The following is a 42,421-nucleotide window of genomic DNA, read 5'->3' as shown; positions in this document are numbered from 1 at the left end:
GTTGAGGGTGCCGAGGTTGCTCTGGTCGCCGTCAAAGTCGGTGCCTTGCACCTGCAGCCCCAGATTGACGCTGTTGGTACCCACAGGTTGATCCAGCACGCCATCGAGCTGCACATGGTACTTGCCGTCCAAGTCCAGGGTCACGGTCAGCACCGTCTTGCCCCCCGCATCCAGCAGGGTAATGACATTGCCGTTGACCTGATAGCTGGTCGGCTTGCCGCCGCTGGTGAGACCATCCAGGGCGGGCTGATTCCCCTCGAAGTTCAGGGACACCAGGCGGTCGCTGCCCACATTGACCGGCAGTTGGCCATCCAGGCTCTGACCGGCGGCCCCTTCCTGCAGGCTGATGCCAGTGTCGATGCCAAGGGCCGGATCCCGACCATCCTGGATGGTGATCTGCAGCTCTGCGGGCGAGGTGGCATCGCCATCAATCTCGACGGCGCCGACCTTCAGCCCCAGGGTCAGGGCATCCGAGCCCTGGTGATCGAGCGGGCCAGTCAGACTGACGCTGACCTCCCCTTTGACGTCATCACCGTTCTGGCTGGCGCTGAGCTTGGCTTGCAGCACCTCGACCCGCTGACCATTGCCGTCCAGGTAGTAGCCACTCAGGGTCAAGTCATCGACAAACTCGAAGGTCAGAGGATGGCCATCGCTGCTGTATTGGCCTTGCAGGCCAGCCAGCACTCCGGCTTGTTCGACGAAGGTCAGCGTATTGGCGAGTATGGGGTCAGCACCATGCTTAACGTCGAACTGGGCGATGCCCACCACGGCACTCGCCTCCTGGAAGGCGTCTTCGGTCAGGGTGAGGGCGGGTACCTGGAAATCGGGAGGGGTGCTATCGAGCAGCGCTATGTGCAGCGGAGCCTCAACCAGATCGCCATCGCTGTCGCGATATTCCAGTGCAAAGGGCAGTACCAGCTTGTCCTGGCCATGGTCGAGGCTCTGCTGCCAGGTCAGGGTATAGGTGCCATTGTTGTTGACCGTCAGGGTGAACACCGGCTGACCATTGGCGCTGGCCACCAGCCCCTGGCTGCCCTGCTGATAGGTCAACAAGGCGCCATGGCTGGTGAGATGAAGGGATTCGAGGGCGGATTGATCTACCGCCAGCGTCACCTTGAGGCCGCCATCGACCCCCGCGCCGGTGTTGAGCTGACCGATCTGGCTGATGGGTCCATTGGCGAGATCTGCTTCAAAGAGCACCAAAGTGTCACTCTGGCCGACCAGCGGCACACCATCACTCACCTGATTGCCAGCCAAGTCCGTCACTGTGGCCTTGATGGCGATGGGGCCCTTGAAACCGGAAAGATCCAGGCCGTCTACCTGCCAGCGGCCATCGGCCCCGACCGTCGCCTGCACATTGAGCACCGGCTGACCGGCGCCGTTCAGGCTGATAGAGACGATCTGACCCGGCTCGACCTGCGTCACAGTGCCGCTGAGGGTTGCGTTATTGCTACCCCAGAGCTGACCGGCATCCAGATCGTCGATGTCGATGCCAGCCTGGGTGTCGACGGTGACCGTCAGGGTATCGCTCGCCTTGTTACCGGCGATATCGACCGAATCGACCTTGAAGTCATAACTGCCGTCGGCCAAGGTCTGGGGAATAGGGAACTGCCAGTTGCCGGCGCCATCGACGGTGAGTACCGCCAGCACCTGATTGCCCAGGGTCAGCGTAACGGTGGCGCCCGGCTCACCCTTGCCTTGCAGCAAGGGGCGGGTGTCGTGGGTCAGATCGTCCGTCTGGCTGGCACCCGAGTCGCTCTCATCGGCCAAGTCGAGCGTGATGGTGGTAATGGTATCGAGCAGGGTCAGGCCATCGTCGACCGCCTCGTTGCCAAACAGATCGACGGTATGGGCATGAATGGTGAGGGGACCATCGACCAGCTTGCCGGTCACATCGCCAAAAATCGGCGGCCCACTGATTGCCGGGCAACACCACCGTGATCACCGTCAGGCTGTTGCCTGCACTGTCGGTCAGGGTGACGGTGACGGGTTGCCCCACCTCCACGTCCTCGACCTGGCCACGGATGATGAGCTGTGTCACCTCGTCGGCATTGATGATGTTGTCGCGGGTCTGGGGTTCGAAGACGGTGATGGCGGCATAGGTATCGACATAGTCGCCACCCAGGGGGCCACGGGGCTGAGCGAGGGCAGCCTGGTGGCCAGTGTCAAACCCGGCCTCGGCCAAGGTGGCGTCATTGGTACGGTCTACGACGATGAAACCAGCGGCGCTCGAACCGGCGCCGACCACGCCGCCCCCTGCCGTTACGGCAGGACCTGCGGCGGTTTCGGCAAAGACGGCGGTCGGGTCGGCCCCGGCGCGGATGGCTTGTTGCAGCGCCTCGAGATCCAGGTTGGTCGGCTCTTTGTCAGGCTTGCCATTGAGGGCCAGGGTATGCGGGCTCGACACCCAGCTGCCCTGCTCATCGCTGCAGGTGGCACAATCTGGCCCCACCTGCACAGCCTGACCATCGGCGCCTATCACGGCCTGGCCATTGCGGCCGGTCAGCATGACCTGACCGGCGGCTATCTGCCCCTCGGGCGGCATCTGGGAGACAGAACCATCCTGATCGATAATGAACACCTCTCCTTGAACCTGCTTGACCTGAGTCGGAGTATCCATTCGATTACCTTCCATACTGTCCCCTCACTTATTTGCCAGTTCTGCCCGATACAGCGCCAGAACGCGCACCCAACTCTCATTGAGTCAAGCACCTCTTCATGTAGTCTCACCATGATAAATCAATGCCATTACCATGGATACCTTGTGACCGCCCCCTCAAATTGCGCATTCCCCACGCCGAAACTTTCGAAAACGAACATTAATTTGGTCTAAATCAAACATTTTCACGCTAATCCACACCACACTGTTCCCATTCGACAGAGGATGAGAGTCAGCAAGATGAACAGAGTCACGACCAGGGTGGTCATCATTGGAGGGGGGGCAACCGGCGCCGGCATCATGCGTGATTGTGCCTTGCGCGGCATAGATTGCATCCTGCTTGAGCGCGACGACATTGCCGCCGGCACCACGGGACGCAACCATGGCTTGCTCCATTCCGGTGCCCGTTATGCCCTGACGGATCCCGAATCTGCCCGGGAGTGTATCCAGGAAAATCGCATCCTCAAGCGTATCGCCAGCCACTGTGTCGATGACACCGGCGGCCTCTTCGTGACGCTGCCCGAGGACGACATCGGCTTCCAGGATCCCTTCATGCAAGCCTGTGCCCTTGCGGGTATCCCGACCCACCAGCTCGAGCCCAGAGAGGCGCTGCGCCTCGAACCCAATGTCAATCCAGCCTTGATTGGTGCCATACAAGTACCGGATGGCACCATAGATCCCTTCCGCCTCGCCACCGCCAACGTGCTCGATGCCAAGGAGCATGGGGCCCGGATATTTACCCACTGCAAAGTCGTGGGGCTGTTGCGCCAGCAAGACCGAGTGCATGGGGTCAGGGCCATCAACCTGCGCACCGGCGAAGGGTTCGAGATAGAAGCCGAGCAGGTGATCAACGCCGCTGGCATCTGGGGCCAGCAGATCTGTGAATATGCCGAGCTTGGCATCCGCATGTTTCCGGCCAAGGGCTCGCTGCTCATCATGGATTACCGCCTCAACCAGCTGGTGCTCAATCGTGCTCGCAAGCCGGCGGACGCAGACATTCTGGTGCCCGGGGATACCATCTCCCTCATTGGCACCACCTCCAGTCGCATCGACTATGACAAGATTGACCAGCTTCGCGTCGAACCCGAGGAGGTCGAGGTGCTGCTGCGTGAGGGCATCAAACTGGCCCCCGCCATGGCCCAGACCCGCTTGCTGCGTGCCTATGCGGGCGTGCGCCCCCTGGTCGCGGTGGATGGCGACGAGTCAGGCCGCAACATCAGCCGCGGCATAGTGCTGCTCGATCATGCCAGCCGGGATGGTCTGGAAGGGTTCATCACCATCACCGGCGGCAAACTGATGACCTACCGGCTGATGGCTGAAATGGCCACGGATCTGGTTGCCAGCAAGCTTGGCAACGACAAGGGCTGTCGTACGGCCCTGCAAGCCCTGCCAGGCTCCCGGGATCCCGTGCCCACTCAGACCTTTGGTCTGTCGGCGCCAGCGCAAGGATCCGCCGAGTCACGCCACGGGGAACGGGTCATCGCCTTCTTTCGAGACAACCCCAAGGCCAACGCCCTCATCTGCGAGTGCGAGATGGTGACCGCCGGTGAGATTGAATATGCCCTGCGCGAGCTGGACGTGGACAACCTGGTGGATCTGCGCCGCCGCACCCGGCTCGGCATGGGCCCCTGCCAGGGTGAGCTGTGTGCCTATCGCGCCGCCGGTCTGATGCACGAATATGGCAAGGCCGATGGCCGCGAGGCCTGCGCCATGCTGCGCGACTTCCTGGAGGAGCGCTACAAGGGGGTACGCCCCGTGCTGTGGGGGGATGCCCTGCGCGAAACCGAATTCACCCACTGGATCTATGAGGGGTTGTTCGGTCTTGGCAATTTGACTGGCCCCACCGACATCACAGCGCCGCAGGATCCAGAGGATTCCCCCCCCCTGCGCCATGAAGGAGTATCCCCATGAGATTCGATACCATCATCATTGGCGGCGGTATGGCCGGTCTGTGCGCCGGGCTGCGCCTCGCCGAGGCGGGCCAGAAAACGCTGATCATGGCCTCGGGCCAGAGCGCCCTGCATTTCTCCTCCGGCTCGGTGGACTTGCTCGATTGCCAGGGCGATCCCTTCGCCGCCCTGCCCGCCTTCCTGGCCACCCACCCGCGCCACCCTTATCAAAAGGTCGGACTCACTCATATTGCGGCTAGCCTGGCCGATCTGCAGCGCCACTGCGCCGAGCAGGGATTGCCGCTGTTCCATGAGTCGCACAACCACCTGAGGCTCACCCCCATCGGCACCCTCAAGCCGACCTGGCTCTCGCCTAGCAGCAGCGCCTGCCTGGGAGAAGCACCAGCTCCGGCCACCATGCTGCTGGCCACCCTGGCAGGATTTCGCGACTTTCAACCGGCGCTGGCGGCGGCCAATCTGGCCCAGCATCCACGTCTGGCCCAGAGCCGTATCCTGACGGGCGAGATTAACCTGCCCCAACTCGCGACCTTTAACCGTAATCCTCATGAGTTTCGCTCGGCGGACATCGCCCGCCTGTTCGACAAGCAAGGTCAGGAGGGACAAGCTCTGCTGAGCGCGCTTGCCGAGGAGATCCGCCGCCTGCTGCGCGAGAGCGACGCCCCCGACTGTCGTCATCTGGTGCTGCCTGCCTGCCTCTCACTGGGGCTGGTGGGGCCTCGACTGGCCGAGCTGGAGCAGCTCACCCAGTGCACCCTTCGCGAAGTCGCCACCATGCCCCCCTCCCTCATCGGCATGCGGATGCAAGATGCGCTCAGGCGCCGCTTCCAGGCCCTTGGCGGCACCTTCCTCATCAGTGAGCGGGTATTGGGCGCCACCCTGGACGGCAACAGAGTCACTGGGGTATATAGCCAGAACGGCGCCGATCAGCTCTTTGAGGCCGACGATTTCGTGCTCGCCAGTGGCAGCTTCTTCAGTCGCGGCCTGGTCTCGCGTCTGGGGGGGATCAGTGAACCCATCTTCGATGCCGACGTGCTCAGCCTGGCCGAGCGCGATGACTGGGCCGGTCGCCACCTGTTCGACCACCACCCCTTCATGGGCTTCGGGGTCAAGACGGATGAACAGCTGCGAGTACTGCGCGGCGGCAAGGCGCTTACCAACCTCTATGGTGCCGGCAGCGTGCTGGCACACTATGACCCTGTTGCGGAAGGCTCAGGTTCAGGGGTGGCGGTCGCCACCGGCTGGCAAGCCGCCAGTCACATACTCACCAAGGCCGCAGCCCGGGACTCGATGACCGGCGCCCCCTCCACCCCATCACTCGCCCGGGAGGCCTAATCATGCCTTTGGACCATGCCAATCAGACTTTCGATCAGTGCATCAAATGCACCGTCTGCACCGCCTACTGCCCGGTAGCCAAGGCCAATCCCGCCTATCCGGGCCCCAAACAAGCAGGGCCCGATGGTGAACGGCTGCGCATCAAGAGCCCCGCCCTCTATGACGAGGCGCTCAAATATTGCACCAATTGCAAACGTTGCGAAGTGGCCTGCCCGAGCGGCGTGCGTATCGGCGACATCATCGCCAAGGCCAAGCACCAGTACAGCGGATTCAAACCGGGGGGGCGCGAGTTCGTGCTCTCCCACACGGATCTGATGGGCAGCATGTCGACCCTGATGGCCCCCATCGTCAACTTCACCACAGGACTCAAACCGGTGAAGCAAGTGCTGGACAAGGCGCTCGGGGTCTCCTCCCACCGCGACCTGCCCAAGTATTCTCAAGGCACCTTTCGCGGCTGGTTCAAGAAGCAGCAAGCCGTGCAGGCCAGCTATAACCGGCAAATCGCCTATTTCCACGGCTGTTACGTCAACTACAACCACCCCCAGCTCGGCAAGGAGCTGGTGCAAGTGCTCAATGCCATGAACATAGGGGTGCAGTTGCTGGCGCGGGAGAAATGCTGCGGCGTGCCACTCATCGCCAACGGCTTCATGGCCAAAGCCAAGCAACAGGCCGCCTTCAACATCCAGCAGCTCGAAAACACCCTGCTCGGCAACGAGATGCCGCTGCTGGCCACCTCCTCCACCTGCGGGTTCACCCTGAGGGACGAATACCCGCACCTGCTCGGTCAGGACAATCGCAAGGTGCGAGATCGCATCTCACTGGTGACCCGCTTCCTGTGGAACGAGTTCTACCGGGGCAACAAGCCTGCCATGAAGCCCCTCAACCTGCATATTGCCTATCACACCCCCTGCCATCTGGAGAAGATGGGGGGGGGTCATCTACACCCTGGAGCTGCTGCGCGCCATTCCCGGGGTAAAAGTCACTGTGCTCGACTCCCAGTGCTGTGGCATCGCCGGTACCTACGGCTTCAAGTCGGAAAACTACCAGACCAGCCAGACCATAGGCGAGGGGCTGTTTGAGCAGATCGACCGTCTCAAGCCGGATCTGGTCATCACCGACTGCGAAACCTGTAAATGGCAGATTGAGATGAGCACCGCATATCGCTGTGAACATCCCGTGCATCTGCTGGCCCAGGCGCTGGCATGAGTCCGGCGTAGCGCAATGCAAGAGGGGCGACCCAAGGGTTCGCCCCTCCTTCAAGTGCACCAAACCTTGCCCTTTCGCCCAAAAAGGGGAGCACCAACCATGGGGGGATCGCTGAGCCTCGCCCCTTGCCCGAGTAGCCATCCATCCGTCAAAAGCAGCTCCATATAGAGCTCAGCCTACCTGTCAGCCGCCACTACGGAGCACCGTTTATCATTCGTTGGCACCATCTGAGGCAGGATCATAAAGAGCCTCAAAAAGACCTCACCAATGACTTTATCAACAGAAGGGGTATCAATAGACACTCACACATTGCCTGACCACCATAAAATCTTATCAGTTCAAGGTGATGGGGATTGCGGCGCGTCAGAACCCGACATATAACTGAGAGGTTGATTTCGGTTTTTTCACGCGGTAGAGACCACCACTATGATACGTCCCCTTGCCAGCTTGCTGTTCGGTGCCTTGCTCCTTCCCGTCAGCCTGGGAGCCCTGGCCGCTCCGTTTCTCAATGCCCCCGCCCCCAGCATGCTCGAACGACGCAGTGACCCCACCTTGAGTTCGGCCGCATTCGTGGTCGCCAATCCGCGAACCGGCGAGATCCTCTCGGAGCGCAATGCCAATAGAGTCATGCCCATTGCCTCCATCACCAAGCTGATGACAGCCCTGGTGGTACTCGATGCCAATCCGCGCCTGAACGAGATGATCACGGTGAGCAATGCCGATATAGATCGCATCAAGGGCACCGGCTCGCGTCTGGCCATCGGCTCGCGACTGAGCCGGGTCGAGATGCTGCACATAGCACTGATGGCTTCCGAAAACCGTGCGGCCTCTTCCCTCGCCCGTTACTACCCGGGCGGCCAGCGCGCTTTTGTCTCCGCCATGAATGCCAAGGCCCGCATGCTGGGCATGTGGAACACCAAGTTCTCGGACAGTACGGGCCTCAATCCCCGTAACGTCTCCACTGCCCATGACTTGGCCAAGCTGGTCGCGGCGGCCTCCGCCTATCCACTCATTAGACAGTTCACCTCGGCCCAGCAACACTATGTCCGCACCGGCAAGCGCCAGCTGCACTACCGCAACTCCAACCGCCTGGTCCACGATGCCGATTGGCAGGTGCTCATCTCCAAGACCGGCTACATACGCGAGGCAGGCCGCTGCCTGGTGATGGAGGCCAACATCAACCGTGAGCCCATGATAGTGGTGCTGCTCAATGCCGATACCACTGGGGCCAGGGTAGCCGATGCCAAGCGGATCAAAACCTGGCTTGAGAGTGGTAACCGCAGTGCGCTGGCACGCACCACCGCCTTCAACGGCCAGTAATCAATCCGTCATCAAAAAGAGCCCCTCCCGGGGCTTTTTTTATGCTCCGCCACGACCGAATGCTCAACGCAATCGGCTCCATGAACTCCTCCCCCCATGGCCAGCATCAGTCTCTTTTGTACAGGGATAGACTTCACACACACCACAACAGCACGATATGTTAGTATTATTTATTTATGTAGTTCAATTAGCTGGTAAAAAACACAAAAGCAGCTTAATGTTATATTTTTGTGATGACATATTTGCCGATTTCGCTGCCAATGTTAACGTGATGCCTGCCGGTACCCATCAAGGCTAGATCGGCTCAATTTGCCAGAGGGGCCAATCTGGGGCACCTGGGCTCTAGCATTAACAAACGCAGTTAAAACAAGGATGTAGCAATGAACATTGTGGTTCTGGGTGGGGGTGTTATCGGGGTTGCCAGCGCCTGGTATCTGGCCAAGGCGGGTCACAAGGTGACCCTGCTCGAACGGCGCAGTCATGTGGCCCTCGAAACCAGCCATGGCAACGCGGGGCAGATCTCCCCGGGTTATGCGGCGCCTTGGGCCGCCCCTGGCATTCCACTCAAGGCGGCCAAATGGTTGCTGCAAAAACATGCCCCCTTCACGGTGCGTCCCACCTCTGATCCCTTCCAGTTGCGCTGGATGCTCAAGATGTTTGCCAACTGCACCCCGGCCGCATACGCCACCAACAAGGGGCGTATGGTCCGTCTGGCGGAATACAGCCGTGACTGCATGAAGGGCTTGCGTGACGAGCTTGATCTGGATTACGAAGGACGTCAGCTTGGCACCTTGCAGCTGTTTCGAAGCCAGGCCCAACTCGAGGCGAGCAAACGCGACATCGCCGTGCTGGCAGAGTATGGCGTGCCCTATCAATCCCTGGATACACAGGGCTGTGAAGAGGCTGAGCCAGCCCTGGCCCGGGTGCGCGGCAAGGTGGTGGGTGGCCTGCGCCTGCCAGGGGATGAGACTGGCGACTGCTTCCGCTTCACCCAGGCCCTGGCGGCCGAAGCGCAGCAACTGGGGGTTGAGTTCGTGTTTGACTGCCCCCTCGATGAAATCGAGATGAAAAACGGACGCGCCGTGGCCGTTCGCGCCGGGGAGCGGCGCTGGCAGGCCGATGCCATCGTCTGTGCGCTGGGCAGTTATTCCACCGGCCTGCTGCGCCCGCTCGGCATCGCCTTGCCCGTCTACCCGGTCAAGGGCTACTCCCTTACCCTGCCGATGAGCAATGCGGAGGCCGCGCCGCGCAGCACAGTGCTCGATGAAACCTATAAAGTCGCCATTACCCGCTTCGACGAGCGGATCCGGGTCGGTGGCATGGCCGAGCTCAGCGGTTTCAATCTGGCACTCAATCCCAAACGCCACGACACCCTCGCCATGGTGGTCAGGGATCTCTTCCCGGAGGGCGGCGATCTCGCCCAGGCCGAGTTCTGGACCGGGCTACGCCCCATGACACCGGACGGTACGCCGCTAGTGGGTCCGAGCCCGATACCGGGACTCTGGCTCAATACCGGCCACGGCACCCTGGGCTGGACCATGGCAGCGGGCTCAGGCCAACTGCTGGCAGATCTCATCAGCGGTACCCAGCCCGCCATCAGCGACGAAGGACTGACCCTGGCCCGCTATGGCTAAGTCCCCGGCCAGCGGCCATTTTGATGGTCACAAGCCTCATGCAAGAGGGAGTGCCTGGCACTCCCTCTTGTCATCTTTGCTGCCTGGATCACCCCGAACCTGTCGTCAGCGTTTGCATTCTGGCCCATGACTGCATCCCCGACTGGCATAGCGCCCGGCTGCGTCAAGGGCGCCATCACTATCGAGTTCATCAGCGCTACGAATATAAAAAGGAGCGGCCAGGGCCACTCCTTTTCTATTCGTATAATGCGCGGCCAAGCCTGATGAGATTGCGACCTGGTGCAGAACACCATAGGCTGGGTTATCCCTCTAGGAAAAGGAGTGCCTATGCCGTTCATCCCCTCCCGCGAGCGCTGGCGCTTCCTGGTCAACCGCCTTCGCGAGCGACTTTGGGTGAAACCCCTCGCCATCTGCCTGCTCTCCATCCTGGGCGCCCTCGCCGCCCGCCTGGCCGATAGCAGCGACCTTGGCGACTACCTGCCCACCATCACCAACGAGGCACTGCTCTCCCTGCTATCCGTCATGTCCGCCAGCATGCTGGGGGTTGCCACCTTTGCCGTCGCCTCCATGGTGGCAGCCTACGCCTCGGCCAGCAACGCGGCCACTCCGCGTAGCGTCACGCTGGTGATCGCCGATGACGTCTCACAAAATGCCCTGTCGACCTTTATCGGTGCCTTCATCTTCAGCGTGGTCTCGCTGATCGGGGTCAAAAACGACTATTTCGCCCTGGCCGGTCGCTTCACCCTGTTTCTGCTCACCCTGGTCGTGCTGGCTCTCGTCATTCTGATGTTCGTCCACTGGGTGGATCGCATTGCCCGTCTGGGACGCCTTGGCACTACGGTCAAGCGGGTCGAACAGGCGACAAATGCCGCCCTGCAACGGCGGCGCCTCACCCCCACCCTGGGTGCCAATCCCGTCCATGAGGGGCTCACCGGTGGCCTGCTGATAAGCAGTCCCGAGATTGGCTACGTACAGCAGATTGATATAGCGCACCTCAACGCCCTGGCCGAGGAGATGGACACCCAGATACAGATCCTGGCGCTGCCCGGCACTTTCGTGACGCCAGACCAGGGGCTTGCCCTGGCCCACGGCTGCCCTGAGCCTGCCAGGCTCGACATGGCCCGTCTCGCCAGCGCTTTCACGGTAGGATCGGAGCGACTGTTCGATGAAGATCCCCGCTTTGGCCTGATTGTACTGGCCGAGATAGCCGGGCGAGCCCTCTCCCCCGCGGTCAACGATCCAGGGACTGCCATCGGCATACTGGGTACGCTGGTGCGCCTGTTCGTGCTGTGGGATGAGCCGCTCTCCGGCGAAGATCAGGCCAACCACCAGGCCTCACCCTGCGAGCGGATCAGCGCATCGCCACTGGCCGTCATGGATATGTTCGATGATGCCTTTACCGCCATCGCCCGGGATGGCGCGGGGACGCTAGAGGTGGCCCTGCGACTGCAAAAAGCCTTGCTGGCATTGACCCACGGCAGCCAGACCATGGCCGACGCGGCCCGCCGTCACGGCCGGTTGGCGCTGGCCCGCAGTGAACTGGCCATGAACCTGGAGGAAGATAAAGCACAAGTCAGGGCCTTGGCCCGCAGGTTGATCGGCGATGATTGACCAAGGGCGAGGCACCACGGCCTCGCTGTAACGCCTCTCCAAGCGGCCTCCCCCTGGTTGCGCCGGCCTTCGTCTTTACTCTGCCTTGTCCGCAACCGGGCGCAGTGCCAGATTGAACAGGGCCGCCACCATATCCGACTGAGTCAAGATACCGACCAGTTGCTCCCCCTCCACCACCGGCATATGGTGCAGACCACCATCGGAGAAGGACTCCACCAGATCGTAGAGCGGCTGATAACGGCGCGCCGTACGCACCTCGCGGGTCATCAGATCCGCTACCCGCTTCTGTTCGAGGCTGGCAGCCTCCCTCGGTAGCTGGCGCTGCCTGTCGATCATCAGATCGTGCAGGGTCAGGATGCCGACCAGCCGCTGCGCATCATCGACCACAGGCAACGCCTTGATTTGATGCTGGGAGAGTCGATGCCAGGCCACCATGGCCGACTCCTCTGGCGCAACGACGATCAGATCCCGCGACATCACATCCTGACAGAGTACTGTCCCGACCCGCTCGCGCAGCGCATGCAGTTGCGCCTCTTGCAGCAGTGCCTGCAGATCCTGACGGCTGATGTCGAGCAGCTCGCCGTGCTTTTCCAGGGCAAAATCGATGTCGGTGGCATGGGTTGCGATGCGCTTGCTCGGCTCGGGATCCGCGTCTGGTGACGGTTGGGGGCCGCCTTGCCACCATTGGGATAACGGCGACCGAGCGCCCGGTTGTAGAGGAGGCCCATGGCCAGGAGGAGCAGGGAGTTGATGAACACCGGCAGCAACACATACCAGAAGCCAAGCTGGGTGATGCTCTCGCCACCTATCACGGCGGTCAGAGCCACGGCCCCCCCTGGCGGGTGCAGGCTGCGGGTCATGAACATGGCGGCGATGGCCAGCATCACTGCCACGGCGGAGGCCAGTGCCAGATCCGGGATCCAGCTTGCACTGATCACCCCCATCAAGGCCGAGACACTGTTGCCCACTAGGATGGACCAGGGCTGGGCCAGCGGACTGGCCGGGGCGGCAAAGAGCAGCACGGCTGAGGCGCCCATGGGGGCAATGAGCCAGTGGGGGCTGACGCCAAGCCACCATTGGCAGAGCCATTCGGTCATCAACAGACCGATGAGCGCACCTAGAGCGCCATAACAGCTCTCCTTGAGGCTGGTATTGGTCGATACCGGGTAAAAGTCGCTGAGCTGCATCTTGTTCCTGTGCATGATAAGGGTCATTCAAAATGCGCAATTCTACCGGCATCTCTTCCATCAATGCCAGCGTCGCCATGGCCCAGTAATCGCTCCCGTTGCAGCTGACAACGAAAAGGGGAAGGCTTGCGCCCTCCCCTTATTCGTCAGTGACACCTCCTTGGCTAGCTGCCTGGCGGTTTACGCCAGCTCGGCGCGCAGCACCTTGGTGGCATCGACCATCACCTTGAGCGCCGCTTCCGTCTCTTCCCAGCCGCGGGTCTTGAGGCCGCAATCCGGGTTGACCCAGAGCCGCTCGGCCGGGATCTGCTGGGCCGCCTTGCGCAGCAAGCCCTCAATCCAGCTCTGGCTCGGTACGTTCGGCGAGTGGATGTCATAGACGCCCGGGCCGATTTCGTTGGGGTAGTTGAAGCGCTCGAACGCTTCAAGCAGCTGCATCTGGCTACGGCTGGTCTCTATGGTGATCACGTCCGCATCAAGCGCCGCCACCGCCTCTATGATGAGGTTGAAATCGCTGTAACACATGTGGGTGTGGATCTGGGTGCTGTCCACCACCGGGCTCGCACTCAGGCGGAAGGCCCGCACCGCCCAGTCCAGATAGGCCTGATGATCCTGTTTACGCAGGGGCAAGCCTTCGCGGATGGCTGGCTCATCAATCTGGATAATCTTGATGCCGGCGGCTTCGAGGCTCGCCACTTCGTCGCGAATGGCCAGGCCAATCTGCAGGGCAGATTGCTCGCGGCTCACATCTTCCCGGGGGAAGGACCAGCAGAGGATGGTCACGGGCCCGGTCAGCATCCCTTTGACCGGCTTGTCGGTCAGGCTCTGGGCAAACTGGGTCCACGCCAGCGTCATGGGGGTCGGACGGTCGATGTCCCGGGTGATCACCGGCGGCTTGACGCAGCGCGAACCATAGCTCTGCACCCAGCCGAAACGGGTGATGGCAAAGCCGTCCAGCAGCTCACCGAAATACTCCACCATGTCGTTGCGCTCGGCCTCGCCGTGCACCAGCACGTCCAGCCCGATGGCCTCCTGACGCGCGATGGCATCTTTGATCTGGGCCTGAATACCCGCCTCGTAAGCGCCGTCGTCGATACGACCGGCACGCCAATCCTGACGCAGCACCCGGATTTCCGCCGTCTGCGGGAAAGAGCCGATGGTGGTGGTCGGCAACAGGGGCAGCTTGAGATCCCTGCGCTGGGCCAGGGCCCGCTGCTCGTAAGCGCTGTGGCGATTGAACTCGGATTCGGTCAGCTGGGCCAGACGAGACTGCACCCCTTGCTTGTGAACCCGGCTGTCGGACTCCCGATCGATGATGGGTTGGCTGTAGGCCGCAATCTTGGTCAAGTCACCGCCACCCAGCGCACTGTCGCTCAAGTAGTCGGCCAGCAGGCCCAGCTCATAGCACTTTTGCAGGGCGAAGGCGAACCAGCTGCGGGTCTGGGGGTCGAGTTCATGCTCCAGGGTGAGATCCACCGGGCTGTGCAGCAGGGAGCAGGATGAGGCGACCCAGAGTCGCTCGCCTAGCTTGGCTTTCAATGCATTGAGCGTCGGTGCCAGCTTGGCCAGGTTGGCACGCCAGACGTTGCGACCATTGATCACCCCGGCGGAGATGACCCACTGGGCCGGCAAGTGCGGGACCAGCGTCTCCAGCTGTTCGGGGGCGGCGACCAGATCCAGGTGCAAACCATCGACTTTCAGGCTGGTGATGATGTCGCGCTGATGGGCCACAGAGCCGAAATAGGTGGTGAGCAGCAGCTTGCAGGGGCCGCTCAGACGCTCATAGGCATTCAGATAGGCCAGGCGCCACTCGTCCGGCAGATCCAGCGCCAGGGCGGGCTCGTCGATCTGCACCCACTCCACCCCTTGCGCCGCCAGCTTGGCCAGGATCTCCTGATAGACGATCAGCAGACGGTCGAGCAGTTCGAGGCGCGAGAAGCCGCTCTCTTTCTCCTTGCCGAGCCACAGATATGAGACGGGCCCCAGCAGCACCGCCTTGACCGGCAGCCCCAGCGCCTTGGCCTCTTCCACCTCTTCAAAGAGTTGGCTCCAGCCCAGCTTGAAGCGCTGGTCACGGCTGAACTCGGGCACCAGATAGTGATAGTTGGTGTTGAACCACTTGGTCATCTCGGCGGCGGCGGCAGACGGGCCGGTCGGCGCACGGCCACGGGCCACCCGGAACAGGGTGTCGAGATCGGTGTCGCCATCACGGTGGCGCTCGGGGATGGCATCCACCAGCAGGCTGGTGCCAAGTACCTGATCGTACCAGGCAAAATCCCCTACCGGCAGCAGGCTGACGCCAGCGGTGCGCTGGGCTTGCCAGTGACGCTGACGCAGGCTCTTGCCCACGGCAACCAGTTCTGCCTGGGTGGTCTCACCACGCCAATAGGATTCGAGGGCAAATTTCAGTTCACGCTTGGCGCCGATGCGGGGGAATCCCAGGGTATGTGCTTGTGTCATGGCCGTCTTTCCTTAATCTCATCTCTGTCCTATGGGGAACTGGATGATTTAGCCATCCAGATGTTTACACATCTAGAATGTCGAGATAAGGTGCTCTTGGCTATTGAATCCTCTTCAACTGGCTCTCAAGAAATCCTCAACGATGCACAAGGGAGTCTGTAACGCATATGGAAAGGAGCCAGCCCCAGTGATCAAAGCGTGTCTTCAACTGATACAGCAAGGAGTGGTGCCATGGGTGTGCCCAGCAAGTCGACCAGTAATTTGAGCATTGATATCAAGCATCTGAAGACAATGTCTGCCCTGGCCGAGCAGGGTTCTCTGGCGGGGGCCGCACTCACGCTCAACCTCACCCAATCTGCCCTATCCCATCAACTCAAGGAGCTGGAGACCCGCCTTGGCATGGAGCTTTACTTGCGCAAAAGCCGGCCCCTGGTATTGACGGCGGCGGGGCAGCATTTGCTGGCTCTGGCCCGCCAGGTGCTGCCCGCCCTGGCGCAGACCGAGAAGCAGTTGCAGGCCCTGCACAGCGGCGACGCGGGCCGCCTTCACCTGGCGCTCGATTGCCACAGCTGCATCCAGTGGCTATTGCCGCTCTTGCCCGACTTTCGTCGCCAGTGGCCAGGAGTGGATCTGGAGGTGGAGTCAGTGCCCGGTTTCGACACCCTGAGTGCCCTGCTCGGCGGCCAGCTCGACTTGCTGCTCACCTCGGATGTACTGGCCCGCGGCGATCTGCACTTCGAACCACTGTTCTCCTTCGAGCTCAGCCTGGTGATGGCGCCGGAGAGCACCCTCTGCCATCAGACCCAGATAGCCCCAATCGATCTGCAACAAGAGGTGCTGCTGGTCTACCCGGTGGAGCGCGCTCGCATGGATGTGTTCAGCCGCTTCTTGCAACCGGCGGGGATCGAGCCCAAGCGTTGCAAGCTGGTGGACAACACCTCCGTCATGCTGCAGATGGCCGCCGCCGGGCTTGGCGTCGCCGCCCTGCCCAACTGGGCCAGCGAGGAATTTGTCCGCCAGGGGCTGCTCGAGGCCCGGCCCCTGGGAAGCGGTGTGCGCCGCCACATGTATGGTGCCGTGCGCGCCGCCGACAAGGATCAAGCCTGCCTGCAGAGCCTGTTCGAACGCATTCGCGCCAAGATGGGCGCCTGACTCAGGTCGTAAAGAAAAGGCCGCCCCATGGGCGGCCCGTACCACTCGTCAACCATCTGGTTCACTCTTCTGCTCCGCTCCGTCACCGCAGCGAGCCTGACCCGCTTGTCGCCGTGGACAGTTCTCGCACAGCGAACCATCGCGGCGCTTGTAGTGCAGGCAGCAGCGCTGGCGGATATAGCCAGGTGAAGCACTCCCCACGCCTGACGCCTCCCGCCACCCCGCCAGATGCTCGGCGGGCAAACCGCAAGCCGCCAGCCAGAGCGGCGCATGGGCGGCGACCCGCTCGACGCTCACCTCGGTGAAGAAATCCGGCACCCTGACCAGCGCCGCCAGCAGATCGTCCGCCAACAGCGGGCGCACGAAGCCGGGCCGCAACCGCATCTCACTGGCAAACATCTCGAAGAGCCGCTGCCAATGGCGACGCAACCGCCTGCCTGCCGCCTCGATCAACACCACCTGCTCCCCCCTGATCAACGGCGAGGCCGGCAAGGTGAAACCGGATACCAGACCGGCGCTATACGCCAGCCCCAGCTTGTCCAATGCGGGCACCGCACCGACCCGGTAGACGGCCACCATGGCGAGGTAGATGGACTGCCAGCAGAGCATGCCCCAGCTGCGGGTCAACCAGTAGGCGGGGCCCGCCTCCGGATGCGCCAGCCGCCAGTGATCATGCAGCGCCAACGCCACCGCGGCCGGGGCCATGGCACGCTCTGCGCCGATCAGCAGCGGTCTCTCCTGCGCCACCCACTCGCCCTTGAGGGAGGGGATCAGCTCCCTCGCGGCCAAAAACAGGGGGGCGTGAGCAAGCAGGCCAGCTGCCCGCTCCTCTGCGGCAATGGCACCTGGCTCCGTCTCAGCGAGAGGGCCAGTGGCGGATGGGATGTCATGGAACGAGGCGCCCTGATAAAAGGGCCCCGGCGTCCGGCCGGGGCGCAGGCTTAGAATACGTATTTGAGTCTGGCCTTCACATTGCGCTCGGCACCGAACCAGCAGTTGCTCTGGTCGTAGCAGGAGTAATAGGTGGTATCGAACAGGTTGCTGGCACTGACGGAGGCCTCCACCCCTTTCAGGCGCTGGCTCAGTTGGGCCAGATCATAAGAGGCAGACATGTCCATCAACAGATAATCGGGCACCTTGTCGGTGTTGGCGGCATCCATCTCGGCCTCACCAACGTACCGCAGACCGGTCCCCAGACGCAGACCGGCGGCAGGCCCTTGACCGAGTCGGTAGTTAGCCCACAGAGAGGCCGTCTGATCCGGCACCCAGACCGGGGTCTTGCCTTGCAAACTGGTGGTGTCACGGCTGATCACCATGTCGAGCAGGGTATAGGTGGCACTCAGGTCCAGGTTGCTGGTGATATCGATGCGCCCCTCCAACTCCAATCCCTTGGAGACCATCTCGCCGGTTTGCAACTTGGGGCCGTACAGGTTGTCCGGATCCGTCACCAGGGCATGCTTCTTGGTGATCCGGAACGCCGACAGGGTCAGGCCCTTGCTCATGTCCTCGGACAGGTACTTGATCCCCCCCTCCCACTGATGACCAGTGGCGGGATCGAACGCATTGCCGTTCTTGTCGCTGCCCGCCACTGGCTCGAAACTGTCGGCATAACTCACATAGGGCGAGATACCGTAGTCGAGCTCATAGAGGGCCCCCAGGCGGAAGGAGAGATTGTCCTGGTCAATCTTGGCCAAGGTGTGGCTGGCAGCCCCGCTGTAGAGGCTGTCGCTGTCGGTATCCATCCGGTAGCTGTCATAGCGCAGGCCACCTATGGCTACCAGCCTGTCGAGGCGCAGCTGATCCTGCAGATAGACCCCCGTCTGGTACTGCTTGATCTGCTTGCGGTCCTGATAGATGAAATTGAGGCTATCGGGGTTAATCTGGCGGTGATCCGGGTTAAAAATGTCGATACTGGGCGCCGAATAGTCGAGGGTATCCCGATAGAGCACCCGGGCATCCAGATATTGGTAATCGACCCCGAGCAACAGATTGTGCTGCACGGAGCCGGTCGCCAGCTTGCCAGCCAGCTGGTTGTCGATGACGAATCCCTTGGACTCCTCATTGGTCAGGTAGGCATTGCGCGCCAGAGTGCGATCATCCGCCCCCAGGGCCGCGTTATAGGTATTGTGCTGCTTGGCTGACGCATCCATGTAGCGGGCATTTTGCAGGAACTGCCAGTTGGCATCGAAATCGTGGCTGAGCTTGTAGCCAAACAGCGCCACCTCCCGGTTGTACTGGTTCCAGTTCTCGTCACCGAGGAAGGCATCGCTATCCAGCTTGCCGAGGGGATTGTCCTTGGCCGACCCTTTGGCGGGCACTGTGGTGTAGATGCCGGCGGCCGGATCCTTCTGGTAATAAACATTGAGGTTGAGCAGGGTACGTTCACCGAGCCGCCAGTCGAGGGAGGGAGCCAGCACGTAGCGCTCCTCTTGTGAGGTCACCGCCTGGCCATCCTTGTGGCGGGCCAAACCAACCAGACGGTAGGCAAAGGCGTCATTGATGGGGCCGGTCGTGTCCAGGGTCACCTCGCGCAGATCCCCGCTGCCACCCGCGACGCTGACGCTGTGCCTGGCCTCGCGCTGTGGCCGCTTGGCAATCAGGTTGACCATGCCGCCCGGTGGCATGCTGCCGTAAAGCACCGAAGTCGGCCCCTTGAACACTTCCAACTGCTCGATGGCGACAGGATCTATCTGCGGTTGCAGGTTCCAATCGTTATATTGCAGCAGCAAACCGTCATAGAAATTCTGATAGTTGTCAAAGCCGCGAATGTTGAACAGATCCAGTCGATTGACCGAGCCCCCCCGCAGTTCGGTGTTGACGCCAGGCACATAACGCAGTGCCTCGCTCACCGAACTGGCGCCCCGTTGCTCCAACGTCTGGCTATCCACCACGGAAATAGCCTGCGGTGTTTCGACAGGGTCGAGCTTGGTCTTGGTCGCCGTGTTGCGATAGGTCTCGCCAAGGACCGTCATGGTCTCGGTGCCAGGCGCTGCCGGATCGGTTTGCGCGGCCAGGACACTGCCCGTAAACAGAGTGGAGAGGGTCGCCGCGACCAGGGTCAATGGGGGGTGAAGTGCGTACATCTGATCCTCGAATGCCAATGATTGAATAGTAACAAATATCATTTGCATTTTAATCAGCTATTTTTCGCCACACTTAACATTTTGGGGCATCTTGACCAGGAATGGCTCCACAATCAGCCTCTTACGAGGCTTTTTATATCGAACCGGGCAGAATATCGGAAACATGATGGCAGTCAGGACGCCACCTGCTGAGAGGAGAAAATAGAAAGCACGGGGAGAGATGGGGCTGGGTGCAAGGAGGTGCCAGAACCAGCAAGTGGATATAGGGCAAGAGGGTCTGCCCGCCCCCTGTGGCGAGATCTTGGTCTGACTCGCCCCAGATAGGGTCCCAAGCCTGGCGCCCTGGTTGCTAGTGCGAGGGGCAGGAGCTGGGTAGCTTCCCTGGGCTATGGCAAGGGGGCTATGGGTAACCAGTAGCTCATGGAAGCATCTTGCGCCTTGCCCTGATAGTTGGCGGGATAGGCTTCCAGTTCCAGACCATCCAGGCCACGATAGCCAGATTGAGGCAACCACTGCTCGATAAACCAGCTCAAGATTTGCGGCAACAGGGTGATGGGCCCCTGGTGGGTGACCACGCCGTAGGTCTGGCTTGGCACCTGCAATGTCTCGGCGCCCGTCAAGGTGAGGGGCATTTCCTCTGGCTGCTCACTTGGCGCAATCCCCGCCCAGTAAGGGAAACGGTGCGCCTCATCCTGATGGGCCCGCAGATCGCTCACCCCGAGCAGGGGCAAGCCGTTCAGCTGCTCTCCCCCCGGCAGTGCCTGCACCCTTTGCCAGATGGCGGGTACTTGCTGCTGAAAATCGGGCTGCTCGGCAAAAAGGCCGCGGATCTCCCCCCGCACGCCCAGCAACTGGAAGGCAGGCCTCGTCTCGACCCGCACTTGCAGCCACTTGCCCTCCCCCAGGCCCCGCGGCCCCAGTTGACTGATGGGCTGGCGCAGCCCGACCCACAAGCCACGTTTGCGATAAGCCAGCGGCGAGCAGCCAAATTGCTGCTTGAAAGCACGGCTAAAACTCACCTCTGAGTCGTAACCGTGGCGCAGAGCCAGATCCAGGATCCGATCCCGGCCACCCAGCAAGGCGGCGGCAGCGCGACTGAGCTTGAGTTCACGCACATAAGCCGCCACCGTCAGACCCGTCTCACTCTGGAACACCCGCTGCAACTGCCAGCGTGACCAGCAGCTGAGCGCGGCAAGATCGGCGACTAAAAGCGGTTCATCCAGGTGTTGATGGATATGGCTCAGCACCCTCTCTATCCGGGTAAAATGCGCCGGCTCCGTGGGAGCCTGACCGTCCAGGAGGGGGGAGCAAACGGGATCTGACATAGGGTCGGCCCTGATCAAAAGGGCAGTCAGTGTGGCATATTCCCCAAGGGCGGGTATAGGCTCATCAGCTGTTGCGCTGCGAGGCCCACTCATATCATTTGTACTGAGTGCCGCCAGCCAGCCCATGGAGAGAGGGCTTCTCTGGCAGGCCCATGAAAGGTCGCGTAAACGTCAGAAATGCAAAAAGCCCGACCTGAGTCGGGCTTTTCAATATGGCGGTGAGGGAGGGATTCGAACCCTCGTGCTCGTACTTCACAGCACAAATATAACCTTCAATTTCAATAACTTACGTAATGCTTTGCCGCAATAAAAGCAGCGTGATTGTCTCAGCTAATTGCTATGAGACTTATCGTACTCTTATATAGAAAATTAATTAAATGTCAACCCCATAAATTGTTGCAATCTTAACTATGTTGTAGCGCCAGACGGACCCACTCGGGGTCTGTCTAGGATTTTGCCAACAAGACCAATGTACATTCATCAATCACTATGTTTTGATGTAAGCTTAGTCCAATCCAACAAGGGCTCACTTATCACTTATATTCAGTCGTCTGGCAGACGGTATTCATATCGAACAGCTCATTATCTTTGACGACGTTAGACACAAGGTCTTAAAATATAATGGATCTTTGCCTAGGCCCTCTAGAACCAGATGTACAGCTTTACGCTCCCTTGGCTGTTTTTAAGCCGACAACTATCAACAACTGGTAAAATACTACATGTCTTTGCTCCATCACAGGTCTGTAAATTTAGAGGGTGACCCGATACAATAAGAAGCTACAGCATTCACCACGCTTATCAAGACAGACTGTAGTGCTGAATGTTAGTGAAAAGTCAGAAAACCAACGCAGAGAAATTATCAGTATTACGCAAGGTGCATCTGGCAGAAGGCTCAACAACTTTTAAACTCATTGTAGTAAAAGTGCTGTTGGATAATACCCGATTCTTCGTCTCATAACGTTTGCTCTATAAATGAGTTAAAAGAAGGCCCGCAAATGAATAAAGAACTCACTATCAAACTACTAATCACGGCGGGTCTGTTTGGGCTTGTCGCCGTTGCATCTACATTAAATAAATATAGCACAACAGAGACAACTGCTGTGTCTCCCAAATTAGATTACAGCAGAACAATGTTCACCGGCCGTAAGTCAACAATTTGGCACAACATGAGCGACTTAGAGAAAGGCTGGATTGGGGGAATGGTCATTGCTTCCGCGGCGGGGCCGTTCGGATATTCAGGGGGATTTAAAATACTGGAGATGAAGGCAGCACGTAGCCTAGATGAAAATACAGTAGTGGCATGCGGGCGCCTGCAACATAGTGATAAGTTTGGCATATTCTCTGTATTGTATGATCCAGCCACATTTTCACTTAACGGGCATGTCGTATATCGCATCCAAGACGATATTATGTCCGTCAGGCACTCAGTGGAAACGGAAAAAATGGTGGTTTCACCGATGGACTCCGCTTTAATAATGGCTGACTGCAAGTATGTCGGACTCTTGTAAATAGATACTCATGATAGTAAATACCCCCCGGCTTTGCCGGGGGGTATTTACTTCTATTTTCCGACTGACTAGATCCCAAAACCCGGTTCTAGGTTGATTTATAAATCATTAGATTTAAATATTGACATTATATTTTTCGTTTTATCTAAATCTGCACCATACAGTACTACCGTTCCTCTTATTTCATCGAGATACATGGTGTCTCTATTATTTGTCCAAATGTGGGTTCTTGGTTGTCCGGGAATTCAGATAATAAGTGCGACACTCATGGATGAATGGCGAGAGGTGGCCAACTGCTGATTGGTGGTACCCTTCTGCTCGCCAAAGTAAAAGCAGTATCACCATGAGCTATCAGCAGTTGACCGAGGGGCAACGATACCAGTTATCGGTGCTTCGCGCACAGGGGATGGTAACCGTTCACCGGGACGGTGTTGACAGCACCAACTCCTCCGGGAACGGGTAGTCGGTTTTCTCGATGCAGGACCTGACAACTGCCCTCAGCCACTCCTGCGGGCAGCGGCCCAATCGCTTGGCCGTCTCCACCAACGATAGGATACGCTGCCTGAACTGCTCGCCTCGATGCGACCAGACGCCATAGCTTCCCTTGCGCCACAGCACATAGCCACGCAGCGCCCGCTCCGCTTCATTGTTGGTCAGCGCTATCTCGTCGTTTTCCATAAAACGCCATAGCATCTCATCGTCCTTGAGCAGTAACTGGCAGCGCCCACGGTAGCGCTTGGAACACAGTACACTGCCCCGCTCCAGCTGCCTTCGCCAGCTTTGCCGACATCGCTGCAACCTTCGCTGGTACTGCTCCCGGCTTAAGCAGCCTTGTTCATAGCCATGCCGGGTTCTGAACACCGTGTCAGCCAGCAGTACCAGCCGGGCTCCGATAGGCTGGTTGACGGCGTCGCTACTCTCGGCAATCGCCGCCACGTTGCGCAGCACATGCGCCCAGCACAGTTGGCGCTGGGCGCTGTCGATGAAGCGGTATCCCGCATACTGGTCGGTCACCAGCACCCCATCAAGCTCACTGCCCAGCAACCGCTTCGCTGCCTCCTGACCGCGGCCAAACGCCGTCATGAAGCAGACCGCGACCTTGCTCAGGGCCAGCCACATCCAGCGTCGCTCACCGCCCCGCTGGTGCCGGGTTTCATCGGCATGGATGATGGCGGCAGACTGCACTTGCTGTTTGATGGCTTGGTGGGTCGGGGTGAGCATGGCGCTGACCCGGCCTTGCGCTTCACTGATGGCGCCTCGGCTAAAGCTCAAACCGAAGTGCTGCTTGAGCTGCTGCTGTATCTTGCTGATGCTCTGGTGGAACTGACCACTCTGCAAAGCGATATAGCTCAGCAGATTAGCCCCCATCTGGCTGTGGCTCACCGTATCGGGCAGGGCTGCTTCACTGGTGGTGACGCACCCACGGCAGGTGCCCCGATACAGCTGATGCTCTGTCACCACATAGCTGACCTCGGGCAGGTCAAACACCTGATGAACCCGGTAGGGCTTGTCATGGGACACCACCTGCTCACCACAGCAGGCGCACTGCCGGGCAGGATAGTGTGGTATTGCCGTCAGTCGGTCGTCCTCAGGATGACGTTCACGCCGCTGCCCCTTGTGGCCAGGCTGGGCACCACGAGCCTTGCCGGAAGCGGGGCGCTTGCGCGCAGGCGGGGTCCCCGAGCCATCAGTGGAGGGGGGCTTGGAGGAGTTATTGCTGTTTTGGTTGAGGCGGTCTTCAAGCTCGGCGATGCGCGCCATCAGCTTGTAAATCAGCTCGTTGGCTTGCTCGAGGGTCAGCGGCAGGCCGGGTGGTGGCGTAATGGGTTTGCTCATGACGTGATGGTGCCAAGCTGGCGGGATCAGGCAAGGGGCAACAGTGGATCAAGGGATGATCGTCTCACTTTTTCCTGTCAATGCCATCTGGGTGAACAGTTACGTAAAAACAGTCGAGTTGTCTCACGGCTTTGCCAAGATATTTTCGGCATTTTATAGAGAAAAATGTCGAAAAGTCAACATGTTCAACAATGGGAACAATTGTGCTGCTTCGCAGCATAACGTAAGCAACACAGAGATTGGCAGGAGGTATTTATAACGGCTTCAAGAAGCCTATTAATGCACTCAGAGAGCCATATCAGGAACGAATGATTGGAGGACAGCCACCTAAACATATTCATTAAGGATCTAATATTAATACCGAAGGGAATGCGTTCAAAAATATAAAATACTGTACACAAGACACCGGTTTGAGGCCGGTGTCAGGTGATAACTACTCTGTACACTAATGATCGCTTATATATGCTCGACAATGACCGCTTCAACCTGACCAATTGGACCTATCTTTTCTGATATAGACAAACCATCGAGCTTTTCAATAAGATTAATTAGATCTTGAAACATCTTTTTTTCATTTTCACTAGATTTCGATTTAAAAATATAAAAATTAATACGTTCATCCTCCTCCACCTCATGACAATTGGAACCTTCAAGTAATTGACTGACAATTGTCCACTCATCAATAACGTAGTCACTAACATTAGTGTGCGAAAGCTGTATCGATATGTCGCCAGAACGTTGACTAGCAATAGCCTTGATGGCAGCAATAAGGGGGGAGTGTGAAAATTCTGTAGCATCACCATAGCTTGCCATCCAATCGAAGTCTCTTTCACTAGAATTTCGACTGAACAACTTTAAGCCCTTGTCAGCTCCTTGATAATTTAGTGACACTCCTAAATCTTGTATTATAGGCCCCGTGACGCCCCAGTCTGTGGTGTATTTACGCTCTACATCGTCAAATAGAGCAGCAGCAACAATATCGAAACCTTCGTCTTTAATTTCTTCCAACGTTACCGAAAACTGTAGCATTATTTTCACCTGCAAATCATTATTAATGTAAATTGTCATAAAGAAAATATTCATGCATATTTCATAAATACCTCTCTAACATACTAGATTCGTCACTTCTGATCTAATTTTTGCATTTTAAATAGTGAGGTTGCTCACACAAAAATAGGAGCATAAAAAACACCATGATTCCCGGCCGCGATCGGGATGACAACATGTGAGTGTTATATTTTGTTGCTTGGTGAAAACTCATCCGCCCACTCCATTAAACGAACCATAGCTTTTTTTGAATACCCGTAGGTGGCTGTATTCTTGTTCTTCGCACGAACTACCCAAGGTCGCTCTCTTTTCACCTTTTCAGCCTCTTCGGGTGAGTCACCATCAACTATATAAGGAATGAAATCATCCCAATCAACGTCGGGTGAATTTATATCTAATTCAGGAAAGATGTATTCAAACTCTTCAAAACATAATGAGATCACCGGAGTTTTTTTATTTTACCATTTTTGAAAGTTGTATGAAGGGTGAGAGATGTATCTGTATATTGTACGAACCAGTCCAAAGCCTCCAATGATTCCGACAGATAATTCGCAATTTCATAAATATCGATCAACTCAGGTGGGTTAAATGATTGCTTTATCGATAATTTTGAAGGCTCCCCTGGGATAGCTACCTCCATTTTGGAAATGCAGAATGTTTTCACCGTTCCTGTCTCTATACACAGTGCGCGAACATTATCATCAAAGATGCTTACTGGCGAAATCTCTCTTTCTGAACCGGGTGAACTTCCACCAAAATATCTGATACGAAGTATCTCGCCGGACTCAATAGCTTCTTTTAGCTTATTTTTCATTCCTGCCCACCTTCTTAAAAAAATAACGCTACTGATAAGTAACTGCCAACGCCAAAATATGCTAAAAAAGTCCGCCGTTCACACCGAAACCAATCACTGTAGAAAGCAGTAGATAACTTCATACGGGCACTAAAATTACAGCTATTAGACACTCCCGGAGACACAGCGGGCCTGCTTCCTACTGCGTTCTATGCGCTGGTAGTAGCGTTGCCAGTGGCTCTCAGTTTTTTCTCCAAATTTAATTATATTAAACAGCGGCGGTGAACATCTCAATTATACATGAGCGACATAGCTAGTTTGACTATGCACATGTTAAGTTTACTTAATAATATAATAAAAAATGAAAAATCAACCTCTCCAGTTAATTACACAAAGTGGTCCTAGCTCTCCTTCGTGGAGTAGAACTAGCGTGCTCACCAATACGTTGGCACGTGCCCGAGGCCCAAGGCGCTCCTCCCGATCCCATCCCTCTATTTCCCGAACTTCAATCACGGTTGATGTATCAACAAAACTACGAATCAGGCATTGGAGTTTCTCTTTACCATATATTGAAACCAGATCATCATATCTTGCCACTGCGGCGTCATAGCCTCTCGGTGGTGATAAGCCTGCACTTGCAAACAAGGATTTAACTTCGAGAAACGGTAACTCGCGTAATAGTTCACTAGGAGCCATATCTGGCCCCCAGCGAACTAGGCCAATGACCATTAGCTCCTCGAGAATGTCATGGCCGTTTAAAAGGTCATTCAAGCGGCACCGCCGGGGTTGTTCTGATAGATACCATCTGCCAGCGTCTGGAGAAATCAGAGCCATCACATCAGCCAATTCATCACGACGCGATAGAGTCCCTCTAAGACCGAATTCTGTACCGACAAAATCCAATGGAAGCCAAGGATTCTTGCACTCGTCCAGATAACTATCCAATTGTGGCCAACGGATACCACATCGAGTTGCTTCAATAATGGCTGGCCAACGCGAAGATGACGTCCCATAAAGGAACTCTTCCAGAGCAATTATGAACGGACTAATGCCATCTTCATAAAGCGCATAAAGCTTGACCTCCTGACCCGCGATGTTTATTGAAAATGACGTTGGCGATGGCAGCCGTCGCGGCGGCAATGGTCGGTCGGTGTTGAAAAAATATTCTGCCGCGCTCGGCGTTTCACAACTAGGTTGGTCTGGCCGGGGGGGCCAATGGTGGGGCCATGGATCATCACATAACATACTTGGACAAGCTGGCCATAATACAGTGGGCTCAGAGGATGAATCTCTGTTTGTTGCAACGAGAATATTATTACTTGTCTGCTCGATTGTTTGTAAAGCGGTTGCATAGTGTTCGAGACGCTCCTGCAATTCACTTTGATAGCGTTCAAATTTCTCGAAATCCCGCTGCATCCGAGTCTGAACGGGATATGACAACACGTCGTGACGTGGATAGAGTTCTGCGGCCATCCTAGGCAAGTTATCCCGCCATTGGCGTACTATCAGCTCCTGCTGCGGGATACTGACCAACCTATGCTCGACAGCCTCACGAGCCCTCATGGCACGTTCATACGCAAGATTAAGTGCCTGAGCAAACGGTTTTACGATTCTTGGAGGCATTTAGATGTACCTAATCTCGTATGTTGGACTTCGTGTGCTTCGCCTTAACAAGTTTTTTTGGGTTGAGATGTATATATGAAGCAACAAGCTATAACGCCACCTTTTGACCAACACCTGCTATAGCTGGCAAACGAGATGGCTACCGCACGGAGGTGACAGCTCCCTGAGTGCTGCGTTTAACCAGCGTGGACATTGGTTATTCATAGGCTCTCGATGTTTGCAAGGGGCCCGAACGGAGATGATATCAAATACCGACCAGCCTTGCTGAAAAAAGTGTCATCTAACGTGCAGATTTTGAATTTTTTTGACGACGATCAGAGTTATTGGCGCTTGGATGGCAGACATATTGCCATACCACGTACTCACTTCAACTGCTTCGGGGGGTTAAATACTCTGCGAAAAATCTTGCCTGAGCACCTAAATAGCTGTTCCGAATAGTAGATCACTGGAGGAAGGGAACTCAGTCCAGTTTGTGCGATCTCATTAGTCGCCAAACAAAACAAGCCACACCCAAAGGACTGAGTTGATACCTATCCTACCACCCCTGCCACGACCACAACGGCGCCGCATTCACAAAATCATCCATGCCACCCGTGATAAAGGACATGCTCGTCGCTTGATGGCCATCTTGCTGTTACATGAAGGACGCACAATCACTGATGTTCATCACCTTACCGGCGCTGCTCGCTCGACCATCGGTCGTTGGCTTCGGTGGTATCGGGATGAAGGCGTGGGCGCCTTGGAAGCCTTACCGGCTGGCCGTGCCCCAGTTTTACCTATCGCCAAGATAGTCACCTTACTGGTGCTGCTCATGCAGTTTTCTCCGCAAGATTTTGGTTATCAGCGCAGCCGCTGGTGTACCGAACTATTGGCTATCAAAATCAATCGGTTAACAGGGCTCAATGTGGCCGCCTCCACACTTCGTCGATGGTTACCTCGCATGGGTATTGTCTGGCGCAGGCCCGTGCCGACCTTGCGGATAAAAGACCCAGCCTATCAGGAGAAAATGGCGAATATCGACGCTGCGCTGGCCCGCTGTGATACCGCTAATCCAGTGTTTTATGAGGATGAAGTCGATATAGACCTCAATCCCAAATTAGGGGCCGACTGGATGTTCAGAGCGCAGCAAAAGCGGGTTGTCACACCGGGACAGAACGCCAAACATTACCTGGCAGGCGTTCTCCATGCAGGCAACGGAAGAGTGCTTTACGTCAGCGGGATAAAGAAAAACTCATCGCTGTTTATCGCCATGCTGGAAAAGCTGCGTCACCACTACCGACGAGCCAAAACCATCACGCTGATCCTCGATATAACTACATCATTCACAAAAGCAAGCAGACCGAGCGATGGTTGAAGAAGAATCCCAAGTTCTGCATGGTATTCCAGCCAGTTTACAGCCCTTGGGTTAATCACATAGAACGGCTGTGGCACAAGTTACATGAAACCATCACGCGCAATCATCAATGCAGAGGAATGGCCAGTCTGCTGGCCCGAGTGAAACACTTCATGAACACAGTGTCTCCTTTCCCGGGGAATGGCTATGGCACAGCGAAGGTGTAGCACTATTGGGATCAGTTATTTAGGAGGTCAGATCATAGAGTCACCAGATAGTTCCCGGATTTGTTCAACAAGGCCGGTTCAAGCAGCTGATGACAGAGAAGCTGAGTCTGCGCAAATATAACGGGCAAGTAGGTGAAGTCATGGGTTATGTGTGTGCCATGAACAAACTGTGCGCTCTTGGTCTGCCCGTTAGGCAGCCCCAAGTGTAACTGTCACCTGGGACTGGGGAAGTTACGTCCAGATAGCTGATTTGGGTAATAACGCCGCATATCGACCTTGAAAGCGACGAAAATAGCGGAAGTGAAGGTTCCCGTTATTGCCCGTGGTCGCGCATCGTGCGCCGAATAAAATAAGGGGTTGGCTGGCATAGCCCGTTGTTTCCTTGGCAAAAATGCTCGTCGAATTAGGCGAAGGAAATTAATGCAGAACAGGACCTTAGAAGGATGTTAAATGCTATATCCTCTTAAGGTCCTGTATAACTAACTGTGTATAAAAGTATCGATCCATGTGACTATCATTAATGGGTAATCAGGATCCTCACTCAGTCGATAAAACCGAGAGCACGTAGCTTATCAAGGGCCCGGTCCTGGTCGGCATTGGAGAAATCGGGCTCCTGAGCAATCCGAACCAGGCGGTCAAACACCTCTTTACTCTGAGAATCCAAAACTGCACAGACCGACGCTAATGAGACAGTGTAGCGATCGCTGCAAGCAGATGCCATCGCTTGAGCAAGCAAAGCGCTTGAACGAGTGCCGTTGTGCTTTTCAATACGCCTAAAAAGATCGTCAAAAATTTTCATTATTTACTCCATTTCCCTTCAAGGGAAGATGTGAATAGGCTCCAGACGTAAAAATAGAAACGCCTGTGTGTTTAATTAAATAAATTAAAACTTCGTGTGTGGCAGGTGACACTTATTCCCTGTTAGCACCTCCTTTGAGCTGGGTTAGTTTTATGTTCTTGCGGCGATTAATTTTCCTAAACTCACTCTCAAAATCAATTAACTCAATACGAAATAGGGCTGCTATGTGTCTTTTTGAGCAGGCATGCTTCTTTGAGCTCAACGAGAACCGCTGGTTTCCAGGCACTATGTCACGGCAGCAGGCTCGCCGTTCTGTAGGGCTAAGGATAAATATCCTGTCTGAATTCATTTCACCATCCGGCAGTGCTTTCCCTGATGCCCTATCTTTAAATGATTGAGTGGCCATCATTAGTTTTTTATTATATTCCTCATCCATAAAACACCCTGCAATCTATTTCAGCAACAGGCTATCAGGCTTATTAAGATGATTCAACAGATAATTGAAAATGAACCTAATAATAATTTTTCTAATATTTTCATATATACCTGCACGCGGTATTAATCTCCGCATTATGGACTACTCTCTTGCCGACTGACGTTGATGTTATTGCAATGAAATAGGTAGGTAGGCTTGAACTAATGGAATAGATGCCGCATGCAATTGCATGCGGCAACGCACGCTGGCTAACCTTTAACTTAAGGTGCTACCGACTATGCTGTGCCTGCATAAAGTCGATTATTGAGCCACCTGCGGCGCTATAACAACACCTCAACGGGTAGGTCCGCAAAATGCATAGGAGAAAGATATTTGTGCGCTTGACGATTGCTGCTGATAAAATAGCTTTTATCGAGCATGCTTGATGACGCTACATGAAGTAGTTGAAATGAAACTTAGAATAGTCAATCTCTCTTAAATACCTTATAAAATCCTTTCACATCAAATAATTCGCTATAATATAAAAGCTCCCACTCAGGGTTGTTTTGTAGTTTCTGTGAGAATACCTCGTTAGTCACGCATGAGATACAGACGCACTCAACACTAGGCTCAGCACCTAGTGCATTAACTAATTTTGTGAAAAATCCACACCCCTGCCATTCATATGGTATTCCGATCAACTCTATTGATGGACACGCCCTGAATCCATCCCTAAACCGTGGGTATTTTTTCATTATAAAATCAGGGAGTGTTGGTGGCACTCGGATCTCCAAGGTGATCCCCCCTTCTGAGTAATACAACGGTCTGACTGGATAGCCGACCGAACGAAACATCACAATAAAAGCATTGACAAGTGCATCAACGGCTTTATCCATGAGTTCTTCATCCGTCATTTGAACATCCATAAGATTTCTCCGCAGTAGGACGCTAGTGAATTACGAGGAATGAGCCCACGGTAAACCGAGAGACTGCCATCTGTCAAGCGACATAAATGGATCATGTCATTGATTTCTAAGGGATTATTTATTGAAAAAATAATTGTACAAATTTTGCCCTTGGTTGCTTTTTGCTCTTTTTGAGTGTTAGCTGAACGATATTTGACCTATAACATGCCCATAAACAGAATGGATGTGGATGGGATGGTAAATATCGCTAATGCGGTAGTCATTACATGTGGATAATATGCTCGCAGAGCAATATAAATAAAAACATTTTTGCCGTTCGATTTAATAGACACGAGGCTTAAACAGAACATAAACAGACGAATTCCTGCATATAGAATGACATCAATGCTTGAATGACATGTTCTAGTTGTTTTCAATGTGATTCATATTTTATTTTGAAAACAAAGGCTCAATTGTTTATTTTAGCATCATAATACATTTTAAATGCAATGTCTAAAATCAGCACTAGGCGCTCTTGTGCATGAAAGGGGGATATGTAAGGGGGGTAATTCTGGATGCAATCTATTTATAGATAGAGGTTCATTACACTCTTGCATCCAGATGGTAGAGATTGTGTGTTTAGACTGATACATCAGTGAGTAAATCTGTGGCGATGTACTCATACGTTTTATCCGGCCTCCTTTCCCGCCGAATCCAAGTATTTGATACGCATTTTCTGATATAGTTTTTTGCCTGCCGTTCCTGTATGGAAAATTCTGCACAAAAGGAGTTCACTAACTCGGCTGCTGATACAGAGGTATGCCCACTCAGAGCTTTTTTGAGGGAAGTTAATAATGTGCTGTTATCACTATCATTCGCGCTGACGAATATCAGATGTTCTGTTCGGTTTAATAAAATCTCATCAGGAGTTTCAACCGCTCTCGAACTAAATCTGAGGCTGAATCTAGCCCCCTGCCCATCCCGTAATGCTAGTGACATAACCCCATCAGCCTCACCATGAATGGATGATGCCCCTCTGATACCAGCAGCACCTGCATTATAGTTCTCAGCTCCTGGTGAAGATTTTCTGGCATGATGCACAACAATATGTGCAGCGGAGCGGCTAATTTTTCTGATGGACCGCATTACCTGCCCCATCAAACCGTTATCATTTTCCGCCGCTGTATGCATCCTAGCTAGTACATCCCAAATAATCAGGTCAGGCTGGATCTCATTCACGATGGAGATCATTTTTTTCGCCTCTACAGGATCCAATACATCCGTTGTCTGGAAATCACCACACCGGAAAAAATTCCGCTCAATTGTTTGGTCAGTCACATTATTATGTGCTGTCATGGTTAAAAAGCGTTTCCAAAACAACCGATCTTTTAGCTCAAAATCCATATACAACACTCGTGCTGGATTTTTATTCTTCCAGTTGAGGAACTGTCCTCCACTGGCGATGGCCAATGCGAGCTGCGTTGCGAGCAGCGATTTACCAGATTTGGGGGCGCCATTGATGATCCACTGATCACCCTGCTCAATCAGTTCGTCCAACAACCAAATCGGTTTTTGCTCACTGGCAATCCGCCCCTCACTAACCCCCCAAGCTAACATTCTATTCTGGAGCATACATACTCCTCCCAAAAAAGTTATTATTATTTGTTGTTTTTATAAATCAATGGTAGATATTAATTATTGCTATTTATAAAGATAAACATTGCAAGTAATCTTGTATTGATGATGTTCCGCAAATATAAAAAACAAACGCCATTCAGAATATTTTACAAAGAAAGATCTGAATCCATTTCATGACGTGCAGTCCTCTGGCCAGAGTGCTCATGCTGAGATTTTAATGCATACTCTCCAGGCCTCATCCTGAAACGTGCAATTTTTTTGGCTGCTAATATAGGGTTATCCATTATGATTCTAAGACCTCGAGTAGCAATCTCACCGACCTCTGCGTACTCTCTACGGAGCCGCTCAAGGTCTGAACCTGCTCCTGCAACTGTTCGAGCGAAACGCTCATCTGATGAATGGAGTTCTCGGCAGAGACGTTGCTGTCGCTGGTATGCGTGTTCAAATGCTGCACCATGGTCAGCAAGACCTGATGGTCGTTCATTATCTGCTGCTGTGTGACATGCTGCGATTGAACCTGCTCCCTGAGTGTTGCTATCGAGCTCATCTGCTCGGTGTTGATAAAACTGAGCAACTCTAATAATTGTTTCTCTAAATTCATGATTCACTCCTAGTAATGCTAAAATAGCGCTCAAAATTTTCATCAGCAGTTGAATTAATGCCTTTTCGGTGTCTACTGTTAGGGTTCCCTCAGGGTTAATTGGGGTCAGTGTGTAACCTGCATATAGCTGCATCTGCTGTTGCCAAAAAAGAGCATTTGTTGGCTGTTTGCGATGTCTCTGGGTTATCACTGCGGCCATACCTGTCGGTCGTCTCACAGGCCTCGGAGAGGGCATTGGGTGCAGCGTCTCAGTGACGTTATAGCGGCTCTGATTGAAGGCCCGGCGTTTGGCTATCCGCTCCTCAATCTGCTGCCAGAGTGCATCCAACGACGGTTGTGGAGGCGTTGTTATCGTCAACGTCGGTCTCACCACATCAATACTGGTAAACGCACGGCTAAATAAAGGTCCTTTCAGCCGAAAAGCCTTGATCTTTCCCTCTGGCACAATCCGTATGTAATCCTTTTTAGCCTCGACTTCGCTAATACCATAGATTTGTCGAGTCTGAGGTTGCTCCAGCCAATCAATCACAGCTTGTCGGTTACATAACTGACCCTGAGTTACCCGTAACTGCACCGCATCAGATAACGCTGCAATCAAGTCCGCATTTTTACTGTACCGTGGTATTGTTCCTGTCAGCCTCTGGCGTTGCGGATCATCTGGACGTGCGAGGTTATGTTTCAGGTTGAGGTAATCGCGGATCGCATTAAAATCTCCTTCCGCACCTGGTGGGTGAGGGTTGAAATATTTTCCAGTGCGAAGATTAATCCGTGGGATTAAGAAATGATTCTCCAGATTTTGTTCATGCGTATGTTGTACCCACAAGATCATCCTGTCCTCTATGGGTAATCCAGCAAAAACCAGCTCCTCCATCAATGCACGAAATTCCTGAGCAATATCAGGATTGGAGCTCAGCGCCTGGTTGTCCTCAATTGCATGTGCAATGACACCGCTGGTGTATTTATATTTATGTGGCGATATCTCGATTGCATAAGTAATGTCTCGTGGATTTCCAGCCAACAGCTCAGGTGGTGGAGTCCGTTGTACACCATGGATCAGTCTCAGTTGTTGGTTCAACCGATGAACCAATGGAGCGTCATTTTTATCACGAGCAACCCTAATCGCATCAGCGATTGTACTACGCTCATTTTTTTGTTGCGGAGTCAGAGCGCTGTAGATACCCAGTAGGTAATCTATTGGGGCGCTGGATTTAGTCTGGCGATGCCCATTGGTTGCAAAAAATCTAATCACCGCCATAGCTCATGCTCCTCATACTCACTCTCGATTAATGCTGGATTTACCTCTACTGCATCCTCGTCATCCTCACCTGAGTGTGACCATGTAGTGTCTGGGGTCGCAGTATCGCTTTTGTCATGGCGTATAACACGAGATGGCTGTGTTAATTGTGGTGATAACATCTCGTTGATTTTATCAACCTGCTCTTTATGTTGTTTTTCTAGTTCCCTGAGTTCGCATAAAATAAAAAGTAGATTTACATCGCCCTTATGGGAATTACACCATTTTACCAGCTGATTGAAATTGTTATAAAACCCGGTCTGTTGCGCAATAAGATTATTTATTGTGTCGCGTAATGTTTCTGCTGGAGAAATGACGATTTTCAATTTTGTGAGAGATTGAGATGCTAACCTCGATACAGTGACTTTTGCATTTTTAGCCTTTTTCTCCCAACGACGTTTTTCCTCATATGTGCAGCGTAGCTCGATTCGATGATCCCGGATCTCTGTAAAACTCGGCAACATTTGTCGAACGATGTCTGTATCCATATTTACATCTCTAGCTATACCGTTAATAGTGACAGCGACATCGTCATTGATGCACCTGATAACGGCCCTTTCAATGAGCAGCATGAGATCAGGATCTCTTGTAAGCTCCTCACGTAAAGTGTTATTTTTGCTATTCCTTAATTTTTTATTTTCTTTTCCCACGTATTGTCTCCTGGCTGCTGAACAGCTCTAATTTATATATTTATTTAGCGGGTCTGGGCGGCAGCCCAGGTAGGTCCAGGGCGACAGCCATGGCAAGGCTCCGTACACCGTACATTGCGGAACGCAATTTGTACGGTGTAGGAGTGACCTTGCTCTTATTACTTTTCGCCAAAAAACGATTTGTCAAAAACACACTTTTTATCCATGTGCTTTTGCCTGATACGATGCCGTACAAATTCTGCCTACAACTATCCGTACAACCAATATTCTGGCTGCTGGAAATTCTGTTTATTTTGTTAAATTCTGTTGCCCGTCACTACCGTATTGCTCAGTGCCTGTTGTAGCCACGCCATTAATTGCTGGTGCATCTGTGGGTTAGCCATCAGTGCATTCAAATCAACAGGTGGTAATATGGCTGGCACGGATTTGGATGCCTCAACCAGTCCGGGATCATCACCATGAATACAATCGTGTAGGGCCACTTCTGCTTTGGCACCAAAGTCAGCCGCATCCTCGGTCAACCATCGACCATAGTGGCGCTCGATCATCGCAGTCCCGTTGTGCCCCATTTGCCGGGCAATCCACTCTACGTTCACGCCAGCAGACAACAGTTGGCTCGCGTAGGTGTGGCGCAGCTGAGATGGTCCACGGTATTTGACACCCACCAGGTCACAATGCGGCTGAAAAAATGTTTCCCTGTACTCGTCAACCGAGGCGTAGGGTCGCCTTGCTGGGCGGTTATAGGCTACCAAGGTACGGCTAATTATCTTTTTAGTGCGATTATCTGTCTGGGTTACCGTGATCGATCTGGGCCTACGATGGCTAGCCTGTGCTATCAAGATACGTGCGGCTATTATTCCCTGTTCAGTCAGCTCAATCTTCCGCAGCGATCCTTTGGTTTTTGGCGTCTTATAAGCACCATCAACCAACGCGAGATCTACCGTCAAGATCCGTTTGTCTAGATCAAATGCTTCAACGCTCACAGCCAGTAATTCACTGATCCGCAATCCGGTTGCAAGCCCTAATTGGATTAATGCCACTTCAATCGGATTGCTTTCTTGCCGTTGCAGCAAGAGTTTTATCTCTTTTTTTAGAAAGGGTTGCGGCTCTTCAATCTCAAACCGGCATTTCTTGATGCTATCCATCGGGCTCAATGCTATCAGGCCATCACTCTTGGCTCTGGCAAACACCTGCCTGAGAATATCGAGGTAATGATTAACGGTATTCCCCTTATACCTCTTAAGGAGTTTGGCAATCATTAACTCTAATTTGGTCGTGGTGACCGTAACCAATAGCTCTTTTCCAATCAGCGTCTGAAGTTGCTTTGTCTTTCGATAATAGGCCTTAAATGTTGATTGGGCGTACTGGTTTTTCTTGATCGTCAGGTTTTCAGTCAATGCATCTGCAACAGTTTTTCGATCTAGTTCTGTGGCCTGCGGGTTCTTGTCATAGGTCATTTGCTCTCATTCCAGCTAACTCTTGCCAGCAGGTTACGAGCGTTCAAGCACCATGTCAACACATTTCGATCACACATTTTTATGGATGTCAATATTTATATTTACAAATATTTATAGGGGCTAATATTGACATGGGCGCATGATATGAATTGGTACTGCAACGACCCACCGTATTGAGATGGGTTGGCTCCTGCGCCCTGGCTATGGCACCAGATGTCATGCTGTCTGGGAGGGGCGCTAACCGCTACATACAGCGCTTAGCGACATATCCAGAGCTCAGGTGGCCTCTCTTCAAATGACGGTCACTAGATCCGCCGGTATCAACTCGATCTTCGCTTTCAACAGGGCAATGCTCACCCGTTTGCCGTAGCGGCCAAAGGTCAGCCCCTCCTTGCTGTGTCCTACCAGCTCCGCCACGATGTGCTCTGCCACATCCGCCTGCTGCAACTCATCAACAAAGGTGTGGCGCATGCCATAGATCGTCGGCCGCCCCTTACCGACAATGCCTGCATTGGTGAGATGGCGCTGGAACCGACACACCAGGTTGTGTGACCAGTCGGCGTCCTGGCCCGAGGGTTTATCGTCAAACAGGTACTGGCTGCCCTGGCTACGGCAGTGGCCGACATACTCTAGGAAGTGATGTCTGATCAGTGCACTGTGCAGCGGAACATCACGGTAGGCGTTGGCCGTCTTGAGCTGCTGATCTTCTTCGCCCGCCTCGACCACCAGACACCAGATCCCCTCGATCTGTTTGACGTTCCGGGTCTTGAGTTGACATGCCTCAGACGGGCGCAGTCCGGCGTAGAGGCAGAGCAGCGGCACCCAGAAGTCCTGGGGCTTGAGTTTTTTGCCTTTTTGGGATTGTTTGGCTCGCAGGCTCGCAAACAGGGTGTCCAGTTGCGGGCGATGCCAGCGTACCCTGGCTTCATCTGCCCGCTTTTTCACTGGCTTCTTGCCCGCCGTTAAGCTGTCGAACGGGTTGCGGCTGCAATAGCCCAGGATCATGCACCAGCGGAAGAACTGCTTGGTGGCGGCAAGGTAATCTGATTTGGTTTTGAAGCTGATACTGTCGTTACGGAGCAGAGTGTTACGGAAGGCTTGAGCTAGGGCAGGCGTTATCTCATCGACCATGTGCCCCTTGGCCCAAGTGACGAACGCCTGAACCCGCAGTTGGAGTTGTCCGACGGATTTATGCTGGATCCCCTCACTGGCCTTACTCTCAATAAACTTCGTCAGCGCCTGTCTGAGGGGGACCCCTGTAGTAGGTGGAGAGGTATCGACGGGTTGCTTGATGGTCTGGGGAACGGACGAAAGCGCAACAGAAAGAGCATGATATTGCGGTACGGTAAAGCCCGCCGCTTTGAATGCATCGATCTCAGCTCTGATCCAGGCATGAAAACTATGGGTCGTGGCATCGGCAGGTGTCGCCGCAATGAGGGTGCGGACACGCGCCGCCAGCACCAGATTACGGTCTACGGCAACTTGACGTTCTTTGGTAAGGAGGGAAGTGCGGATAGCAAACGGCAAGCCTCGGTCACGCAAATTCTTGGGCAAGGGAAGCCGAGTGTAGTAGGTGCCGGAGGCATTTTTGCTCAGATACATGATTGTTCCACCCAGTTGATCCAGGAAAAAAATCACGTAAGTCTAGAAATGAAAAAACCCGTTGAAATTCAACGGGTTATATTTGGCGGTGAGGGAGGGATTCGAACCCTCGATACGTTGCCGTATACACACTTTCCAGGCGTGCTCCTTCAGCCACTCGGACACCTCACCAAATTTTTTACTGCTTTGAAGTAGCTTTCGGAGCACGGGTTGCGTGCTTCTATTCCGACTTCGTCGGTGGGCAGCCACTCGGACACCGCACCAAAACTTTACTCATCATTTAATGTGCTTGAGTACCACATTTGTTGGCGGTCAATGCCGCGACAACGAGGCGTAATGTAAGGGATGGGCCTGAGCGGGTCAACGCAATTTATTGCTCTTCACGGCCGTTTGCTCAAGATCTGCACCAATTGGCGAAAATCATGACAAAACGCATCCCATCACCTCACCACGCGCTATCAAGCAGGGGTAACCTCCCCCACCAAGGCCTCCTCCAGGGTGCTGTAAAACTCCAGCTTGCCTGCCACCGGCACCACTTTGGCGCGCGCCAGCGTCTTGAGGGGTTGAAACTGCAACTCGGCAATGCGCAGGTTCACCCCGGCCTTGGCCATCTGCTGCTTGAAATGGAGGAAAGCCGAGAGGCCTCCCGCATCCAGGATGGAGACGGCATCCATCTGCAACACCAGCAGTCTGTGATCCTGCACCTGCTCGGTCAATTCGCCAAATACCCGATCGGCAGCGGCAAAGAAGAGCGGGCCGTTGATGCGGTAGAGCAGACCCTGTTCGGGCACCTGATGTTGATGGCGCTTGTGCTGCCCCAAGTCCTGCAACAGGGTCATTCTGGCAATCTCGCGCATAAAGAGCAGTGAGGCCAGGATCACCCCGAAGGTGATAGCAATCACCATGTCGAAAATGACGGTGAGCGACAGGCAGACCAGCAACACCAGCACATCCGAACCGGGAGCACGGCGGATGAGTTCCACCGCCTTGTGCGCCTCGCTCATGTTCCAGGCGACCATCAGGAGCAGAGCCGCCATGGCAGAAAGCGGCAGCCAGGAGAGCCAGGGAGCCAGCACCAGCACCGCGGCCAATACCACCAGAGCATGGATAACAGCCGAGATGGGTGAGGTGGCGCCGGCCCGCACGTTGGCAGCGGAGCGCGCAATGGCGGCAGTGGCCGTGATCCCCCCAAAGAAGGGAGCCACGATATTACCCAGCCCCTGCCCCACCAGCTCGGTGTTGGAGCTGTGCTTGCGTCCGGTCATGCCATCGAGCACCACGGCGCAGAGCAGGGATTCGATAGCCCCCAGCATCGCCATGGAAAATGCCGCTGGCAGCAGTTGCTGAATGGCGGCCAGATCCCAGTTCACCGGCTGGCCATCGGGCCCGGGCAGGGACCATGGCATCAGCAGAGTGGGGGCCAGAGGGGGAATGCCCGCCCCCTGACCGCCACCCGGCAACAGATAGTGGAACTGGCTGCCGATGGTGGCAACCTCGATACCTGAACCGTGCAGGGCGACACCCAACCCGGCCCCCACCAGTACGGCGGGCAGATGGCCCGGCACCGGCAGCTTGAGCCTGGGCCAGAGCAGCAGGACGGCCAGCGTGGTCACACCGATGAGGGTATCTCCCCACTGCCAGCTCGGCAGGGCATGGATCAGCGCCTCCACCTTGCCCAGATAGGTTTCCGGCATCTCGACCACCTGCAGGCCGAAGAAGTCCTTGAGCTGCAAGGTCGCAATCACGATGGCAATACCCCCGGTAAAGCCGAGTGTGACCGAGGGCGGTATGTACTCGATGAGACGGCCGAGGCGGGCCAGCCCCATGGCGACCAGGAAGAAACCCGAGATCAGGGTCGCCACCAGCAGGCCGCCGACGCCAAACTGCTGGGCAACCGGATAGAGGATCACCACAAACGCAGCGGTAGGGCCAGAGACGGAGTAGCGCGAGCCACCGGTCAGGGCGATGACGATACCGGCAATGATGGCGGTATAGAGCCCATGCTGGGGGGGCACGCCGCTGGCGATGGCCAGGGCCATGGCCAGCGGGATGGCGATGATGCCGACCGTAATACCGGCCACCAGATCGCGACCCAGGCGGGTCAGTGTATAAGGCTCATCCAGGCAGGATTGGCGTAATGCCACGGCGAGCCTCACGGGAAGTGGTGCTTTTTTAGTATGCATTGATGTCGTAATACCAGAACAGAGAGACAAAGGCCGATGGAATCGGCACCCGATCATCATCAAGGGCCGGCAGGAGTGTCGACGCGCCGATGGTATCTCATGCAACCTTAACCGATAGCCCCCGCTATTTCGATGGGCAGGATCAATTAAAGGGTAACTCTTCGGTAAATAACCAAGATAGCCGCCATATTGCCGACTTTTGCCTCATTAGGCGGATTTTGGGTTGACTCAGCACCCAATGAGCCTTAGTTTCTGCGCCGATGTTTTTGGCCGGAGTCGGTGACTGCGCGACGGGATCCCATCCCCTCCCCTGTCACCCCGATAAGAAGCAGTATTGCCCCTCGACATCACCTTGCCGGGCACTCTTTTTAGTATGCCGGCCAAGGCCGGTCCCGATAAAAGGACCCTATGCGCATGTCCGAACCGACTGCCCTGAGTCTCATCCCCCCCATCGTCGTGCTGGTACTGGCCATCTGGCTGCGCCGCCCCATTCTCTCCCTCATCATAGGGACGGTTGCGGGCCTGCTGCTGCTAAGCGCCAACCCCTTCGATGCCCTAGATACCTTCGCCGAGGTTTCGCTGCGCACCATGCAGGACGAGACCATTGGCTGGCTGATCCTGGTATGTGGCAGCTTTGGCTCCCTTATCGCCCTGCTGGTGCGTACCGGCGGCGCCATGGCTTTCGGCCAGCAGGCGCTCAAGCTGGCCAAGGGACCGAAATCCTCGCTGTTCATGACCTTCGTGCTGGGCCTGGTCATCTTCATCGATGACTACCTCAACGCCCTCACCGTGGGCGAGACCATGAAGAGAGTCACGGATCGCTTCAAGGTCTCCCGAGAAATGCTGGCCTATGTGGTGGACTCCACCGCAGCCCCGGTCTGCGTACTGGTGCCCCTCTCCACCTGGGCTGTCTTCTTCGGCGGTCTGCTGGAAAATAACGGCGTGGCGGCCACCGGCGAAGGGATCAACGTCTACTTCCAGGCTATCCCCTACATGCTCTATGCCTGGCTGGCCGTGCTGATGGTGCTGCTGGTGATCCTGGGCGTGGTGCCCGCCATAGGCCCCATGAAGCGGGCCGAACAACGCGCCCAGCATGGCAGCGTTGGCGCCATGCGGGTCAGCGATGCCGAGCTCACCCAAGACGCCGGACTCACCCCGGACAGTTATGCGATCAAGTCCATCGAGGAGGAGTTCGCCCAGGCCGATCGCGGCGGCAAGCTGCACAACTTCCTGGTCCCCATGGCCATGCTGGTGGGTTTTACCGTCTATTTCGACATCGACATCTGGAAGGGACTGCTGGTTACCTTGCTGCTGACCATTCCCTACTACCTGGCCCAGCGGCTGATGTCCCTTGCCGAGATGATGGAGCAAATGATCGACGGCTTCAAAACCATGTTGCCCGCCATCGGCACCGTGATCGCCGCCTTCGTCTTCAAGGATGTCTGTGATCAGCTGCAGCTGCCGCAATACGTGATCAACAGCCTGACCCCCTACATGACACCGCAACTGCTGCCCGCGGTGGTATTCGTCTCCATGGCGGTGCTGGCGTTTGCCACCGGCTCCTCCTGGGGGATCTTCGCGGTCACCATCCCCATCGTCATGCCCCTGGCTCACTCGGTCGGCGCCGATAT

28 protein-coding genes, 1 tRNA gene and 4 pseudogenes are annotated in these 42,421 nt (G+C 55.3%); 11 read left to right on the top strand and 22 right to left on the bottom strand.

Annotation, left to right across the window (positions count from 1 at the left end):
• On the bottom strand, positions 1-1,770 hold a 1,770-nt coding region (locus G113_RS03535), incomplete at its 3' end, for an Ig-like domain-containing protein (RefSeq protein WP_236611712.1).
• The gene (locus G113_RS21705; RefSeq protein ID WP_236611711.1) at positions 1,760-2,620 is read right to left on the bottom strand and encodes a retention module-containing protein; all 861 of its coding nucleotides are present in this window, start codon (positions 2,618-2,620) and stop codon (positions 1,760-1,762) included. The genes G113_RS03535 and G113_RS21705, both read right to left, overlap by 11 nt.
• 279 nt (positions 2,621-2,899) lie before the next feature.
• Between G113_RS21705 and glpA the strand changes: the two genes are divergently transcribed.
• The 6 genes and pseudogenes from glpA (at position 2,900) to G113_RS03500 (ending at position 11,672) form a co-directional block, all read left to right on the top strand.
• Positions 2,900-4,570, top strand: coding sequence for an anaerobic glycerol-3-phosphate dehydrogenase subunit A (gene glpA / locus G113_RS03530; RefSeq protein WP_005893603.1), 1,671 nt, complete (start codon positions 2,900-2,902; stop codon positions 4,568-4,570).
• A complete protein-coding gene (glpB, locus tag G113_RS03525) occupies positions 4,567-5,901 on the top strand; it encodes a glycerol-3-phosphate dehydrogenase subunit GlpB (RefSeq protein ID WP_005893602.1) in 1,335 nt (444 codons plus the stop codon). Before glpA ends, glpB begins: the two co-directional genes overlap by 4 nt.
• A gap of 2 nt (positions 5,902-5,903) precedes the next feature.
• A pseudogene (gene glpC / locus G113_RS03520) lies at positions 5,904-7,107 on the top strand (anaerobic glycerol-3-phosphate dehydrogenase subunit GlpC).
• Positions 7,108-7,533: 426 nt separating this feature from the next.
• Complete coding sequence (locus G113_RS03515) at positions 7,534-8,427, top strand: serine hydrolase (RefSeq protein WP_005893601.1); 894 nt, start codon at positions 7,534-7,536, stop codon at positions 8,425-8,427.
• A gap of 380 nt (positions 8,428-8,807) precedes the next feature.
• Positions 8,808-10,061, top strand: coding sequence for a D-amino acid dehydrogenase (locus G113_RS03510; protein ID WP_005893600.1), 1,254 nt, complete (start codon positions 8,808-8,810; stop codon positions 10,059-10,061).
• Between the two features lie 327 nt (positions 10,062-10,388).
• On the top strand, positions 10,389-11,672 hold the full coding sequence (locus G113_RS03500; RefSeq protein ID WP_005893596.1) for a DUF2254 domain-containing protein: 1,284 nt from the start codon (positions 10,389-10,391) through the stop codon (positions 11,670-11,672).
• A 75-nt stretch (positions 11,673-11,747) separates the two neighbouring features.
• Here G113_RS03500 and G113_RS22035 read toward each other — a convergent pair.
• Together G113_RS22035 and metE are read right to left on the bottom strand one after the other, a co-directional pair.
• Positions 11,748-12,859 (bottom strand): annotated as a pseudogene (locus G113_RS22035) (HPP family protein).
• A 180-nt stretch (positions 12,860-13,039) separates the two neighbouring features.
• Entirely contained in the window at positions 13,040-15,319 is a 2,280-nt protein-coding gene (metE, locus tag G113_RS03490) for a 5-methyltetrahydropteroyltriglutamate--homocysteine S-methyltransferase (RefSeq protein WP_005893591.1), read from the bottom strand.
• Positions 15,320-15,550: 231 nt separating this feature from the next.
• Here metE and G113_RS03485 point away from each other — a divergent pair, with 231 nt between their 5' ends.
• On the top strand, positions 15,551-16,471 hold the full coding sequence (locus tag G113_RS03485; protein ID WP_005893590.1) for a LysR substrate-binding domain-containing protein: 921 nt from the start codon (positions 15,551-15,553) through the stop codon (positions 16,469-16,471).
• Between the two features lie 48 nt (positions 16,472-16,519).
• On the opposite strand, the gene G113_RS03480 is transcribed toward G113_RS03485, so the two are convergent.
• The 3 genes from G113_RS03480 to G113_RS03470 all read right to left on the bottom strand — a co-directional run bounded on the left by G113_RS03480 (position 16,520) and on the right by G113_RS03470 (position 20,879).
• Positions 16,520-17,311 carry a siderophore ferric iron reductase gene (locus G113_RS03480; protein ID WP_051106559.1) on the bottom strand — a complete coding sequence of 264 codons (792 nt, stop codon included), beginning with the start codon at positions 17,309-17,311 and terminating at the stop codon, positions 16,520-16,522.
• 101 nt (positions 17,312-17,412) lie between these two features.
• On the bottom strand, positions 17,413-19,554 hold the full coding sequence (locus G113_RS03475) for a TonB-dependent siderophore receptor (protein WP_005893588.1): 2,142 nt from the start codon (positions 19,552-19,554) through the stop codon (positions 17,413-17,415).
• 386 nt (positions 19,555-19,940) lie between these two features.
• A complete protein-coding gene (locus G113_RS03470; protein WP_040318867.1) occupies positions 19,941-20,879 on the bottom strand; it encodes an AraC family transcriptional regulator in 939 nt (312 codons plus the stop codon).
• A gap of 995 nt (positions 20,880-21,874) precedes the next feature.
• Here G113_RS03470 and G113_RS03465 point away from each other — a divergent pair.
• A complete protein-coding gene (locus G113_RS03465) occupies positions 21,875-22,387 on the top strand; it encodes a hypothetical protein (RefSeq protein WP_005893583.1) in 513 nt (170 codons plus the stop codon).
• 417 nt (positions 22,388-22,804) lie between these two features.
• Here the strand turns inward: G113_RS03465 and G113_RS03460 are convergent, their stop codons facing one another.
• The 5 genes from G113_RS03460 to G113_RS20390 all read right to left on the bottom strand — a co-directional run bounded on the left by G113_RS03460 (position 22,805) and on the right by G113_RS20390 (position 27,536).
• Complete coding sequence (locus G113_RS03460) at positions 22,805-24,223, bottom strand: IS66-like element ISAs21 family transposase (protein WP_004576012.1); 1,419 nt, start codon at positions 24,221-24,223, stop codon at positions 22,805-22,807.
• 456 nt (positions 24,224-24,679) lie between these two features.
• A complete protein-coding gene (locus tag G113_RS03455) occupies positions 24,680-25,306 on the bottom strand; it encodes a hypothetical protein (RefSeq protein WP_005893581.1) in 627 nt (208 codons plus the stop codon).
• 149 nt (positions 25,307-25,455) lie between these two features.
• Positions 25,456-25,713 carry a hypothetical protein gene (locus G113_RS20935; RefSeq protein WP_152435939.1) on the bottom strand — a complete coding sequence of 86 codons (258 nt, stop codon included), beginning with the start codon at positions 25,711-25,713 and terminating at the stop codon, positions 25,456-25,458.
• Positions 25,710-26,084: a WYL domain-containing protein gene (locus G113_RS20930; RefSeq protein ID WP_005893580.1), complete on the bottom strand. Its 375-nt coding sequence runs from the start codon at positions 26,082-26,084 to the stop codon at positions 25,710-25,712. Before G113_RS20930 ends, G113_RS20935 begins: the two co-directional genes overlap by 4 nt.
• 348 nt (positions 26,085-26,432) lie before the next feature.
• Positions 26,433-27,536: a hypothetical protein gene (locus G113_RS20390; RefSeq protein ID WP_201764982.1), complete on the bottom strand. Its 1,104-nt coding sequence runs from the start codon at positions 27,534-27,536 to the stop codon at positions 26,433-26,435.
• A 676-nt stretch (positions 27,537-28,212) separates the two neighbouring features.
• On the opposite strand from G113_RS20390, the pseudogene G113_RS03450 reads away from it, so the two are divergent.
• Positions 28,213-29,246 (top strand): annotated as a pseudogene (locus tag G113_RS03450) (IS630 family transposase).
• A 74-nt stretch (positions 29,247-29,320) separates the two neighbouring features.
• Positions 29,321-29,455, top strand: a pseudogene (locus G113_RS20925) (IS5/IS1182 family transposase); the annotation flags it as partial.
• A 332-nt stretch (positions 29,456-29,787) separates the two neighbouring features.
• Here the strand turns inward: G113_RS20925 and G113_RS03445 are convergent.
• The 10 genes from G113_RS03445 to dauA form a co-directional block, all read right to left on the bottom strand.
• Positions 29,788-30,045 (bottom strand): hypothetical protein, encoded by a 258-nt coding sequence (locus G113_RS03445; protein ID WP_005893578.1) that lies wholly within the window; start codon positions 30,043-30,045, stop codon positions 29,788-29,790.
• A 112-nt stretch (positions 30,046-30,157) separates the two neighbouring features.
• Positions 30,158-30,481, bottom strand: coding sequence for a hypothetical protein (locus G113_RS20920; protein ID WP_139039450.1), 324 nt, complete (start codon positions 30,479-30,481; stop codon positions 30,158-30,160).
• A 464-nt stretch (positions 30,482-30,945) separates the two neighbouring features.
• Complete coding sequence (locus tag G113_RS03440; RefSeq protein WP_005893577.1) at positions 30,946-31,374, bottom strand: hypothetical protein; 429 nt, start codon at positions 31,372-31,374, stop codon at positions 30,946-30,948.
• Positions 31,375-32,004: 630 nt separating this feature from the next.
• A complete protein-coding gene (locus G113_RS03435; protein ID WP_005893576.1) occupies positions 32,005-32,997 on the bottom strand; it encodes an AAA family ATPase in 993 nt (330 codons plus the stop codon).
• A 152-nt stretch (positions 32,998-33,149) separates the two neighbouring features.
• Entirely contained in the window at positions 33,150-34,859 is a 1,710-nt protein-coding gene (locus G113_RS20385; protein ID WP_083940346.1) for a relaxase family protein, read from the bottom strand.
• Positions 34,850-35,548, bottom strand: coding sequence for a plasmid mobilization protein (locus tag G113_RS03420; RefSeq protein WP_040318865.1), 699 nt, complete (start codon positions 35,546-35,548; stop codon positions 34,850-34,852). Before G113_RS03420 ends, G113_RS20385 begins: the two co-directional genes overlap by 10 nt.
• 296 nt (positions 35,549-35,844) lie before the next feature.
• The gene (locus tag G113_RS03415) at positions 35,845-37,005 is read right to left on the bottom strand and encodes a tyrosine-type recombinase/integrase (protein WP_005346570.1); all 1,161 of its coding nucleotides are present in this window, start codon (positions 37,003-37,005) and stop codon (positions 35,845-35,847) included.
• A 291-nt stretch (positions 37,006-37,296) separates the two neighbouring features.
• Positions 37,297-38,607, bottom strand: a complete 1,311-nt coding sequence (locus G113_RS20915) for a site-specific integrase (RefSeq protein WP_148140660.1) — start codon at positions 38,605-38,607, stop codon at positions 37,297-37,299.
• 83 nt (positions 38,608-38,690) lie between these two features.
• Positions 38,691-38,778 (bottom strand) — tRNA-Ser (locus G113_RS03405).
• A gap of 287 nt (positions 38,779-39,065) precedes the next feature.
• Entirely contained in the window at positions 39,066-40,790 is a 1,725-nt protein-coding gene (dauA, locus tag G113_RS03400; RefSeq protein ID WP_040318864.1) for a C4-dicarboxylic acid transporter DauA, read from the bottom strand.
• Between the two features lie 414 nt (positions 40,791-41,204).
• Between dauA and G113_RS03395 the strand changes: the two genes are divergently transcribed.
• Positions 41,205-42,421 (top strand): Na+/H+ antiporter NhaC family protein (locus G113_RS03395; protein WP_005893563.1); only part of this gene is annotated, 1,217 nt, incomplete at its 3' end.

It is taken from the genome of Aeromonas molluscorum 848, assembly GCF_000388115.1.
GTDB lineage: Bacteria > Pseudomonadota > Gammaproteobacteria > Enterobacterales > Aeromonadaceae > Aeromonas > Aeromonas molluscorum.
Note: the sequence above shows the minus strand (reverse complement) of the source record. Positions and strands in the feature narration are given on the sequence as shown.

What these genes read in the sequence shown, in the direction of transcription:
- G113_RS03485 (WP_005893590.1), top strand. Translation starts at nt 15,551, where the DNA reads ATGGGTGTGCCCAGCAAGTCGACCAGTAATTTGAGCATTGATATCAAG.
- G113_RS03465 (WP_005893583.1), top strand. Translation starts at nt 21,875, where the DNA reads ATGAATAAAGAACTCACTATCAAACTACTAATCACGGCGGGTCTGTTT.
- G113_RS03475 (WP_005893588.1), bottom strand. Translation starts at nt 19,554, where the DNA reads ATGTACGCACTTCACCCCCCATTGACCCTGGTCGCGGCGACCCTCTCC.
- glpB (WP_005893602.1), top strand. Translation starts at nt 4,567, where the DNA reads ATGAGATTCGATACCATCATCATTGGCGGCGGTATGGCCGGTCTGTGC.
- G113_RS03440 (WP_005893577.1), bottom strand. Translation starts at nt 31,374, where the DNA reads ATGACGGATGAAGAACTCATGGATAAAGCCGTTGATGCACTTGTCAAT.
- G113_RS20930 (WP_005893580.1), bottom strand. Translation starts at nt 26,084, where the DNA reads ATGAAAAATAAGCTAAAAGAAGCTATTGAGTCCGGCGAGATACTTCGT.
- G113_RS20920 (WP_139039450.1), bottom strand. Translation starts at nt 30,481, where the DNA reads ATGGATGAGGAATATAATAAAAAACTAATGATGGCCACTCAATCATTT.
- G113_RS20385 (WP_083940346.1), bottom strand. Translation starts at nt 34,859, where the DNA reads ATGGCGGTGATTAGATTTTTTGCAACCAATGGGCATCGCCAGACTAAA.
- G113_RS20915 (WP_148140660.1), bottom strand. Translation starts at nt 38,607, where the DNA reads ATGTATCTGAGCAAAAATGCCTCCGGCACCTACTACACTCGGCTTCCC.
- G113_RS03500 (WP_005893596.1), top strand. Translation starts at nt 10,389, where the DNA reads ATGCCGTTCATCCCCTCCCGCGAGCGCTGGCGCTTCCTGGTCAACCGC.
- G113_RS03470 (WP_040318867.1), bottom strand. Translation starts at nt 20,879, where the DNA reads ATGTCAGATCCCGTTTGCTCCCCCCTCCTGGACGGTCAGGCTCCCACG.
- G113_RS21705 (WP_236611711.1), bottom strand. Translation starts at nt 2,620, where the DNA reads ATGGATACTCCGACTCAGGTCAAGCAGGTTCAAGGAGAGGTGTTCATT.
- G113_RS03415 (WP_005346570.1), bottom strand. Translation starts at nt 37,005, where the DNA reads ATGACCTATGACAAGAACCCGCAGGCCACAGAACTAGATCGAAAAACT.
- dauA (WP_040318864.1), bottom strand. Translation starts at nt 40,790, where the DNA reads ATGCATACTAAAAAAGCACCACTTCCCGTGAGGCTCGCCGTGGCATTA.
- G113_RS03455 (WP_005893581.1), bottom strand. Translation starts at nt 25,306, where the DNA reads ATGAATATTTTCTTTATGACAATTTACATTAATAATGATTTGCAGGTG.
- G113_RS20390 (WP_201764982.1), bottom strand. Translation starts at nt 27,536, where the DNA reads ATGGCCGCAGAACTCTATCCACGTCACGACGTGTTGTCATATCCCGTT.
- G113_RS03510 (WP_005893600.1), top strand. Translation starts at nt 8,808, where the DNA reads ATGAACATTGTGGTTCTGGGTGGGGGTGTTATCGGGGTTGCCAGCGCC.
- G113_RS03460 (WP_004576012.1), bottom strand. Translation starts at nt 24,223, where the DNA reads ATGAGCAAACCCATTACGCCACCACCCGGCCTGCCGCTGACCCTCGAG.
- G113_RS03435 (WP_005893576.1), bottom strand. Translation starts at nt 32,997, where the DNA reads ATGCTCCAGAATAGAATGTTAGCTTGGGGGGTTAGTGAGGGGCGGATT.
- G113_RS03445 (WP_005893578.1), bottom strand. Translation starts at nt 30,045, where the DNA reads ATGAAAATTTTTGACGATCTTTTTAGGCGTATTGAAAAGCACAACGGC.
- glpA (WP_005893603.1), top strand. Translation starts at nt 2,900, where the DNA reads ATGAACAGAGTCACGACCAGGGTGGTCATCATTGGAGGGGGGGCAACC.
- metE (WP_005893591.1), bottom strand. Translation starts at nt 15,319, where the DNA reads ATGACACAAGCACATACCCTGGGATTCCCCCGCATCGGCGCCAAGCGT.
- G113_RS03515 (WP_005893601.1), top strand. Translation starts at nt 7,534, where the DNA reads ATGATACGTCCCCTTGCCAGCTTGCTGTTCGGTGCCTTGCTCCTTCCC.